Genomic DNA, 56,570 nt, shown 5'->3' with positions numbered 1-56,570 from the left:
GGTGCCCTCACCGGCGCCCTCGTCGCGTGGCTGTCCCGGGCCGCGGTGCTCGGGCTGCGCGACCTGCTGGCCGCCGGGACGTCGGCCCGGGTCCGGCGCGAGCTGCGCGCGGCGCTGGTGCGCAAGCTCCTCGCCCTGGGCCCCGAGGGATCCGCCGGCGAGCGCGCCGGGGAGCTGGTCACCACGGCCACCGAGGGGGTGAACCGGCTGGACGGGCTCGTCGGCCGGCTGGTGCCAGGCACCGTGGCGGCCGCGGTCGTCCCCCCGCTGATCGCCGGGACGGTCCTCGTGCTGGATCCGGCGAGCGGAGTCCTGCTGGTCCTCACCGGACCGCTGATCGTGTTCTTCCTCTGGCTGGTGGGCAGCCTCGCCGCCCGCTCGTCACGCGAGCAGTGGGCGAGCCTCGGTCAACTCGGGGCCGTGCTCGTCGACACCGTCCGCGTCCTGCCGACCCTGGTGGCGTACGGACAGGCGCGGTCGAGCAGCCGGTGGCTCACCGCGGTCAGCGAGGCGCACCGCGCCAGCACCATGCGCGTGCTCCGCGCGGCGTTCCTGTCGGGGTTCGTGCTCGAGTTCGGGGCCGTGCTCTGCACCGCGCTGGTCGCCGTCACGGCAGGGGTGCGGTTGTTCGAGGGAGACCTGTCGCTGCAGCGCGCCCTGCTCGTCCTGCTCCTGACCCCCGAGTTCTTCGCACCGCTGCGGGCCCTCGGTGCCGACCACCACGCTGCGCTGGAGGGCCGGCCCGCCGCGGAGCGGGTGTTCGCCGTCCTCGACCGGCCCGAGCCCCCCCGCGGCGACCGGATGCCGCCGGTCGGGGTGCCGCACGTCCGGCTGACCGGCGTGGGCATCGGTTCGGGGCCGGGCACCGTGCTGTCCGACGTCGACCTCGACCTGCCGCCGGGCTCCCGGACGGCGCTGGTCGGGCCCAGCGGCGCAGGCAAGTCCACCCTCGTCCGCCTGCTCCTGGCGTTCGGTGCTCCCGACCGGGGAGCTGTGCTGGTCGACGGAGTGCCGCTGTCGACCCTCGATCCGGAGGCCTGGCGGAGCCGCGTGGCCTACGTACCCGAGCGCCCGTTCCTGCTACCCGGCACGGTCGCGGACAACGTCCGGCTGGGGCTGCCCGGCGCCACGGACGCGCAGGTGGAGGAGGCTCTCCACCTGGCCCAGGCCCTCGAGTTCGTCCGTCGGCTGCCCGGCGGCCTGCACGCACCGCTGGGCGAGGACGGCGCCCGTCTCTCCGGCGGCGAGCGGCTGCGCCTGGCCCTCGCCCGGGCCCTGGTCAAGGACGCCGCGCTGCTCCTCCTGGACGAGCCCACGTCGCAACTGGACCCGGCCGACGAGGCGGAGGTGCTGGCCGCCCTGGCCACCGTGGCGGCCGGGCGGACCGTCGTCACCGTGACCCACCGCACCGCACCCCTGGCCCTGCACGACCAGGTGGTCCTGGTCGGTGCCGGTGGGGTCGTGACGCCGGCGGTGTCCCGGTGAGAGAGCTGCTCGCCCTCGTCCCGATCCCACGGGCGACGCTCGCGATCGTCCTGGGCAGCCTGACGGTTCTCTGCGGCGCCGCGCTTCTGGCCGCGTCGGGAGCGCTGATCACCGGGGCGGCGCAGCGGCCGTCGACGCTGCTCGCCCTGATGCCGCTCATCACCAGCGTGCGCTTGTTCGGGGTGTCCCGCGCTGCCGTCCGGTACGCCGAGCGGCTGGTGTCCCACGACGTGACCCTGCGGCTGGTCGCACGGGTGCGCGCCGACCTGCTGGCGCGCCTGGTCCCGCTGGCGCCCGCGGCGCTCAGCGGTTCGCGGGGCGGGGACCTCCTCGCCCGGGTGCGTGCCGACGTCGACCAGCTCCAGGGCGTGGTCATCCGACTCCTCGCCCCCGCCGGCGTCGCCGTCCTGGCCGGGGGCGTCGCGGTGGGACTGACCGCGCTGGTCTCGCCGGCCCTCGCCGTCGTCCTGTGCGGGCTGCTGCTCGTGCTCGGCGTGCTGGTCCCGGCGCTGGCCTACCGAGCCGGTCGGCGTGCGGCCATCCGGGCGGCGCAGGCGCAGGCCGCCTTCGGCGCCGACACGCTCGACCTGCTCCGGGGCCTGGCCGACCACCTGAGCGGTGACGGGGGTGGCTCCGCGCTGGCGCGCCTCGACGGTTCCCTGGCCGAGCAGGTGGACGCGGAGCGGACGGCCGCGCGCATCGGAGCGGTCACCACCGCACTCCGGGAGGGCGTGCCGGGTCTCGGCGTGGTGGCGGCCCTTCTCCTGGTCGGTGCCCAGGTCGCGGGAGGGACGACCGCTCCGGTACTCCTCGCCGCCTGCGCCCTGGGTGTGGTGGGGGCCTTCGAGGCCGTCGGGGGGCTGGGTGCCGCCTGGAGCGAGGCCGGGGGGATCCGGGCTGCGGCCGACCGGGTCCGGGCACTGGGTGACCAGACGCCTGCGGTCACCGAGCCGCCGCGGCCGCTCCCCCCTCCGGTCCGTGCCACGCTGCGCTTCGAAGGCGTGGGCCTCACCTACACCGGCGCCTCCGGTCCGGCACTGCGCGGGTTCGACCTCGTGGTCGAGGAGGGCGCCAAGGTCGCACTGACCGGGCGCAGCGGGGCGGGGAAGAGCACGGTGCTCGCCCTCGCCATGCGCGCGAGGGATCCCGATGCCGGGCGGGTCACGATCGGCGGTACGGACCTGCGATGGCTGGCCCTCGACGACGTCCGCGGTCGGACGGCGTGGGCGCCGCAAACCCCTCAGCTGCTGGGTGGCACCCTCGCCGGCAACCTCCGTCTGGGCCGTCCCGGCGCCACGGACGGGACCCTGGCAGCGGCTCTGGAGGACGTCGGGCTGGGCGCCCTGCTCGGGACGGTCGGTCTGCACGGCTGGATCGGCGAGTCGGGCCAACGGCTCTCGGCCGGTGAACGGGCGCGCGTCGCGCTGGCCCGCGCCCTCCTCAGCCCCGCCGACCTGCTGCTCCTGGACGAGCCCACGGCCCACCTCGACGCCGAGCTGACCGGCCGCGTCCTCGACCTGCTGGCGCGCGATCGCCGCAGCGTCCTGCTGGTCAGCCACGACGCTGCCGTTCTGGGCGACCGGTGGCGCATCGTCGCACTCGAGCCTGCGACGTGACCCTCACGGCGGAGAGAGCCGGTCGAGCGGCAGGCAGCTCGACGTACCCCTTCGCCCCTCGGCCGCAGACCGGAGCCCACGGTGGACCCGGGTGGGGCCGGTCAGGGGGGCGGACCCGTCAGACCGCTGCAGGGGCAGCGTTCCCCGGCGTATCGGACGGCACCTCGTCGCCAGGCATCGGAACGTCCCTCGCCCGACGCGATGGATCCGGTGCGAGCGGCTGGGCACCGCTGTGCCACGCTCCAGGGACCGTCCTACCCGGGACCACGTCACCGCGCTCCTCGCCGCACGGCCGGCGGGGACGGCCCTGCCGCCACGCGGACCAGCAGAGAGGGACACCGGATGCAGACCGCTGAACCGACGGAGCTGTTCGACCTGCGCATGAGCGAGGAGGCCCGGCCGCTCTTCGACCGCGTCGTCCGCTTCCTCGAGGACGTCGTCGCGCCGATGCAGGAGGAGTACTTCCGCCTCGGCGAGGGGCGCCCCGACCCGTGGTCCTACGCACCGGGTCAGCTCGAAGCGCTCGAGGGGGCCAAGGACAAGGCCAAGGCGGCCGGGCTGTGGAACTTCTTCCTGCCGAACTCCGAGGTCGGCGGCCTGACCAACCTCGACTACGCCTACATCGCCGTCGAGCTCGGCAAGTACCCGCTCGGCTCCGAGTCGCTCAACTGCTCGGCCCCCGACACCGGGAACATGGAGGTCCTCGAGCGCGTCGGGACCCCCGAGCAGAAGGCCCAGTGGCTCGAGCCCCTCCTCAACGGTGAGATCCGCTCCGCCTACGCCATGACCGAACCCGACGTCGGCAGCTCCGACGCCAAGAACATCCGGCTCCAGGCGGTGCGCGACGGCGACGAGTACGTCCTCAACGGCGAGAAGTACTACATCTCCGGCGCCGGGGACCCCCGCTGCAAGATCATGATCGTCATGTGCCAGACGAACCCCGACGCGCCCGCGCACATGCAGCAGTCCCAGATCCTCGTGCCGATGGACACGCCCGGCGTCGACGTGCTCGGCCCGATGCGGGTGTTCGGCCGCGACGACGCCCCGCACGGCCACATGCACATCCGGTTCACCGACGTCCGGGTGCCCGTCTCGAACATGCTCCTCGGTGAGGGCCGTGGCTTCGAGATCAGCCAGGTGCGATTGGGGCCCGGGCGCATCCACCACTGCATGCGCGCGATCGGCCAGGGCGAGAAGGCCCTCGAGCTGATGATCCGCCGGGGCAAGTTCCGGGAGGCGTTCGGCAAGCCCATCCTGAACCTGGGCAAGAACATGGAAACGGTGTCGCGGGCGCGCATCGAGCTCGACGCCTGCCGGCTCATGGTGCTGAAGGCCGCCAAGGCGATGGACGTGCTCGGCAACTCCCAGGCCCGCGTCTACGTCTCGGCGGTGAAGGCGATGGTGCCGGAGAAGGTCTGCCAGATCATCGACCAGGCGATCCAGATCCACGGCGCCACCGGGGTGTCGCAGTGGACGCCGCTGGCCGACATGTACACCAGCCAGCGCACCCTGCGCCTGGCCGACGGGCCCGACGAGGTGCACCACTTCGTCGTCGCCCGCAACGAGGCCGGTCGCTACGCCGAACCCGCTCCCGGTCGCTCCGAGGCTCGCGGGGAAGGCGTCTTCGCCGGCCCCTGAGCGAGCGGAGGCCCGGGAGGGCAGCCTCCCGGGCCTGGGACCGCGGATCTGCGGCAGGACCCCGAGCACTCGTCCTACGGCGTGCGCGCTGACGTCGACGGCGGAAGCGGCACCGTCGACCACGGGTCGGCACGGCGCCTCCCGGGCACGGTCTGCCGCACGGGTCGCCACGAGAGCGGACCGAGCGATCCAGCGCCCTGACCCTCGCTCACGGGCTGGGCCCGTCAGGTGTCGCTCACGGCATCGTGGACGCTCCACGAGGCTCGCGCGAGGTCCACTCGCACGTCGTCGCCGCGGTCCAGCAAGGGGGTGGATGCTTCGAGGAACTGCGCGAGCGCCTCGTGGGCCACGCCTACAACCGGCCGACCCCTGGCATCCACCACCCGCCACCACGGGGCGTGGTGACCGCCGTTGCGCAGGATCTGGCCAACGGCGCGCGCGCCCGTGCCGGCCGCTTCCGCGACAGAGCCGTAGGTCATCACGCGCCCGCTGGGGATCGAGGACACCGTGGCCAGGACCCGCTCCGCCGCTCCGTTCATGATCGCTTCCTCACTGCCCTCGTCGATCGGGTGTCCCCCGGGGCGCTCGTCGACCATCCCGACCGACGCCGGGCACAGCGCCGCGGAGTCGGCGGCCGCTCCCAGCCTCCGGGAAGCAGGCGCCTCACCGCCCGACAGCACCACCGTTCTCCTCCCCGTCCGCCCGCCCCAGGACGAACCCCGCGGGTGGCGACAGGACCCCGTTCGCCTGCACGGTGACGTGGTGCGGCCCCGGGTGGTACGTCCGGGTGGTGATGGGCCGGAACGAGTGGGTCTTCGTGACGACGGTGCTGCCGCCGGCGGCGATGCGTCGCGACCCGAGCTTGAACGTCTTGGGGCTCACGGACCCGTTGGCGCGCCGGAACCCGATGGAGTAGTCGATCGCCACGGTGGCGTCCGTCTCCCCGTCGTTGGTGACGACGGTCGTGAACGTGAGGTCCCCTCCCCAGGGGACGACCTTCCCGGAGATGCGCGGTCGGGCCACGTGCAAGCTGTCTCCGGTGAACCCCACGAGTGCCAGCGCGGTGGGATCGGCCCGCTTGATCAGCGTCCTCAGGCCGTGCCGGAGCACCCAGGCGGTGTTGGCGTCCGGGTCGCCGGCCCACGCGGCGGCGACCTCCGTGACGGCGGAGGGATCGACGCGGCTGAGGTCGTTGAGGTGGTTGGCGACCGAGCGCCGCACGTACTCGGCCGGGTCGCGGTAGGTGGCGTCCAGGATGCCTCGTGTCGCACGAGGATGGGCGAGCAGCCACGGCACCCGCTTCGCCCAGGGCAGGTAGGCGCGAGAGCCCTCCGTAGCGAGTCGCCGCACGTGCTCGCTGTCATGCCCCGTCCAGGTCCGCATGATGCGAAGGGCGCGCTCGGGTCGCGCGTTCAGGAGCTCGCGAACGGCGAACTCGCCCGTCAGCCCGACGGTGAGCCGGGCGAGGAGCGCCATGGCGGCGTCGAAGTCGCGCGTCGAGCCGGATTCGAGTGCTCTCGACGCGACGAACTCGGTGGTGGGCCAGATCATCCACCCGTCGAGATGCGGCTCCTCCAGGACGTCGAGCACCACGCGCTCGGCGGCGGGGAAGCCCGCCGGGACGTCGCTGAGGAGAGCATTCCGGACGATGTCCACCCGGTCCCGGAGGCGGACGCCCCGTACGGCACCTTCCGCCTCGACCAGAGCGGAGAAGTCGCTGGTGGGCGCGACCGCCTCCAACGCAGCCCGTAGCCGTGCCACGACGACGGGGCTGATCAGCTCGTCCATGGTGCCCACGGCGACTCCTCTCCTCTGCGTCCGGTGAAGCCCTGGACGGGCGGCGACTCATCCGGTACAGACCGTCGGGACGGTCCCGCCGTCGACCACGTACTCCGCACCGACGATCGCCGACGCCTGGTCGGACACCAGGAAGCCCACGAGATCGGCGATCTCCTCCGTTCTCGCGCGGCGAGCTGCTCCCGCTGCTCCGGCGAGCGCGCGCGTGGGTGTGCGGGAAGAGGACCACGTCGTCGCTCCACTGCCGCCGCCACAGCAGCGCCTGCACGGTGCTCTGCGGCCCCGAGCCGAGCACGCCGATCGCCCGGTCCCGCACCTCCCAGACCGTGGCAGCAGGGGCAGTGCAGGGCGCCCCTCCCCCACAGCTCCGCGACGCCGGGGAGGTCGGGCAGCTCGTCGGTCAGCGGGGCGGCACCGACCGCCCCGAGACCGCTCCGTCAGCTGGATACCGGAGCGGGGGGGGCGTGGCGGCGTCTCAGCCGGCAGTCACGCGGGCGGCCTCGGCGATCAGGTCGGCGACCGCGCCGGGCCGGGACACGGCGACGGCGTGGGAGGCGTCGACCTCGACGGCGGTGGACTGCGCCCGCTGGGCCATGAAGACCTGCGCCTCGGCGGGGACCGCGAGGTCCTGCCGGGTGACCAGGGTCCAGGACGGGATCGTCCGCCAGGCCGCTGCCGTCGCCTTCTCCTCCAGCGCCTCGCTGGTGACGGGCCGCTGCGTCGCGACCATCAGCTCGACGACCTCCGGGGGGACGTCTGCGGCGAACACCTGCCGAAACCTGTCCGGCCGGATGTACAGGTCGGTCACCGTCCCGCCGCGCCCGTCGGGGACGGGTACGGGGTCCAGCGCGGACCCCAGCTCGTTGCCGGGGAACTTCCCGGCCAGCTCACCGGTGCTCTCGCCCTCCTCCAGCAGGAAGCTGCCCACGTAGACGAGCGCCCGGACGCCGGGGTGCCCGTCGGCGGCCACGCTCATCACCGAGCCGCCGTAGGAGTGGCCGGCAAGCACGATCGGGCCGCGCACCTGGTCCAGGACGCTGCGCAGCTGGTCGGCGTCGTCGCGCAGACCCCGGAGCGGGTTGGCCGCGGCGACGACCGGGTAGCCCTCGCTCCTGAGCTGCTCGATCACCCCGTTCCAGCTCGCGGACTCGGCGAAGGCGCCGTGCACGAGCACCACGGTGGGCTTCTCCCGGGCCGGCTGGCGCTCGTCGGTGTCGGTGGTCATCGTCGTTCCTCTCGATCGGCAGCGACCGCGACGACCGTTGTGGCCGCGTCAGCGCTGGTGGGACGACCGTAGGAAGCGCAGCGCCCGCCTCGCGTACGTCAGATGACCGTCGTGCTGACGGCGGATCGGGCGCTCAGGGACCGATCGCGGTACGCAGGGCCACCCGGGAGGTGATCCCCAGCTTCGGGAAGATCCGGTGCAGGTGCGTGCCGACCGTCCGGTGCGAGAGGTACAGCCGTGCGCCGATCTCCCGGTTGGTCAGGCCCTCCGCGGCCAACTGCGCGATCAGCATCTCCTGCGGGCTCAACTGCTCGCGCGCCTCCGGCGTGCGCGGTCTGCTCTGCTCCCCGGAGGCGCGCAGCTCCTGGCGCGCCCGCTCGCCCCAGGCAGCGGCTCCGAGGGCGTCGAAGGTGTCCCGCGCGGCCCGCAGCGGGGCACGGGAGTCCGCCGCCCGTCGGCACCGCCGCAGCCAGGCCCCCTGGGCCAGCTGCAGCCGCGCGCGGGAGAAGGGCCAGGCGCCCAGATCGGCCGCCAGGGCGGCCGCGAACAGCTCCTCGGCCTCGTCCTCGGCAGCCAGGAGCGCCCTGCCGTACCGCAGCCCGATGTGCAGCACCGGTGACGGCGTCCGCTCCGCGATCGCCTCGAGGTCCGCGAGGATCGGCTCGACCTCGGCCCGGTGCCCGCTGTGGACGGCCGCCTCCACCAGATCGCCGACGGCGAAGCTCCGCACCACGGGGTGGTGGGCCGGGTCGGTCGGGTCGGAGAGGCGGACGAGCTCCTCCCAGGCCGCCCGGTGCAGCCCCAGGTTGAGCGCGATCACGCCCCGGGCGAACTGCACACCCGCCAGGACGGCGTTCGAGTCCACCTGCAGGCCCAGCCGGGCCGCCTCGGCCAGGCGGTCATCGACGTCCTCGCCGCGGCGCACCGCGGAGACCACCGACTGGACCACCAGCGCGACGACCCCCATCAGCGGCTGGGCGGAGTCGGCGGCGAGCCGGGCGGCCTCGTCGGCAGCCGTGGCGGCCAGGTCGAACCGCCCGGCGTTGAGCGCGCTCCACGCCTGCACGGCCAGCGCCCGGCCCAGGAGCCCGAGCCGGCCATCGGCCCGGAGGCCGGTCGCCGCCGACGCCAGGAACCCGACGGCGAGCGGGAAGTCGCCCACGACGCTCGCCGCCTCGCCGGCGGCCTGGGCCCGCGCCGTGTCGAGCGGACCTTCGGACACGGCGCGCAATCGCCCGTGGAGCACTGCCCCCCGGTCGAACGGCGCCACGTAGGAGAGAACCTCCAGCGCGAGCACGTCCTCCAGGTCCAGCGCCTGCTCGACCACCTCCAGCAGGTGGGCGCGGACGTCGGCGCCCGGCTCTGCCCACCAGCACCGCAGCGCGGCGGCCCGGCAGAACTTCAGCGCCTGGTCGGCCCGGCCGTCGGCCGCGGCTGCGGCGGCGACGTCGGTCAGCATCCGGGTCCCCGCGCGGACGTCGTGGATGCCCTCCTCGAACCCCTCCCGGATCACCGTCATGCGGGTCCGCTCCCGCATCGGGACGTCGAGGGTCGCGGTCTCCTGCAGGAGGCGGTCGACGACGTCGGGCCGTCCCCACTCGAACGCGAGCTCGGCCGCCCGCAGGTAGCGGCGCATCCGCTCGACCGGATCCGCGGTGAGCCGGGCGGCGCGCTCGAGCGCCGCCTGTGCCGCCGCCACGCCACCTCGACGCCGGGCGCGGGCACCTGCCTTCTCCAGCTCGGCGGCCAGCACGTCGTCCGGCGCGTCGGAGGCGGCGGCCCGGTGCCACACCTGCCGGTCGGGCTCGCGCAGCGCCCTCGCCAGCGCGAGGTGGGCGCGCTGCCGGCCGGCCAGGGTGGCGTGCTGGCGGATCGCGTGGCGGACCAGCGGATGGCGGAAGGTCAGCTTCCCGCCGTCAGCGGCGACCAGCCCGGCCTCGACGGCCGGGGTCAGCGCCTCGGCGGTGACCTCGCCGCGGTGAAATGCGCTCGCCGCGGCCAAGGACTCCGCCAGGTCGCCCTCGTCCTCCAGAGCGGCGACGAGCAGCAGGTCCCGGGTCGCGTCGGGCAGCCCCGGGAGCCGGGAGGCGAACGCGTGCTCCAGCCGCGCGGTCAGCGTCAGGGGTGCGTAGTCCTCCCGCGCGCCGTCCAGGGGCAGCTCCACCAGAGCGAGCGGATTCCCGGCGGCCACGGCGAGGAGGCGCCGCCGGTCGGCCGCGTCGAGCTGGGGCGCCCGGCGCGCGAGCACCTCCTCGGCGGACCGACGGTCCAGGCGCTCCAGCTGGTGCTCGCCCAGCGCCGGGCCGGCCAGGACGGGTGGGAAGCCGTCGCGCTGGGCCGCCACCACCACCACCGCCTCGGTCTCCAGCCGCCGGGCGACGAAGCCGAGGACGTCGGCGCTGGGCCGGTCGAGCCAGTGCGCGTCGTCGATCACCAGCACGAGGGGCTGGTCCGCGGCACTGTCGCTGATCAGGGTCAAGGCCGCCAGCCCGATCAGGAAGAACTCGGGTGCAGCGTCGTCGGTCATGCCGAACGCCGCCTTCAGCGCGCGCCGCTGCGGGGCGGGCAACGCGGGGAGGCGACCGAGCAGCGACCGGACCAGTTGGTGGAGGCCGGCGAACGGGAGGGTCGTCTCGGACTCCACGCCCGTCGTGCCCAGCACCCGCAGCCCGCGCTCGGCCGCCGCCTCGCACACGTGGCGCAGGAGGGCGGACTTGCCGATCCCGGCTTCGCCACGGACGAGGACGGCGGCACCGCGTTGCCGCACGTCGCGGAGCAGCCGATCGAGCGCGTCGATCTCCGCATCCCGGCCCACCAGGCCGGCTGTCCTCGTGTCCGCGGCCATCAGCTCCACCACCGTCCCGCGCCGCGCGATCCCTCGACGACGGCAAACTAGTGCGCGCGGGACGTACGGGTGCGGGTCCGGGGCGTGGTCCCTGGTGCGCTCGCGGTCGCACGTCCGGTGGGTCACCGCCTCGACCTGTCCTGCCCGACCGCGTCCCGCCGTCGGGCAGCCCGGGAACGGGCGGCCGGGACGAGGCCGTCGGGACGAGGCGGTCGTCGCCGTCGCGCGGGGGCTCACGGGGCGATGACGAGCTCCGTGATCCGGTCGCCGTCCACCACGAAGCGGTAGCGCAGGTCGGCGACGCCACCGGGGAAGTCGCCCTCCAGGTGGTTGACGGCCACCCAGTGCGCGTCGTCGGTGCGCTCGGCGCCGACGAGCGTGGTGGTGTAGCTGAACTGCGCCCCGGCCTCGGACAGGAAGCGGCGGATCCCGTCGGTCCCGCGGTAGCTCTGTCCTTCGTCGACGACCACCGCGGTGGGCGCGAAGGCACGCAGTGCGGTGTCGACGTCGCGGGCCGCGTGCGCGGCGAGGTAGCCGCGGATCGGGGCCGGGAGCTGGTCGGGTCGGATGCCGGTCGGGGTGCTCATGCCCCGACGGTGCGCCCTCCGGGTGCGGGAGGGTCAAGCGCTGGACCCTCCCCCGGGGGGAGGGTGCAGAGTGCTCCCGTGCTGTCGATCGGCGAGTTCTCCCGGCTGACCCACCTGAGCGTGCGGACGCTGCGCCGCTACCACGACGCCGGCCTGCTCGAGCCCGCGGCGGTGGACGACGCCACCGGCTACCGCTACTACAGCGCCGAGCAGATCCCGGCCGCCCAGGTCATCCACCGGCTGCGCGAGCTCGACGTCCCCCTGCCCGACGTGCAGCGCATCCTCCGCTCCCCCGACCCGGGAACCCGTGCCGCTCTCGTGACCGACCACCTGCAGCGGCTGGAGTCGGAGCTCGAGCGCACGCGCGCCGCCGTCGCCTCGCTGCGCCGCCTGCTGCGCCCGGGGCCGGCCCCGCTGGAGGTCGAGCTGCGCTCGGTCCCGGCGACGACGGTGGCGGCCGTGGAGGACGAGGTGGCGCACGACGAGGTCCTCACCTGGTACGCCGGGGCCATGGCCGAGCTGGACGCAGCGGTCGAGGGACCCACCGGCGCCCCGGGCACCCTGTGCGACAACGCCCTGTTCGAGCAGGGCCGCGGCCACGTGCTCGTCTACCGGCCGACCGCCCGCCCCCCGCACCGGGGCCGGGTGCACCCGGTGACCCTGCCGGCCGTCGAGCTCGCCGTGACCACCCACGTCGGCGCGCACGACGACATCGACGTCACCTACGGCGAGCTGGGGGCCTGGGTGGTGTCCAACGCGCTGGCGGTGGCGGGACCGGTCCGGGAGCGCTACCCGGTTGGGCCCCGCGACACGGCCGACCCGTCGGCGTGGCGGACCGAGATCGGCTGGCCGGTCTTCCACGTGGGACCGCGCTGACCGAACCGCAGGCCTACGACGGGCGAGCCGTCCCCGCGGTCGCTAGCGCGAGACCGACAGCTCCGCCGCGTACCCCATACCCCTCACCTCGGCCAGCAGCCGCCGGCCGGCGGCGACCCGGTCGGGGCCGCTGAGCTGGAGCAGCAACTGCACCGGGCCCCTGCGCGGGACCCACAGCCCCGGCGATCCCGGCTGCCCCACGGCCCCCAGAGCAGCGGCGATGTCGTCCGGGACCTCGACCGCGCGGGCATCGGGATCGACCGGCTCAGCGGGTGTCACGCTCAGCACGACCGACGTGGACACCGGCCCACCGTAGCGATGCCGGGGCCCGCCGGTAGCGGTTTCCCGGCTCCGCACCGGTGGAGCGCCGGGCGCACGAGCGGCGCTCACCCGAGACGGTGCGCAGCGGCTGCCGCCAGCGCACCCAGGCTGTTCGTCGCCAGGTGGAGGAGGACGGGGGCCAGCAGGCTGCCGCTCCGGAGCCGCAGCCAGGCGAAGAGGGCCCCGGCCGCCGCCGTGAGGATGCAGCCCAGGAGTACGGCGAGGAGCAACCCCCCGGACCCGTCCGCCACCGTGTTGGCCGTGGCGGCGCTCAGCGTCGGCCGGACGTGCCAGATGCCGAAGAGCGGCGCGTGCACGGCGACGGCCGCGCGCGGCCCCACCAGCCGCAGCAGCGCGGCCAGCAGGACGCCGCGGAAGGCCACCTCCTCCCACACCACGGTGCCGAGCGGGATCCGGACCAGCGCCTGGTGGGCCACCTCGCCGGGACCGGCACCGGCGAGCCGGGCGTCCGCCAGCAGCGGGCGGGTCGCCGGGACGGCGAGGGCGGCGGCGTAGCCGGCGGCGACCACGGCGGCGCACACCCCGCCCCACCGCAACCCGGCGCCGGCACGACGTCGCCCCAGACCCAGTTCGTGCCAGGTGATGCCGACGGACCGCGCTGCCGCGACGAGCAGGGCCGTCGCCGCCAGGTTCACCGCGACGTAGGACTGCGGGTAGCCCGGCGCCCGGGTGATGACGACGTTGTTCCACGCACCGAGGAGCACGACGACGGCAGCGGCGAACAGGACCTCGCCCCGGCGGCCGGCTGCGCGAGCATGCACCGGTGAGGTCTTCCCCCGTGGCGCGCCGGCTCACCTTCGCAGCCTGGGCTCTGCCGTGCGCCGCTGCCGTGGCGGCGTCCGGCGAGCTGTCGGTGGCTGCGCTCGTGGCGGTCGGCACCGCCGGCACCGTCGTCGTCGTCGCGGCGTCGCTCCGGCGTGCGGGCGAGGCCGCTCCACCGGTCGGGCCGCGAGGGCTGCCATGGCTCGCCCTCGCGACCGCCGCCGTGTCCTGGGAACTGGTGACGCTGGCCGACGCCGCGCTGCCGACGGCGAGCGATCTCGCGGATCCCCTCCTCGCATCACCGTTGCTGCGCGGCGCCGCCACCGTGGCCTGGCTGGCCCTCGGCGCCTGGCTGCTCGACCGCCCACGGCGTCGGTCACGACCATGACGGACGCTGCACTCGGCAGCGCAGCCGTCTTCCTGGGGTTGCTCGGCGTCGCTCTGGTGATCGAGGTGTGCGCCCGCCTCGGGCACGGTCCGGCCACGGCGGCTGAGGCCCTGGAGGCTGCGATGCGGACGACTCCCGGCCGTGCGGTCGTGCTGCTCACGTGGCTCTGGGTCGGGGTGCACTTCCTGGCCCGTTGATGCGGCGGCACGGGCGGCCGGGAAGAGCTGCGGAGGTCCATCGGGCGCGCTGGACGCCTGACCGCGTGGGAGGGTGTCGAGCGTGACGTCGCCCGGCGCCCCCAGGTGGACCGTCCACTCGTTGTACCAACCCGTCGTCGACCTGCTCGACGGCACGCTCGTCGCCGTCGAGGCCCTGTCCCGGGGAGCCCCGGGACCGCAGGAGCCCGCCGCAGCGCTGTTCGCAGCGGCACGGGCGTCCGGCGCGCTGGTCGACCTCGACGAGGCCTGCCTCCGCTCCGCCCTGCAGGGTGCCGGGCAGGGTGCCGGCGCCGTCACGGTGTTCGTCAACGTCGAGCCGGCCACGCTGTCGGCCCTGGGCCCGCGGCGGCTGTCGGCGCTGGCGGACGTGGTGGCGGAGAATGTCCGTGTCGTCGTGGAGGTCACCGAACGCGACCTCCTCGAGCGGGCCGCCGAACTGGTCCGTGGCGTGCAGGTCCTCCGCGACCTCGGCTGGGGCGTGGCCCTGGACGATGCCGGTGCAGAGCCCAAGGGGCTCGCGCTGATGCCGTTCCTGCGGCCCGACGTGATCAAGCTCGATCTCGCCCTGGTCCGCGGGCACACGACGTTGCAGACCGCCGCGGTGGTCAACGCGGTACGCGCCGAGGCGGAGCGGTCCGGCGCGGTCCTCCTGGCGGAGGGCATCGAGACCGAGCGGCACCTCGACCGTGCCCTGGCCATGGGCGCCCGGCTGGGCCAGGGCTGGATGTTCGGACGTCCCGGTCCACTGCCCACCGGGGGCATGTCCCCGCTCCCGCTCCCGCTCCCGCCGCCACGTGCGCGTGGCGCCCGGCCCGGGGAGGTCTCCCGGACGCCGTTCGCGGTGCTCGCCGCGACCTCGGCCGTGCAGCGTGCCACCGTTCCCCTGGTCGCCTCGATGACCCGCCAGCTGGAACGGCAGGCCCTGCTCCTCGACGAGCAGACGGTCGTCCTGGCGAACTTCCAGAACGCGCAGGCCATGACCCCGGCGACCCGGCGACGGTACGAGTCGCTGGCCAGCCTCTCGGCGCTGACCGCGGTCACCGGTGCCGGGATGCCCGACGAACCCGCACCCGGCGTCCACGGCACCGCTCTGGCAGCCGACGACCCGCTCACGGAGCAGTGGGTGGTGGTCGTCGTCAGCCCGCACTTCGCCGCTGCTCTCGCCGCCCGGGACGTGGCCCCCGGGGACGACGGCGCAGAGGACTGGCCGACCGGGCGGGACGCCCGCCCGGGGCGCCGGCTGGAGTACGTCCTGACCTACGACCGCCGGCGGGTCCTCGACGCTGCGGGGCTCCTGCTGCAGAAGGTGCGTCCCACGTCCGGCGCCACGGCCGCGCCGTCGCCCGTCGCGCGGCACACCCCCGCGCAGTGCGCCGCGCGGGTACCGCCGGGGGCGCTACCGGACCTGCTCCTCCGCGCGATCGCGACGGCCAGCAACGGCATCGTGATCGCCGACGCGCTCCTGCCGGACCTCCCCCTGGTCTACGCCAACGCGGCCTTCCTGGAGCTCACCGGCTATTCCGAGGAGGAGGTGCTCGGCCGCAACTGCCGCTTCCTGCAGGGCCCCGCCACCGACCCGAGCCAGGTGCAGCCCATCCGGCGCCGGATCCTCGCCGGGCGGGACGTGCACGCCGTCCTGCTCAACTACCGGCGCGACGGCTCGACCTTCTGGAACGAAGTGCACATCAGCCCGGTCACGGGCCCGGCCGGCGAGATCACCCACTTCATCGGCAACCAGCTCGATGTCACCACCCGAGTCGAACGCGAGCGACGGACGGCCTACCTGGCCCACCACGACGAGCTCACGATGCTGCCCAACCGGAGCCACATCCTGGAGCACCTCAACCTGGAGCTGCGACGTGCGCGGCGGAGCGGCACGAGCGTGGCGGCCCTCATGGTGGATCTGGACGGGTTCAAGAAGATCAACGACAGGTTCGGCCACGCGGCCGGGGACTCTGCGCTGACCTGGGCCGCCCGCCGCCTCCGGTCCGCGGTGCGCGCCGGTGACCTGCTCGGGAGGATCGGGGGCGACGAGTTCCTCGTCGTGCTCGCCGGCCTCCCCCCGGTAGGACGACCCCCGGCAGGAACCGCACATGGCCTCTCGGCCGAGGAGACCGTCCACCGGGTCCGCGAGCACCTCCACGCCGCCCTCGACGACCCGTTCGAGCTGGCCGACACCACGGTCCGCCTCCGCGCCAGTTCCGGGGCCGCACTGTTCCCCCTCGACGCCGGCGAGGCGGCGGAACTGATCGCGCACGCCAACGCCGCCATGTACCGGCACAAGGCCGGCAGCTGACCGCGGGCGTCCCCGGACGGGCGAACGGCTCCGGCTCCGGAGGTGTGCTCACGGCGACATGCGGGCACCCCGGGGGGCGGTCCGCGCCCGCCGCGGCCCGACGGCGGCGAGGCCACGTCGCTCCGCCTCGTCCCCCGTGCGCGGGTGCGCCGACGGCGAGAGGAGGGTGCCGTGACCTCGGCGCCACGCGTCCCATGAGCGGGGGCGACGCAGCTCCCGGGCACCGGCCACCCCCGGCCCGGCCTGCTGGCCGGCAGCCGAAAGGGCCGCCCCGGCGGCATCCCGCCCTCGTCCAGCCGCCGACGGACGTCGCCGAGGACACCCGCGGGCTGGACAGGGTGGTGTTCGGCGTCGCCGCGGTGCTGGCCCTCGTGCTCGTGATCTGGGGCTTCCTGTCCCCGGGCACCCTCGGCAGCACGTCCAGCGCCGGCCTGAGCTGGGTGGTGCACAACGTCGGCTGGTTCTTCGTGCTCCTGGCGACGGCCATCGTGGTCTTCGTGCTGTGGCTGGGGGCGAGCAAGTACGGCCGGATCCCGCTCGGCCGGGACGACGAAGCGCCGGAGTTCCGCACGATCAGCTGGATCGCGATGATGTTCAGCGCGGGCATGGGCATCGGCCTCATGTTCTTCGGGGTCGCCGAGCCGCTGGCGCACTTCGTGGAGCCGCCGCCCGGCACCGTCGAGGGCGGGACCGACGACGCCGTGCGCACCGCGATGGCGACCACGCTGTTCCACTGGACGCTGCACCCGTGGGCGATCTACGCGTTCATGGGCCTGGCCGTCGGCTACGGGGTCTACCGGCGAGGTCGCAGGCAGCTGCTGTCGTCGGCGTTCGTCCCGCTGTTCGGCCGCGACGTGTCGGAGCGGCCGGCGGGGAGGGTGATCGACACGCTGGCCGTCATCGCCACCCTCTTGGGCACCGCGGCGTCGCTCGGCTTCGGTGCGCTGCAGATCGGGAGCGGGGTGCAGCTCATCGGCTGGGTCGGCGAGGCCGGCAACGCGGTCATCCTGGTGATCCTGGCCGTCCTGACCACGGCGTTCGTGGTGTCGGCGTTCACGGGCATCGCGAAGGGGATCCAGTACCTGTCGAACATCAACGTCGTGCTGGCCTTCACCCTGGCGCTGTTCGTGTTCGTGCTCGGCCCGACCGTCTTCATCCTCAACGTGGTGCCGACCGCGCTCGGCGCCTACTTCGACCAGCTGGCCGACATGGCGGCGCGCACCGAGGCCGTGGGCGGTGACGCCATGGCGACCTGGCTGTCCGGGTGGACGGTCTTCTACTGGGCGTGGTGGATCTCCTGGACGCCGTTCGTCGGGATCTTCATCGCGCGCATCAGCCGGGGGCGGACGATCCGCCAGTTCGTCACCGGTGTGCTGCTGGTGCCGAGCGTGGTGAGCGTTCTCTGGTTCGCGGTCTTCGGCGGCGCGGCGATCGACGTGCAGCGCGCCGAGGGGGGCCTGGCCGGGCGGTCTTCCACGGAGGCCCAGCTGTTCGGGCTGCTCGAGGGGCTGCCGCTGTCCAGCATCGCCACGGTCCTCGTCATGCTGCTGATCTCGATCTTCTTCATCACCGGTGCCGACTCGGCGTCGGTGGTCATGGCCTCGCTGTCCGAGCGCGGGAATCGCGAGCCCCGATCGAGGGTCGTCATCTTCTGGGGCGTGCTCACCGGTTCGGTCGCGGCGGTGATGATGCTTGCCGGGGGCGACGAGGCGCTCCAGGGCCTGCAGAACCTGACGATCATCGGCGCGGTGCCCTTCGCCGTCGTCATCGCGGTGCTCATGGTGTCGCTCGCCAAGGACGTGCGCAGCGACCCGGCGATGGTGCGCCGGACGGTCGCCCTCGAGGCGGTGCGGCAGGCCGTCGTCGACGGCCTGACCCGGCACGGTGACGACTTCGTGCTCGCGGTGGAGCACGCGGACGAGGCCGACGGCACCCGCGACCGCGGCCCGGCAGCGGGAACCGCACCGACGCGGACAGCGGAGCACCGGACGGGGTCGGAGGGCCGGACGCTCGGTGACGTCGACTCCCCCGTGCCGTTCCGGCGGGGAGCCGACGACCCGGGGTAGACGAAGGGCGCCGCCATCGACGACGAGTTCGTCGACATGGTCGTCGAGGTGCCGCGCGAGACCGGGCCGGGACGCCCCGCGCGCGGTCCGGCGGCTGGACGGCACCCTGCGCACCACCACCGCCGGGAACGCCAGCCGCGGATGACCGACCCGCTCGGCCCCTGCACCTCTCCGGCGAGCTCTCGCTGCAGTGGACGGTACGGGCGTGCAGGTGCACGCCGACGGCGCAGACCTGCGGGCCGTCGCCGAGTTCGTCGGCGCCTTCGTGGCCGCGTCCGGGAGGCGGCCACCGCGCGGACGGGGGTGACGCCCGCCGCGGCCGTGATGTCATCGCCGCCGGGCGCGGCCGCCGTCGGCCTCCCCGGGCCACGGCGACCGCTCCTCGGCGAGCCGGTCGGCGAACAGCGGCGGGAGGTAGCGCAGCATCAGCGCCGACCACACCACGTGGGTGAGGACCGGCGCCTGGATGCCCCCGGTGATCCGGCGCTGCTGCGCGAACAGCAGGCCCATCGGCACGCTCGCCAGCACCAGCGCCGGGTTGCGGGTGGCGGTGGTGGCCAGCCCGTACACCGCGGTCGTGACCAGGACCGGCCGCCTGGTGCCCGCGGCCGCGTAGAGCGCCCCGCGGAAGAACACCTCCTCCGCGACGCCGTTGGCCAGCGTCGTGGTGGCGACGAGCGGCGCCGATCCCTGGTCGGCGTAGCGGAGCACCGACCCGATCGCCCGCTCCAGGACCGGGATCCGCCGGGCGACCAGCGCCGCGGCGTAGAAGATCCCGAACGCCCCGACCCCGGAGGCGATCGGCGTGAGCACCGGCCGCTGAAGCTGGTCACCGGGCCCGAACGTCCGCCCGAGGTGCAGCGGTCCAGACGCGAGCCCACCGACCACCCAGGTGCCGGCGACGCCGAGGGTCAGCCCGTAGAACCGCGGCGACCCCGGCGGCGTCGAGAGCGAGAACCCGAGCAGCGACGCGCCGGTGACCGCGACCGCGCCGGTGACGCGCCGCCGCCGCCGGAATGCCTCGTCGGACTCCCGGTGGTCGCGCGGCACCCTGCGCAGCAGCGGCAGGACGGCCCGGTGCGCCCGTGCCCGCAGCGCCCGGGACACCCCGTCGCGGTTCACCGCCGCGCTCCCCGGCTGAGCCACCCGCCGCGCCGTTCCCCCACCTGCCGCCGGCGCTCCCGCGCCCGTTCGACGAGCGCGGTCATCACCATCTCGTCGTAGTCCACCGGCTCGAACGGGACCACCGAGCGGATCGCGTCGTCGGTGACGACGACCTCGATGGTCATCGAGTCGATGAGCGACCGGCCGGTGGTGACGTCGACGTCGGTCACCAGGGCCAGCCACCGGGAGGACAGCTGCGGGCTGAGCAGCGGCACGGGGACGACGAACAGGTGCCGGTTCTGGATGTCGGCGACCCGGGTCAGCATCTGCAGGTAGGTGAGCACCTCCGGGCCACCCACCTCGAACACCCGCCCTTCGGCGTCCGGGGCGTCGAGGACGCCGACCAGGTACCGGACGACGTCGGCGACCGCGATCGGCTGCGTCCGCGTGCTCACCCACCGCGGGGTGACCATGGCCGGCAGGTGGGCCACGAGCTGGCGGGTCATCTCCCACGACACCCCACCGTGGCCGACCACGATCCCCGCCCGCAGCACCGTCACCGGCACACCGGTGCCGCCCAGCAGCACCTCGACCTCGCGACGGCTGCGCAGGTGTCGCGACAGCCGGTCGCCGTCCCTGCCGAGGCCGCCGAGGTAGACGATCCGACCCACCCCGGCCGCGGCGGCGGCCCGGGCGAAGGCCCGCGCCGCCTCGGCGTCCTTGCGCTCGAAGTCCGGATCGCCCAGCGAGTGCACGAGGTAGTAGGCGGCCTCGCAGCCGTCGAGCGCCGCCCGCAGCGACGCCTCGTCCCCGACATCGCCGGTGACCGGGGTGCCGGCGCCGGCGTAGCGCTCCGGCCGCCGGGTCATCGCCCGGACGTCGTGGCCCGCCTCGTCCAGCGCGGTGGCCAGCCGGCCGCCCACGAACCCGGACGCGCCGGTGACCAGGATCCTCACCGGCCCAGCCTGCCCCGGGTGCGCGCCGGACGCGATTCCTCGGGGCCGGGCAGCAGCCCCGCAGCTCTCAGGCGCGCGGGTCGCGACCGCGGGGCTGCGTGGGCTCGCCGAGCAGCGGGGCCGGGGCACGCAGCGGTAGCCGCACGGGTGCTGCGGCCGTGACCCCCACGGCCACGCCGTCCACGACGACCGTCACCGGCTCGTCGCCTTGCACCAGCGTGACCGTGCTGCCCTCACGCGTCGTCTCCACGCGGAGGAGCCGGCCGCGCCAGGTGATCGAGTAGGCGGTGCGGGAGATCGAGGAGGGCAGCAGCGGTGCGATCTCCAGGTCCTCGTGGTCCTCCCGGAGGCCGCCGAGGCCGGCGGCGAACGCCAGCCACGCCCCGGCGAGCGAGGCCAGGTGCAGGCCCTCCGCGGTGTCACCCCGCAGGTCGCGCAGGTCGACCAGGGCGCACTCGCGCAGGTAGCGCAGGGCGAGATCGGGATGCTGCGCCTGGGCGCACACCACCGCCTGCACGGCGGCCGACAGGGAGGAGTCCCGCACGGTGCGCGCCTCGTAGTAGTCGAGATCGCGGGCCACCTCCTCCGCGGTGAACTCGTCCCGGCACCACCACAGCGCCTGCACCAGGTCCGCCTGCTTGAGCACCTGCCGCCGGTAGAACCGGGCGTAGTGGTGGTGCTGCTCGATCGGGTAGCTGTTCGACTCGGCCTCGAACGGCCAGTCCGCGTACGAGGTGAAGCCCGCGTTCATGGGGTGCACCCCCAGGCCCTCGTCCCACGGCACGCAGACCGCGTCGGCCGCCGACCGCCAGGCGGCCATCTCGGCGGGGTCCACGCCCAGGGCCGACGCCTCCCGCTCCAGCCGTTGGCAGGCGACGGCGGCGCGACGGAGGTTGGCCCGGGCCATCAGGTTGGTGAAGACGTTGTCGTCGACGACGCCGGTGTACTCGTCCGGCCCCGTGACGCCGAACAGGTGCCAGGCCCCGGTGACGTCCGCGTGGCCCATCGACATCCAGGCCCGAGCGGTCTCCACGAGCACCTCGAGGCCGCCGACCGAGGTCAGCTCGTCACCGGTGGCGTTCTCGTGGAGCCAGAAGGCGCGCGCGACATCGGCGTTGACGTGCACCGCCGCGGTGCTCGCCGGCCAGTATGCGGAGACCTCCGGACCGCTGATCGTGCGCCAGGCGAACACCGCACCCGCCACCCCGAGCGTCCGGGCACGGTCGCGGGCGTGGTCCAGGGTGCCGGCCCGCCACCGGAGCAGCCGGGCCGCCGAGTCCGGCTGCAGCAGCGTCAGCGCCGGCAGCACGAACCCCTCGACGTCCCAGAACGTGTGCCCGCTGTAGCCCATGCCGGTCAGCCCCTTGGCCCCGACCGGCGCCCCCGAGATGCAGGCTGCGGAGCAGAACACCTGGAAGACGTCGTAGCGCAGCGCCTGCTGGAGCTCGGGATCGCCGTCGACCTCGACGTCCGCGGTCGCCCAGAACTCGTCGAGCACCGTGCGCTGACCCGCGAGCAACCCGTCCCACCCCAGGTCGAGCGCGGAGTCCACCGCTGCCGACGCCTCGCCGACGAGGGAATCCCCGCCGGCGTCCTCCGACCAGACGTACCCCACCACCTTGGTCAGCCCGAGGGGCTGGCCGGCGGCGAGGTCGGCGGCGACCGTGGTGACGACCCGCTCGCCGTCGGCCTCCGTGGTCACCCGCCCGCCGTCGGCCCGGTGGTCGACCGCGGCCGCGACGGTGATGCCGGAGCGGCGGGTGCGGGAGGCGAAGGCACCACCGGTCGCCGTGCGGGCGCACAGCAGCGGCTCGAAGGCCCGGTCCAGGCACTCGGCGACGCGCGGGTCGTCGTTGGCCACCCCGGTGGGCGTGATCGCCCCGCTGACCAGCTCGGAGCGCACCACGACGTGCGCAGGCCCGTCCACGGCACGGACCTCGTAGCGCACCGCGAGCACCGATCGCTCCGCCAGCGAGACGAGCCGCCGGGAGGTGACCTCGACGGTCGTGCCGCGCGGCGTCCTCCAGCGCACCCGGCGGTCGAGGGTCCCCGCGCGCAGGTCGAGCGTGCGCTCGTGCACCTCCGGGCGGACCTCGCGCACGTCGAGCGGGACGCCGTCGACCAGCAGCCGCACCGGTGTGCCGTCGGCGACCGTGAGCAGCGCCTGCCCCTCCTCCGGGTGCCCGAAGCCGCCCTCGGGGTAGGACAGCGGGTGCGTCTCGTACACGCCGGACAGATAGGTGCCGCGCATGCCGTACGGCTCGACCTCGTCGAACGTCCCCCGGATCCCGACGAAGCCGTTCGACAGGGTGAAGAGGGACTCTGCGGCGGCGAGCGTCCTGGTGCCCACGCGCGGCTCGCGGACGCACCACGGGTCCGCGTCGAGTGTCGGAGCGGTCACGTCAGTCCCTCACGTCGTCCGGTGCGCGGGGTCGCCCGCATCTCCCCCCTGGTCCTACCGGTCGGCTCACCGGGGCGCGATCCCGGGCCGGCCTCCGAGGCGGCCCGGCCGGGTGCCTGCGGCACAATGGCCCGGTGTACGCGCCGCCCTGCGGGGTAAGCGCGCCCGACGAGGGTGGCGCACGAGGACGGCGGCCGCCCGCCGCACCTCACGAGTGGACCTGATGACCGGCAACGCCACGCACCGCTTCAGCAACACCGCGATCCTCACCGTCCAGACGGCGGACGCATCCCAGATCATCACCTCGGCCGCCCTCGACGAGCAGCTGGGTGACACCTACCAGCGCGTCGGGCTGCGGCCCGGGCTGCTGGAGCGGCTCGCCGGCATCAGGGAACGCCGCTGGTGGGCCGAGGGCACCTCGTTCGTCGAGGGCGCCGCCACCGCGGGCGCCAAGGCGATCAGCGAGAGCGGCGTGGACCCGGCGCACATCGGGCTGATGGTGAACACGTCGGTCAGCCGCAAGCACCTCGAGCCCTCCACGGCCGTGGCCGTGCACGACGCCCTCGGGCTGCCGAGCTCCTGCCAGAACTTCGACGTGACCAACGCCTGCCTGGGGTTCATCAACGGCATGGAGCTGGCCGCGGCGATGATCGACGTCGGGATGGTGCGGTACGCCCTCGTCGTCAACGGCGAGGACGCGCGGCCGGTGCAGGAGCGCACCATCGACCTGCTCAACCGGCCCGACACCGTGGCCAAGGACGTCATGGGGCACTTCGCCACCCTCACCCTCGGCTCCGGGGCGGTGGCCATGGTCCTCGGCCGGGCCGACGAGCACCCCGAGGGCCACCGGCTGGTCGGGTCCGTCAGCCGGGCCGCGACCCGGCACCACGGGTTGTGCACCGGCGACAACGACGGGATGCACACCGACCTCAAGGGCCTGCTCGACGCCGGGCTCGCCCTGTCCGGGGAGCTCTGGGCGGACGCCGGAGCCGAGTTCGACTGGGCGCGGGGCATGGAGCGCTACGTCATCCACCAGGTCTCCAAGGTGCACACCGGGGCGCTGTGCGACCGGTTCGGCATCGACCGGGCTCGGGTGCCGACGACCTTCCCGACCCGGGGCAACCTCGGCCCTGCCTCGGTGCCGTTCACGCTGGCGGGCGAGGCCGGCACCCTTGCCGACGGCGACCGCGTGCTGCTGATGGGGATCGGCTCCGGCCTCAACGCCTGCTGCCTCGAGATCGCCTGGTGACGGCGAGCTCACCCGTCGAGCTGCCGGGGCTGGACCCGTCCTGGTCCCGGTGGGTCACCGTGCCCGGCGGGGACGGCGAGGAGCACCGCTGGCACGTCCTCGACAACGGGGTCCAGGACCCGGTCGGCACCCTGCTCTGCGTCCACGGCAACCCGACCTGGTCCTACCTCTGGCGCCGCCTCCTCGCAGCAGCCCCACCGGGGTGGCGGGTCGTCGCCCCCGACCAGCTCGGCATGGGATGGTCCGACCGACCTGCCGCACCACGGACGCTGGCCCAGAGGGTGGCCGACCTGGGGGCCCTCACCGCCGAGCTGGGCGTCGGCGGCCCGGTCGTGACCGTGGCCCACGACTGGGGCGGGATCATCTCCCTCGGCTGGGCCCTGGAGCACCGGCCGGACGTGCGGGGCGTCGTCCTCACGAACACCGCCGTCGCCATGCCCGAGGGCGACCTCGGGCCCGCGCTGATCCGGCTGGCGCACGCGCCCGGCCTGCGCACCGTCGTCACCCAGGCCAGCTCGGTGTTCGTCCGCGGGGCGACGGCGCTGTCCCTGCCTCCGCTCCCCCGGGAGGTCCGCCGGGCCTACGCGCAGCCCTACCGCTCGGCCGAGCGTCGCCGGGCCGTGGGCGAGTTCGTCGCCGACATCCCCTTCCGGCCGGGCCACGCCTCCCGCCCGGCCCAGGAGGCGATCGCGGAGGGCATCCGCACGCTCGACGTCCCGGCCCTGCTGCTGTGGGGTCCCCGGGACCCGGTCTTCGGCGAGAAGTACCTGGCCGACCTGCGCGAGCGGCTGCCCCGGGCGGACGTGCACCGCTTCGAGGGCGCCTCCCACCTCCTCCCCGAGGACGCCCCGCAGTACGCCGAGGCGGTGGCCACGTGGGTGACCGACACGTTCGCGGGGCCGAGCGCTCCGGACCCGGCACCGGGGCGGGCACCGGCCGAGCCGGGACGCCCCTGGGCCGCCCTGGCCGACCGCGCGGACGACGGGTCCCCGGCCGTCGTGGCGGCGGGCGGGGCCTCGGTCAGCTGGGCGCAGCTGGCCCGCCGGGTCTCCGACCTCGCCGCCGGCCTGGCCGCGGCCGGCGTCCGCCCGGGAGACCGGGTGGCGCTCCTGCTGGAGCCGTCCGCCGACCTGACGGCAGCGGTCTACGCCACCTGGCGCGCCGGAGCCGTCATCGTCGTCGCCGACAAGGGCCTCGGCCTCCGGGGCATGCGGCGCGCGCTGCGCGGCGCGGCGCCCGACCACGTCCTCGGCAGCGCCTCCGGGCTGGCCGCCGCGCGGGCGATGGGCCTGCCCGGGGCGCGGATCCTGGCCGGCGAGGCATCGGCGCGGCTCCGCCGGGCCCTCGGCGCCGAGCACGACCTGGCCTCGCTGGAGGCGCTCGGCCGGACGTCGCCCGCGCCGGCGGAGGCGCCGCTGGACGCCGACTGCGCGGTCGTCTTCACGTCCGGGGCCACCGGCCCGGCCAAGGGCGTCGTCTACACCCAGCGCCAGGTCGGCGCGCAGCTGGAGCTGGTCCGGACGGCCTACCGCCTCGCACCGGGCGACTCGCTGGTGGCCGCCTTCGCCCCCTTCTCCGTCCTCGGACCGGGTCTCGGCATCGCCTCGTCCGTCCCCGACATCGACGTCACGGCGCCCGCGACGCTCACCGCCGCGAAGCTGGCGGACGCCGCGGCCGCGGTGGACGCCACCGTGGTGTTCGCCGCTCCGGCCGCGCTGCGCCGGGTCGCCGCCACCTCCGCGGAGCTGACCGCGGAGCAGCGCTCGGCGCTCGGCCGGGTCCGGCTGCTCATGTCGGCCGGGGCGCCCGTACCGGCTCCCCTGCTGCGCACCCTCCGAAAGACCTTCCCGGCGGCCGACCCGCACACGCCGTACGGCATGACCGAGGCGCTGCCGGTCACCGACGTCTCCCTGGCCCAGATCGAGGCCGCCGGGCCCGGGAACGGGATCTGCGTCGGCCGCCCGGTGCCCGGGGTCGAGGTCCGCCTCAGCCCGCTGTCGGCGTCGGGCGTCTCCGACGGCCCGCTCACGACCTCTCCCGGCGTCACCGGCGAGGTCGCCGTCCGCGGGCCGCACGTGAAGGACCGCTACGCCGACCTGTGGGTCACCGAGCGTGCGGCCGGCCGCGACCCGGGTTGGCACCGGACCGGGGACGTCGGGCACCTGGACGGCGAGGGGCGGCTCTGGATCGAGGGCCGCCTGGCGCACGTGGTCACCACCGCGGAGGGTCCGGTGACCCCGGTCGGCCCGGAGCTCCGCATCGAGGCCGTGGACGCCGTCGCCGCCGCGGCGCTCGTCGGCGTCGGCCCGGTGGGCGCCCAGGTCGCCGTGGCCGTCGTCGTGCCAGCCGGCGGCCGCCGGCGCCGGCCGCTCCGGGTCGCGCCGGCTGCTCGGCGGCTCGCCGTGGCGCCGGAGGACCTCACGGGGACGGTGCGGGACGCGGCCGGGGTCGACCTCGCCGCCGTGCTCGTGGCCGGCGCGCTGCCGGTCGACATCCGGCACCAGTCGAAGGTGGACCGGGCGGCGCTGGCCCGCCGGGCGACCCGGGTCCTCTCCGGCACGCCGGTCCGGTGGGGGGCCCGGCGCGGGAGCACGGCGTGAAGGTGCTGGTCACCGGCGCGAGCGGGATGCTGGGGCGGGCGACCACCCAGCGGCTGCTCGCCCGCGGGGACGAGGTGACGGTCCTGCAGCGCCGTCCCGCCGGCCTGCCCTGCGCCGAGGTGCTCGGAGACGTCGCCGAGCCCTCCGTCGTGGCGCGCGCCGCCGCGGGGCAGGACGCCGTCGTCCACCTCGCGGCGAAGGTCGACGTGACCGGCCGGTGGGGCGAGTACGCCCGGGCCAACATCCAGGGGACGAGGAACGTCGTCGCCGCCTCCGCCGCCCAGGGCGTCGGGCGCCTCGTGCACGTGTCCTCCCCCTCCGTCTCGCACGCCGGGTCCCCGCTGTTCGGCGCCGGGGCCGGCCCCGCCGACCCGGCGCGGGCGCGCGGCTCCTACTCCCGCTCCAAGGCGGTGGCCGAGCAGGTGGCGCTGGACGCGGACTCGGCCGCCCTCGCCGTGCTCGCCGTCCGCCCGCACCTGGTGTGGGGGCCGGGCGACGAGCAGCTCGTGGCGCGGATCGTCGCGCGGGCCAGGGCAGGTCGTCTCCCCCTGATCGGCTCGGGGGCAGCGCTGATCGACACGACCTACGTCGACAACGCCGCCGCCGCCCTGGTCGCCGCCGTCGATGCCTGCGGGCCGGTGCACGGCGAGGCCCTGGTGGTCTCCAACGGCGAGCCCCGCCCGGTGGCCGAGGTCCTCCGGCGGCTGTGCGCGGCGGCCGGCGTGCCCGGCCCCCGGGGCCGGGTGCCGGCGCCCGCGGCCTGGCTGGCGGGGGCCATGCTGGAGGGGGTCTGGTCGGCGAGCGGCCGGCGCTCGACCCCGCCGCTGACCCGGTTCCTCACCGAGCAGCTGACGACGGCGCACTGGTTCGACCAGCGGCGGACCCGGGCCGCGCTCGGCTGGCGGCCGGAGGTCGGCCTGGACGAGGGGTTCGCCCGCCTGGCCGCCTGGTACGGCAGCGCGGACCTGGCTGCGGACCTCGGTACCGGCGCCGTCGGCGGCGTCCAGCCGGCAGCCGCGTCCGGGTAGCGGGCACCCACCGGCCCGGGCGCGGACACCGCCGCGCCCGGGCGACGGGTAGCGGGGGTGGATGCCGCCCGCGACTGCTCCCGATGACGCCGGCGACCTCGAGGCGGTGCTCGCCGAGGTCGCCGACCGGACCCGTCACCTCGCCGAGGAGGGCGTGGTCCAGGGGCAGCCCGAGGAGCTCCCTCGGCCCAGTCCACCCGTGATCGCGAGCGTGGTGGAGGTGTTTCGGGACCCACGGCGCCCCCTGGTTGGTCGGCGGGGCCGGCCGCGGCGGGACAGCGGCGCCTGTCACGACGCGGGCATCAGGCCCTGCCGCAGCTCGTCCAGGGCCTGCGCGAGATCCACCCGCGGCGTCCAGCCCCACCGGTGCGCGCGGTCGGCGCGCAGCTGCCCGGTCCACACCGGCTCGTCGGTCCACTCGGGGTCGACGCCGAGGGCGTCGGTCACCGTGCCCAGGTAGTCCCGCCACGTCGCCGGCTCGCCCGCCACGATGACAGGGGTCGTGCCGCCGGCCACGGGGCCCTGCTCCGGGTCCTCGGCGGTGCCGACGGCGCCGGTGGCGACGTCGGCGATCAGCGCCGCGAGGTCGTCGACGTGCACCCACGCCCAGGTCTGGGCGGGGTTGGCCCGGTTCTGGCCGTCGCGGACGGCCCGGGGCCGCAGCGTGTTCCAGACCGACGTCTCGCCGGCCCCCAGGATCGCCGGCGGGCGCACCAGCACCGTCGTCAGCCCGCCCACCTGCGCGAGCGCGGCGTCGGTGGCGTTCTTGGTGTCGGGGTAGTCGCCGCTGCCCTCGGGGAGCAGCGGGCTGTCCTCGGCGACGTCCCCGATCCCGGCCGAGCGGTCGTAGACGCCGGCCGTCGACAGGTGCACGAGCCGGGCGACGCCGGCGTCCCGGGCGGCCCGCGCGATCACCGGGGTGCCCTCCACCCCGACCTGGTGCTGCACCTGCCGGGGCGAGCCCATGGGGTGCACCGTCGTCACGACCGCGTCGGCGCCCTGCGTCACCGCGCGGGCGAGGTCCTCGTCGGCGAAGTCGCCGACGTGCTCGGTGACGCCGTCCAGCACGGGTGCGCTCCCGGCGCGACGGACGACGGCGCGCACCTGCGCCGACCGCTCGGCGAGTGCGCGGCACACCGCGGTGCCCACCAGCCCGTTCGCACCGGTCACCACGACGACGGGAGAGGGAGATGCCATGGCCTCCACCCTGCCAGCGGCCGCACGGCGGCGCCTGATCTGCGGATCCCTGGATCAGCGCCGCAGGACCGCTGCGGCTCCCACGTACGCCGCGGCCGCGCCGTCCGGGTCGTGCAGCTCGCCGGGCCCCTGCACGGCTGCCCGGCGTCGTGCCGCCCGGGCCGTCGAGGACGAGACCGTCGTGGAGCAGCGCCGCTCCTGGAATACCTCGCGAACCGTCTGGAGGGCCACGCCGGGCCAGCCCGGTCGACCGCGTGAGCGGTCGACCGGGACCCGGTTGACGAAGAGGGCAGCTGCACGGCCGGGCGCCATGCCCGGAACCTGCCGGCGCCGGCAGCTCCCCGCGAGCAGGTACGGCGCCATGCGGCGGGCTCGGCGGTGCAGCCGTCGGCCTCAGCGGCCGCAGCCGCCCGTCCCGGCCGACGACGCGGGGAGTCAGAGGGCCCCGTACAGGGCCGTCTCCACGTCCACGTAGACCTGGTGGACCTCCGGTGCGACGAACGGCAGGGTCTGGGTGTAGACCGCCGCCGTGACACCGGTCGTGCGGTCGATCCAGAAGTGGGTGTTGCAGAGCCCGGCCCACGCGCCGCTGCCCGCGCGCCGGCGCCCGGGGAGGTCCTCGGTGTTGAGCATCAGCCCGTACCCCCACTTGTGGCCGGGACCCACGCAGAAGTCCGCGGTGGAACCCGGATCGCTGGTCCGGATCGCGGCGGGGAAGTCCAGGTCCCCGATCTGGTTGGCGAACGCCGCGTCGACCGTCTCGGGCCGCAGGATGCGGGTGCCGTCGAGCTCGCCGCCGCCGAGCAGAGCCCGCTGGAAGCGCAGGTAGTCACGGGGCGTCGAGTACAGCCCGTGCCCGCCGGCGTAGTACTCCGGTTCGGGGTGCAGGTCGAGCTCGCTGGGCTGCCACGAGCCGTCCGGACCGCGCATGTGCACCGGCATGCAGTTCGCCCGGTGCTCGGCGCTGGGGGCGAACGAGGTGTCGTCCATGCCCAGCGGCCCGGTGATCCCCTCCTTCACCGCGACGTCGAGGCCCAGCCCGCTCGCCGCCTCGACGACCTTGCCCACCCAGTCGATGTTGATGCCGTACTCGAAGCGGGTGCCGGGGTCGGCCAGCAACGGCGCTCCGAAGACCACGTTCGACCCCGAAAGCACGTTGGGCGTGCCGGTCACCGTCTCCCAGCGCAGCAGGTCGGCGTTAAAGAACCAGTAGCCCAGGCCGGCTGTGTGGGTGAGCAGCTGGTGGACCGTGGCCTTCGTCGCCGGCGGCCGCAGCCGGGGTACGTCGCCGTCGAAACCGTCGAGGACCTGCAGCGCGGCGAACTCCGGGCAGTACTCCTCCACCGGCGCGTCGAGGCGGAGCGTGCCCTGCTCGACCTGCTGCAAGGCCGCCACCGTCGCGACCATCTTGGTCATCGACATGATGCGGTAGTGCGTACCGACGCTCACCGCCTCGTCCCCGCCGGCCACCCGGTACCCGGCCGCGCTCTCCAGGATCGGACCGTCCCGGTCGGCGGCGACCACCACCACGTTGGGGACCGCGCCCCGCTCCACTGCTTCCTGCAGGACGACGTCGACGGCGTTCGGGTCCACGGGTGCTCCCCGGATCGGAGGGCGACCGGCTGCACCGGCCGATGCCGTGAACTGCGTCACGGCCGTGCACGGCACCCTGCCGCTGCCGGCCCACCACGGCAAGAGGGTCGCCTGCGCGCGCCGTCGTCGGCGGGAGGGGCGCCCGTCGTCGTCCCGGTGACGTCGGCCGGGCCGGAGGTGCGCTCGGACAGCGGCCGTCCACCCACGCCTGCCACCCGGAGGCCCTGCACCGTCGGCCACGGCGGTGCAGGGCATCGGCCGGAGCCCGCGGTCAGGCGACCTTGCCCACCATCCCGTGAGGGTCGAGCACGTACTTCCGGGGCGCACCCTGGTCGAACTCGGTGTAGCCGCGCGGGGCGTCCTCCAGCGGGATCACCGTGGCGTTGACCGCCTTCGCGATCTGCACCTTGTCGTGCAGGATCGCCATCATCAGCTGGCGGTTGTACCGCATGACCGGGCACTGGCCGGTGGTGAACACGTGCGACTTCGCCCAGCCCAGGCCCAGCCGGATGGACAGCGACCCGGTCTTCGCGGCCTCGTCCACCGCGCCCGGGTCACCGGTGACGTAGAGGCCCGGGATACCGAGGGCGCCCCCGGCCCGGGTGAGGTCCATCAGCGAGTTGAGCACCGTCGCCGGCGCCTCCTGCTGCGACCCCGGCCCGTGCCCGCGGGCCTCGAAACCGACGGCGTCGACGCCGCAGTCGACCTCGGGCTCGCCCAGGATCTGCTCGATCTGGTCCTTCGGGTCGCCCTTCGACACGTCGATCGTCTCGCAGCCGAAACTGCGGGCCTGGGCCAGCCTCTCCTCGATCAGGTCGCCCACGATGACGACCGCAGCGCCGAGCAGCTGCGCCGACACGGCCGCGGCCAGCCCGACCGGCCCGGCGCCGGCGATGTACACCGTCGAGCCGGTGGTGACCCCGGCGGTGTAGCAGCCGTGGTAGCCCGTCGGGAAGATGTCGGACAGCATGGTCAGGTCGGTGATCTTCTCCAGCGCCTGGTCGCGGTCGGGGAAGCGCAGGCAGTTGAAGTCTGCGTACGGGACCATGACGTACTCGGCCTGGCCACCCGTCCACCCGCCCATGTCGACGTACCCGTACGCCGAACCCGGCCGGTCGGGGTTCACGGTCAGGCAGAGACCGGTCTTGCCCTCCTTGCAGTTGCGGCAGCGGCCGCAGGCGATGTTGAACGGCACGCTGACGATGTCGCCGACGTCGAGGAACTCCACGTCGGCCCCTTTCTCCACGACCTCACCGGTGATCTCGTGCCCCAGCACGAGCCCCTCCGGAGCGGTGGTGCGCCCGCGGACCATGTGCTGGTCGCTCCCGCAGATGTTGGTCGTGACCGTCTTGAGGATGACGCCGTGCGGTGTTTTGCGCCCGACGTTGGACGGGTGGACGCCCGGCCCGCTCTGGAGTTCCAGCTTGGGGTAGTCGAGGTCCGCGACCTCGACCTTGCCCGGTCCCATGTACCGGACGGCCTTGTTGCCTGCCACGGCGCTCCTCCTCTGGTCCGGGACCGCCCGGGTCGGGCGCGTCCGCTCCGTGATCACCCACGCCGATCGCGCGGTCCTGTGCACCGGTGCGGGGGCAGGGCACCGTGCGGTCCACCTCACAGCGCACGCCGCTCGCCCACCACCAGGTGCCGCCCGACCCGACGCGTCGCACACCGCGAGGTCACGCCCGACGACGGTTGGTGCGCGGGCCGTCGTCGTCCAGCAGGTCGTCGTCGACGAAGCCCCTCTCCGCGCGGATCGGCTCGACCAGCGCGGTCAACCCGCGCCGCGGCTCGCCCTCCTCGCCGGGGTCGCGCGCCCTCGTGCGCGATGACCGCGAGCAGGTGGGGGCGGGTGCCGGTCGGGGTGGTCACCGGATCTCCTCGGTGGGTCGGGAGCAGGGGCGGACGGACGGAGCCGGTGCGTCAGGGCACGAGGATGGCCCGGCCCCGTACCTTCCCGGCGTCGAGATCGCGGATCGCGTCCACGGCCCGGTCCAGCGGGTACTGCTGGGTGTGCAGGGTGACCTTCCCCGCCTGCGCGAGCACCATCAGCTCGGCCAGGTCGGTGTAGGTGCCGACGATGTTGCCGACGACGTTCTTCTCGCCGGCGACGAACTCCAGCGTCGGGATCCGCAGCTCCCCGCCGTACCCGATCACGTAGAGGGAGCCCGCCGGGCCGGTCATGCGCCAGCCGTCCATCTCCGCGCCCTGCTCCGCGACGAAGTCGAAGACGACGTCCGCGCCGCCGCCGGTGAGCTGCTGCACCGCCTGCACCTGGTCGCCGTCGGCGAGCACGGTCTCGTCGGCGCCGATCTGCCGGGCGAGCTCGAGGGCGTCGGGGTTGCGGTCGACGACGACGATCCGGGTACCCGACAGGGCCGCCAGGCACTGGACACCGATGTGACCGAGCCCGCCGGCGCCCTGCACGACGGCCGTGGTGCCCGGGTGCAGCAGCGGCAGGGCCTTGCGCACCGCGTGGTAGGCGGTGATGCCGGCGTCGGCCAGGGCGGCGACGTCGGCGGGGTTGGTGGACGGGTCCAGCTTCACGCAGGCGCGGGCGGTGGTGCGCAGGTACTCGGCCATGCCGCCGTCGTCGTCCGACAGCCCGGGGAAGAAGGCGTTCTCGCACTGCATGTCCCGGCCGGCGCGGCACGCCGCGCACAGGCCGCAGCTGGGCTGCGGGTGCAGGATCACGGTGTCGCCGACAGCGACGTTGGTGACCCCCTCGCCGACCGCGTGCACCCAGCCGGCGTTCTCGTGCCCGATGACGTAGGGCAGGTCGGGGTTCTGCAGGTCGGCCCACTGGCCCTCGAGGATGTGCAGGTCGGTGCGGCAGACCCCGGCTCCACCGATCTTCACGATCACGTCGAGCGGACCCCGCAGCTGTGGCTCGGGGATCTCGTCGATCGTCGGGTCGGCGTGGTACGAGTGCACGCGGACGGCCTTCACGGGCGGGTTCCCTTCGAGACGGTGAGCGGGATGAGCGGTCGGTCCTCGGGCCGGGGCACCTGGTCGGCCTCCGACCCGGGGTATCGGGTGGTGAGCAGCCCCCGGCAGAAGTGCGCGTTGCCGTCGATCGAGACGCGCACCGAGCGGGCCCTGCGCAGGAACAGCGCGGCCGCCTCCGGGCCGGGGCGGGCGCCGTCGGCGTCGACGAGCACGGCTGCGGCGTCGTCCACCGGCAGCCCGAGCGCGACCCGGCGGCGCAGCAGCGCGTCGGTGGTCGGCTCCCGCGCCGGCAGGTCGCCGAGGACGAGCGCCGCCACGTCCACCCCGGGGTCGGCGCGGAGCAGGGCGGTGACCGCCCGCTCCATCGCCGCGGTGTGCGCCTTGCTGGCGAAGGTCGCCCGCAGTTCGTCCAGCGAGTCCTCGGCCTCGTGCCCGAAGGTGCCCCGGTACCCCAGTCCGGCGGCCAGGCCGCGGTTGATCAGGTCGGAGTCGTGGTGGTCGTCGAGCTCCACCACCACGCGCCCGACACCCGGGACGGCAGCCACCGCGTCGTGGGCGTCGGAGACCATCAGCCAGGCGAAGTTCGGCGCGCAGAACGAGGTGGGCAACCGCAGGTGCACCTCGGCGACGGGCGGGTCGGTCGAGCGGTCCACCGAGACGGACCGGACGAAACCGAGGTCGGTGATGGGCTCGTCGAGCTCGGGGTCGACGACGGTGGCCAGGGCGGCACGGACGTCGGCGGCCAGCTCCGGGAGGACGGCGGTCACCGGGCAGCCGCCCCCGCGAGGTCCGCGGCCGCGGGCCGGCGCGGCCCGGTGGCGGTCTCATCGGCGTCGGGCAGGCGCAGCTCCGGCGGGACCGGCAGGTCGTACAGCTTCGCGGCGTTGAGCCCGAGCACCTTCTTCTTGAGCTCGGTGGTGAGCGGCGCGTACTCCGGGCTCATGTCCTCCGGGATCTGGAAGTCGACGAACTTCTCGACCAGCCACTTCGGGGTCCACAACGCGTAGTCGCTGGAGAAGAGGATGCGGTCCTCCCCGAGCCAGTAGGTGAGCTCACCGATGATCTGGGCGAAGTAGCGCGGCCGGGTGTGGATGAACGGGATCGCCACGGCGAGCCCTGCGTGGACGTTCGGCTCCTGGGTGGCGATCCAGCAGAAGTCCTCCAGCCGGGGCAGCCCGCAGTGCTCCACGACGAAGTTGAGGTCCGGGAAGTCGGTGGCCGCGTGGTCGACGTCGGCGACGTCGAAGGCGTCGCGGTCCAGCGGGCGGATCGTCGGGCCCTTGTGGATGTGGATGTTCCGGATGCCGAGCTCCTGCGAGAGCTCCAGGTAGCGGTAGGCCATGGGGTCGGTGAGCTTCCAGCCGCGGGACTCGCCGTGCCAGTCCGCGGTGTAGAGCTTCACGCCCTTGAGGTGCATCCGCTCGGCTGCGGCCCGCAGCGCGGTCAGGCCGTTCTCGCCGTCGCGCGGATCCCAGTAGTGGTTGTAGGTGAGCTTGTCGGGGTGGGCCTGCGCGAGCGTGAACGCCTCCTCGGTCTGACCGAAGCCCCGGTGGTAGAACTCGGCGAGCCGGGCCGGCTGGAAGATCGCGTGGTCGACGATGCCGTCGACGAACACGTCGCGCATCAGCCGCTCGCCGCCCTGGTAGAGGTACTCCTCGTACCCCCACTGCTCGGACTCCGGGCTCAGGTTGCGGTGGTAGTCGTAGAAGCAGTCGATGAACTGCTTGCCGTGGACGTTGCGCTGGTTCTCCGGACGTGCGTCCCACAGCGCGATGTGGGCGTCCACGATGAAGTAGTCCTCGCCGTCCTTGCGGTACATCTGCCGGCCTCCCAGCGGTTCGGGATGTGGCGGCGCTCATGCCGCTGGTGACCGACGCTAGGAAGGTCGCGCACCGCCCGGTAGATGTGGCCTGTCTCACTTTGAGACGTCGGGAAGGCGTACATTCCCGGGCCATCCGGCAACGAGACGGTGCGGGCGCCGGCGCCCGCACCTCCGGGAGGTGCTCCGGCGTGGAGGCAGATCGGCCCGGTTCGCCGCCCGCGACGCCGGTCGCCGGGCGGCGGCCCGACGGGCGGCTGGCGGCGCCGCGCCTGCGGGCCTCCTGGCGGCGCAGCCAGCAGTACGGGGTGCCGCCGGACGAGGTGCTGCCGCGCTTCACCGGCTCGGTCGACACCGGTTCACTGCTGTACGAGTGCGGGTCGCGGGTGCTCACCGGCCTGCACGCGACGATCGCCAACGAGCCGGTCAGCCTGATGGTCGCCGACCGCGAGGGGCTGGTGCTGCTGCGGCTGTGCAGCGACGCGGGGATGCGGCGCTCCCTGGACGCGGTCCACCTCGCGCCCGGCTTCTACTACTCCGAGCGGCAGGCGGGCACCAACGGACTGGGCCTCTCCCTCGCCGACCGCGCGCCCTCGCTCGTCCGGGCCGCGGACCACTACTGCGCCGAGCTCCGCGGGTACACCTGCGCGGCCGTCCCCGTGCTGGACCCCGTCTCCGGTGAGCTGGCAGGCTCGATCAACCTCACCACCTGGTCGGACTCCTCCTCCGAGCTGCTGCTGGCCCTGGCCCAGGCCGCGGCCGGTGCGACGAGCGGGCTGATGCTGCAGCGGGCCGCCGGGCGGCCGGCCGGGTCGGCGCCGCGCGGTGAGGTGTTCCGGGTGGACAGCGGGGCCACCGGCGCGGACGACCCGTGCGTCTCGGCCGGGTGGCGGTCGGCCGTCGCGGCGACCCGGGCGGCCGACGCCTCGGGCCGGGTGGTCGCCGTCGTGGGTGAGCCGGGGGTCGGCAAGTCGACGCTCGCCGTGCTGGCCCGGCAGCGCCCGGGGCGCGGGCGGCGGATCCTGCACGCCCGGGCCCCCGGCGACGACGGCGCCGCGCCCTGGCTGGACCTGTGGACCCCCGAGCTGCGCGACCCCGAGGTGCACGTGGTCGTGTCGGGCACCGAACGGCTGCCGGCGTGGGCGGCGGAGGAGCTCGCCACCGTGCTCGCCGCTGCCGTGCGGACCGACGGGCGCCAGCAGCCGTTCGTCCTGACCAGCCGTGAGTACGCGGCGCTGCCCCCGCCGCTGGCGCTGCTCGTCGACGCCGTGGTCGAGGTGCCGCCGCTGCGCCTGCGCACCGACGACGTGATGGCGGTGGCGCACGCCGTCGCCCGGGCCGAACGGCACCGCCCGGTCGAGTTCACCGCCCGCGCGGTGCGCGCGCTGACCGGCTGCTCGTGGCCGGGGAACACCCGCCAGTTGCGCCGGGTGGTGCGCGAGGCCGTGGTGCGCGCCGACGTCGTCGACGTCCACCACCTCGCCCCGGAGGTCCTCGACGGCGGCTCCCGCGTGCTGAGCCGGCTGGAGCGGCTCGAGCGCGACGAGATCGTCCGGTGCCTCACCGAGCCGGGCACCACGGTCACCCGGGCCGCGCAGAACCTCGGCATCGGCCGGGCGACCCTGTACCGGAAGATCGCGCACTACGGGCTGACCCTGCCCGATGCCCCCGGCTGAACGCCGGGTGCCTCAACCGTGCGCGGCCGCGCGATGGCGGACCAGCACGCCCAGCCCGGAGTCGGCGGCGGGGTCGCGCCAGACCGGGTGCGCGTGGTCCGCCCCGCGCTGGGTGTCGTTCCGCTCGACGAGCAGCCGCGGGCCCTGGACCCGGTAGTAGTGCGGGGCCCTGGCTCCGTCGGGCCCGCCCAGGCGATGTGCACGGCGTCGAGGGTGGCGTCGTCGTCGTACCGGTGTGACGGCGACACCTCCTCGGGCACCGGTCCAGGTAGGTGCCCAGCAGCGCCCGCGGGAGGGCCCGCTGCTCCACGTCCGGTCCGACCCGGCCCCGCGCCCGTCGGGCGCCACCGTGCCGATCAGCGCGTCCAGCGGCGCACCGACTTCCGCCGGGCCGCCTTCCAGGCGTCGGCGAACCGGCGCCGGTGCCGCTCACCGCGGGCCTCCTCGAGGGCGTGCAGGCGGCCGTAGAGGAGGCGGCCTCGGTGGAGGAGGCGGCGGCCGCCAGCTCGCGGAGCCGCTGCCGCGTGAGCACGGAGTCCTGGTGCTCCCCAGGGCCTCCTGCACGCCGTCCATCGCCCGGGCGGACGCGGCGGCGTCCTCGCCGAAGACCCGCTCGACCGACTCGCCGGCGTAGCGGGCCGCCTTCGCATCCTCGCGGGCCTCGTGCAGGAGTTCCTCGCGCCCGGCCGAGCGGGTGTCTGCCTGCTCCGCCAGTTCGCGACCACGGTGAAGCTCCGGCCCACCCGGCGCGGCAGCTCCTTCCCCGCGGGGCGGGCGGCGCGGCCGGTGGTCGGCGAAACCCCCACCAGCTGGTCGAGCGCCTGCAGCAGCTGGTGGTGACGCTCCCCGTCCAGGTCGGCCAGCACCCGGTCGTGCGCCTCGTTGCAGGCCTGGTGCAGCTCGGCCCGCGCCTGCTCACCGGCGGCGCCTGCCGCGTCGTCCGTGCCCACCGCGGCGGCCACGCGCACCCGCAGCACCTCCGCGTCTCGGCCCGCACCGGGCTCCGCCGCGAGCCACTTCAGCTCACCGCGCAGCGGGCCGACCACCTCGGTGTCGAACAGCGGCTCGGAGGTGGTGAGGGCGCTGCGCAGCCGGCGGGTGGCCACCCCCATCTCGTGCACCGCGTCGGGCGGGTCCAGGCGGACCGGCAGGTCCTGGGCGCGGATCTGCTCCACCTGCTCGCCCAGGTGAGCGATGACCGCACCGGCCTCCGATCTCCTCTTCGGCTTCCCCGGGCGCCGCTCCCCGGGATCCCGGGCGTCCCCGCCCAGGACGCGCTGCAGCCCGGACGACGCCGGGCGCGCCGTCAGCCCGCACTCACCCAGCCGGGCCCCGCCCCCGCGCGGGGGGCGAACAGCTGCCACCCGGCGTCGTCCCCACCCCGGCGGCGGCGCGCCGTCACGCCGGCAGCCGTCAGGCGCAGGTCGGGAGTGTGGAGAAGCACGTCGCCACGAGCTCCTGCCGGACCGGCCCGCCCTCGGTCATCGCGGTGGCCGGGTCAGCGGCGCCGTCGGGCCGCGCGAGCTCGAGCAGCGGCGGCAGCGGCACCGCGTCGTCCGGCTGGAAGGCGGTCCCGGCTCGTGGCTGAACGAAGGGCATACCGGAGATGTACCGCGGACCGACCGCAGACGTCGGCTCGCCGGAGGGCGGGGGTCCACGTGGCCATCGGCCGTGACGCCGGACACACTGGCCGTCGTCGGGACCGACCGGACGGGAGCACCCCCATGCGCCGCTGCCTGATCGTCGCCAACGCCGCCGCCCTCGGCCGCGCCGTCCAGGAGCGCCTCGCCGCCGGACCGCACACCTTCCACCTCGTCGCGCCGGCCACCCCGGCCCGCGACGACGCCGACGGCCCGGGCGCCTACGCGACCGTGGGGCCCTCCCCGGAGGACCGGGCCTTCGCGCTGGCGAGGCAGCGCCTCGACCGGGCGCTGGACGAGCTGCGCGCGCTCGGCGCGGAGGTCGACGGCGAGGTCGGCGACCCCGACGCGCTCGAGGCGGTCCGCACCGCGCTGGGGCACTTCGCGGCCGACGAGATCATCGTCTCGACGCTGCCGCACGGGATCTCCCAGTGGTTGCACCGTGACCTGCCGGCACGCCTGCGCAAGGCCTGCGGGATCCCGGTCACCCACCTGGCCGCGCAGGCCGGCAGCGGGGCCCGCGCCTGAGCGCACCCGGGCGGGAACCGCCGGACGGCCCGGGGACGTTGCTCAGGCAGCCGGCACACCGCCCTGCCCGAGGAGCACCATGACAACCCTGCTGCCGACCGACCCCGCCCTCGCCCTGGACGTGGGCGACCTGGGCGAGGACGGCGAGCTGTCGTGGCTGACCTCCCTGGACCCGACGGTGCTCGCCGTCCTCGGTGGCGTCCTGCTGGTGCTGCTGCTGGTCGCGGCGCTCGCCGGGTGGCTGGTGCTGCGGCGGGTGCGGCGCAGCCCGCTCGTGGCGCGGGGCCGGGAGCTCGCCTCGCGCGGGCGGGAGCTCGGCCTGCAGGGGGCGACCGCCGCGGCGGCGCGACGCCTCCCGCCGGGCTCCCGCCGCTCCGCCGCGGAGCTGCAGCTCGAGGTGGCCCGCGCCCGCGATCGCCTGCGCCACCACGTGGCCACCGCCCGGGCCGCTGGTGCCCACCTGGGCGAGATCCCGGACCTGCTGCCCTCGCTCGAGGCCGAGGGGGTCCGCCTGGAGCAGTACCTGCGCCGGCGGGCGCTGGCCACCGACCCGGCGGACCGGGTCGACCCCGAGCCCGAGGCCCGCGCCTACCTCGCGACCGTCGCCGACGTCTGCGACGCCGTGCTCGAGGCGGAGCGGGCGGTGGCGGGGGCCCGGCCGGTCACCGACGTCGCCGACGCCGTGGCCGCGCTGCGGGCGCACACGTCCGCCTACCAGGAGCTCACCGCGCCGCCGGCCGCGCCCCGGCTGCCGTCCCCGGCACCGGAGAACCGCGACCGACGGTGAGCACGACGACGTAGGCCGCCAGGCCCAGCACCAGGCAGCCGGCGATCGCGGGGACGTAGGAGCCCGAGGCGTCGACGGCCGCGCCGGCGAGCGGCGCCCCGACGGCGGACCCGAGGCCGGCGCTGGTGTAGAGGACCCCGAGCAGCCCGCCGAGCCGGGTGGTGCCGAAGCGCTCGGCGACGACGGCGGGCCCGATGGCGACGAACCCGCCGTAGCCGACGCCCAGCACCACGGCGAAGGCGAGCAGCACCCCGTACCCGCTCCCCAGCCACCACAGCGCGAAGCTCAGCCCCATGGTCAGGAAGCACCCCTGGAAGGCGCGCAGCGTGCCGACCCGCGCCGCGACGACGCCCAGCAGCAGCCGGCCGGCGGTGCTCGCCAGCCCGATCACCCCGACCAGCGCGGCCGCCGCCACCCGGTCGACGCCCTGCTGCACGGCGTACCCGGGCAGGTGCACGAACGGCACGAAGAGCGCCACGGCCATGAGCCCCGAGGCCAGGTACAGCCGCCGGTAGTCGGGGTTCCGCACCGCCTCCCGCAGCGTCAGCGCCGCCGGCCCGGAGGCCACCGGCGACGGCTGCACGACCAGCGCGCAGGCGGCCAGCACCACCGCGCCGCCCAGCCCCAGCACGAGGTGCGTGGTCCGCCACCCCAGCTCGCCGATCAGCGCGGCCGCGAGGGGCGCCACGGCGAGCGTGCCCAGGCCGATGCCCGTCACCGACACCCCGACCGCCAGGGTGCGCCGTCGCTCGAACCACCCGCTCACCACGGCGACCATCGGCACGTAGGCGCAGGCGACCCCGATGCCGACCCCCAGGCCGTAGGTGACCAGGCCGATCCACAGCTCCCCGGCCAGGGACGTCGCGGTCAGCCCGGCGCCGAGGGCGACGGCGCCGGAGAGCAGCACCCGGCGCGGGCCGTAGCGGTCCACCGCGACACCGCTGAGCGCGCCGAGGCCGAAGTAGGTGAGCGAGGTGAGGGCGAAGAACGCCGACGTCGCACCGCGGCCGGAGCCGAACTCCTCGGCCATCGGGGCCAGGAAGGCGCCGAACGAGTACGCGATCCCGAACGAGACGAACATCCCGGCGAACGCCGCGGCGACCACGACCCAGCCGCGGGAGGAGTCGACCGCTGCCGGGGCGCGCATGGCTCCGGACGATACGAGACCGCCGGGCGCGGCGGTCGCACGCCGGGGTCCCTGGCCCGACCGTCAGGGCCTGAAGCGCAGGACCACCACCTCCGAGTCCTGCGACGGAGGCTCCTCGTCGAACTGGCTGTCGACCAGGAGCAGCTTCCCGCGGGCGACGTCCGCGGTCGTCAGCACGCGCTCCGGGTCGGTGGGGACCTCGGCCACCACCCGCGCCGCGGTGGCGTCGCGGTCCAGCCGCAGGTAGGTGAGCACGCGCGGGAAGTTGCGGACGGCGACGAGCGTGCGCCCCTGCACGACCAGCCCGTCGGCGGAGGTGAGGTCGGCGTCCCCGGTGTCGACGAGGGTGGGCGCCGTCGTGGCCAGGTCGAAGCGCCACAGCTGCCCGGCCGCGCTGTGCGCGACGACCAGCGACCGGCGGTCGGGGGCGACCTCGATGCCGTTGAGCCCGAACGTCCCCGGCTCCTGCGGGACGATGCCGGACGCGTCCGACCACAGCGCCGCCGTCCAGCCCCCGTGCTCGCGGGCGATCCGGAAGATCCGCGGGGTGGTCGAGTCGGTGACGTAGGCGGCGCCGTCCGGGCCGACGACGACGTCGTTGAGGAACAGCGGGCCGTCCACGGGCATCCGCAGCGCCGCCAGCAGGCGGCGGTCCTCGTCGTAGACCCAGAAATCGGGGGCGTCGGCGGGGGCGCCGTCCTGCGTGCGGTTGCCCCCGCCGGCGACGAAGACCCGCTCCCGCCGGTCGGTGGCGATCCCGACGGCGGTGCGCCGGCCGTCGGCCAGGGCGTCGTCCTCCTCCAGCCACACCTCGGTGGCAGGGTGGTCGAGCCGGCCGCGGTGGATCTCCCCGCCGGTGGTCTCCGTGACGTAGAAGGTCCGCCGCTGGTCGACGACGTCGATGCCCTCGAACTGGGAACCGCCGGCGTCGCCGGACAGCAGGTAGGTGCCGGGCGGGCCGTTCCGGGAGGTGCCGCCGTCGTCCGCGGCGACGGGAGTGGCGAGCGCGAGCACGAGCGGCGGGAGGAGGAAGACCGCCGCGGCGGTGCGGCGGAGCGTCGGGCGCATGCGGCCTCCAGGCGGAGTGGCGGTGGACCCCCGTGCGCTCCTCACGATGACGCCGGAGGCCCGGGAGCGCCAGCGCGTCGTGCACGGGTGACGAGCCGCCCCCCACATTGCGGGGAGCCGCGCCTCCCGGTCTGCGGCTGTGCGCCGGCGTCCGTCCAGGCCAGGGTGGTGCCATGCCACGGGGGGACGAACACGCACCGCACCCCCGGAGAGCACCATGGAGACACCCGGCATCACCCGTCGCGACGCGCTGAAGATGGGGGTCCTGAGCGCCGCCGCGCTCACCTTCCCCCTGGCCGGCCCGCTGCTGGCCAAGGAGGCCTCCGAACTCGACAAGGACCGGATCCCACGGCCGTACACCCTCGCGTTCCGCCGGCCTCCCGTGCTGCGCCCGGTGGGCCACATGGACGGGCGCGACGTGTACGTGATGACCCAGCAGCAGGTGAAGCGGGAGATCCTGCCCGGCATCCGGACGACGGTGTTCGCCTACAACGGCACGGTCCCCGGGCCGACGATCCGGGTCCCGCGCAACCGGCCGGTCATCGTCCGCCAGATCAACGCGCTGCCCGCCGAGCACCCGACCCTGGGCTACGTGCCGTGGACCTCGACCCACCTGCACGGGGCGCCCTCGCTGCCGCAGTACGACGGATACGCCGGCGACATCACCCTGCCGGGCCAGTACAAGGACTACTTCTACGACAACAGCGAGACGGCGCGGACACTCTGGTACCACGACCACGGGGTCCACCACACCGCGGAGAACGTCTACATGGGCCTGGCCGGCCAGTACCACGTGCTCGACGGCCGGGAGAACGCCCTCGGGCTGCCCCGCGGTCGGTACGACGTCCCGATCATGATCAGCGACGCGGCGTTCGCCGCGAACGGTGAGCTGCTGTTCGACGACGACGGTGAGAACGGGGTGATGGGCGACGTCGTGCTCGTCAACGGCCGTCCCTGGCCGGTCCTGCAGGTGGAGCCGCGCAAGTACCGGCTGCGGCTGCACGCGGCGACGATCGGGCGGGGTTTCACCCTCCGGCTGACCCGCGGCGCGGTCATGGTGGTGGTGGCGACCGACGGCGGGCTCGTCCCGCAGGCCCAGCCGGTGGAGCGCCTCCGGCTCGGCATGGCCGAGCGCTACGACGTCGTCGTCGACTTCGCCCCGTTCGCCGGGCAGCGCGTCGAGATGCGTAACGACGGCGTCGACAACTCCATCGACTACGACGACACCGACAAGGTCATGGCCTTCCAGGTGGGCACCGTGGTCAGCGACCCGACGAGCAACGAGCTCCCCGCCGTGCTCAACCCCGGTTCCCCCGTCATGGCGCTGCGCGAGGAGGAGGCGGTGCGCACCCGGCACCTGGAGTTCCACCGGCAGAACGGCATGTGGGTGATCGACGACCACACGTGGGAGGACGTCGTCCGCTCGGGCTACCGGAAAGCCATCGCCGACCCCGCCCCCGGCGACGTCGAGATCTGGCGGCTGACGACCTCCGGCGGCTGGTTCCACCCCGTGCACCTGCACCTCACCGACTTCAAGGTCCTCGACCGGGACGGCCGGCCCCCGGCGCCGCAGGAGCTCGGCGCCAAGGACACCGTCTACCTCGGTGAGGGCGAGGAGGTCCGGATCATCGCCGAGTTCGGGGCGATCCTGGCCACCAACCCCGACCAGAGCGTGGTCCGGCGCGCCGGCCGGTACATGGTCCACTGCCACAACGTGTCGCACGAGGACCACGACATGATGACGCAGTTCTGGGTGGGCGGTGAGGGCGCTGGTCCCGACCCGATCACCGCCGCCCCGCCCCAGCCGCTGCCGGCGCCGCCCGTCCCGCCGGTCACCTGAGCGGTACGCGGCTCAGGGCTGCGCCTCCTCCCCCTCTGCCGTCAGCCACGCGCGCGCGGACCGGTAGTCCTCGGCCACCCCGAGGACCCGGTAGCCGCCGCCGGTCCGCTCCAGCAGCAGCCAGGCGTCGTCGAACGCCTCGAGCACCGTGTCGTCGCAGCGGTCCGGCAGCCCGTGGGGGAAGCGGGCGGAGCGGATCTCGCGCTCGTGCGGAGGCGGCGGTGTCACGGACGGCTAGGACTGCCAGCGTCGCCGCACGTCCTCGGCGAAGGCGGTGTACTCCCGCACCGGGAGGACCTCCTCGAGCGTCAGGTGGTGGCTCATGGGCAGGGCGCCCATCACGACCTGGTCGAGCTGGTCGTGCGACTCCACCTCCACGATGCCGATCACCCGGCGCTGGCCGGCGACCTTGTACAGGCTCTTGATCAGCCCCGCCTGCATCGCGCCGACCGCCGCCTGGGTCTCCCGCTCCCACTCGTCCCAGAACTCCTCGCGGTCCAGGCGGGTGTGGTCGACGCGGAAGCTGAGGTGGAACAGCATCAGGCGCTCCTGGTGTCCGGGCGGCGCCGGGCCGACGCCGCTGCTGCCGGGATGGCCGACAGGGTGCCCGTGCCCCGACTGCCCGACAAGGCATGCGGGCGCGCGCCGGACGTCGTGCACCGATGTGCCCGACGTCCGGCGCCGACCACGTGCTGCCGTACCGTCCCCGGGGTCAGCTCAGGTGGTGCACCTCCGGCAGCCCGTACACCGGCGTCGGGATCCCCTCGTACCGGGCCTTGAGCTGCAGCGCCAGGTAGAGGGAGTAGTGCCGCGACTGGTGCAGGTTGCCGCCGTGGAACCAGAGGGCCTCCTGCCGGGTGGGCTTCCACATGTTGCGCTGCTCCCCCTCCCACGGCCCCGGGTCCTTGGTGGTGTCCGAGCCCAGGCCCCACACCTTGCCCACCCGGTCGGCGACCTCCTGGCTGATCAGGTCGGCGGCCCAGCCGTTCATCGACCCGTACCCGGTGGCGTAGACCACCAGGTCGGCGGGCAGCTCGGTGCCGTCGTCCAGGACGACGGAGTCCTCGGTGAGGCGCACCACCTGGCCGTGCGCCAGCTCGACCCGGCCGTCGGCCACGAGCTCCGCGGCACCGACGTCGATGTAGTAGCCCGAGCCGCGGCGCAGGTACTTCATGAACAGCCCCGAGCCGTCCTCGCCCCAGTCCAGCCAGAAGCCGGCCTTCTCGAGGCGGTCGTAGAAGTCGGCGTCCCGCTGCTTCATCTGCTCGTACAGCGGGATCTGGAACTCGTGCAGGATCCGGTACGGCAGCGAGGCGAAGACCAGGTCCGCCTTCTCCGTCGTCACGCCGGCGGCCAGCGCCTCCTCGGAGTACAGCGCCCCGAGCCCGATCTCCATCAGGCTGTCGCTCTTGACGATGTGCGTCGAGGAGCGCTGGACCATGGTCACGTCGGCGTCGTGCTCCCACAGCGCCCCGCAGATGTCGAAGGCGGAGTTGTTGCTGCCGATGACGACGACCTTCTTGCCGGCGTAGGCGTCGGGCCCGGGGTGGGCCGAGGAGTGCTGCTGGTCACCGCGGAAGACGTCCTGCCCGGGGATGACCGGGATGTTCGGCTTCCCGGACATCCCGGTGGCCAGGACGACGTGCTTCGGCCGCAGCGTGAGCGGCGTGCCCTCGCGCTCGACCTCGACGGTCCACCCGCCCCTCTCCTCGTCGAAGGTCGCCGACGTCGCCGTGGTGCTGCCCCAGTAGGGCACCTCCATGACCTTGACGTAGCTCTCGAGCCAGTCGCCGATCTTGTCCTTGGGCGAGAACACCGGCCAGTTGTCGGGGAACTTCAGGTAGGGCAGGTGGTCGTACCAGACCGGGTCGTGCAGGCACAGGGACTTGTAGCGGCCGCGCCACTGGTCCCCCGGCCGCGGGTGCTTGTCGACGACGAGGGACGGCACCCCGAGCTGGCGCAGCCGCGCGCCGAGCGCGATGCCGCCCTGCCCCCCGCCGATGACCAGGACGTAGGGCTGGACGCGGACGCCGAGGTCGGCCTCCTCCTGCTCGCGGCGCTCGAGCCAGGTGCGGCGCTGCTTGTTCGCGCCGTGCTCGGCGCCCATCGGCCGGGCCGGGCCGCGCGGCTCCTCGTGGCCCTTGAGCTCCGCGAGGGTGGTGAGGAGGGTCCAGGCCTTCATCTCCCCGTCCTCCTCGACCAGCCGCGCCAGCCCGCGCCCCCGGCCGACGGCGGTCTCGAAGGTGAACCAGGCGGTCGTGACCCCGTCGGCCTCCTCGGGTGGCTCGTCGACGGCGAACGCCGAGGGGTCGGTGTGCCCCAGGGTCGCGGTGAGCAGGTCGGCGACGCCCCCGGGGTCCTCGACCGTGGTGATGTTCCAGCTGAAGGAGACGAGGTCCCGCCAGAAGCTGGTGGCGGCGAACATCCCGGCCGCGCGCGCCACGTCCCGCGCGCGCAGCGCCTCCTCGAAGCCGGTGAACCAGCGGTGCGCCCGCTGCTCCGGGGTCTGCGTGGGGGTGTCCAGGGTCTGGGTCATGCGCTGCGCCTCCTCCGTCCGCCGGTCGGCGTGGTGTGATGTGCAGCACACCGCCGGGCACCCGCCGGGGGAAGCGTTGCAGCGCGTTGCAGCCCCCGGCCGCCGCGGCGTCGCGTAGGAGGTGGACGTGGCCGGCTGGTCGGCGATCTCCCCGGGGACCGACTTGTCGCAGCACGCCCGGGTGCTGGTCCGGGTCCACGACGCGGTCATCGGCGGCGGGCGCCCGCCCGTCCGCCCGCGGGAGGTGGTCGCCCGCTCCTGGTCGCGGGTCCTCGGGCTGGGCCTGGACGCGTCCCGCACCAACCCCCGCGCACCGCTGCCCTTCGACGAGGTCGAGCGGCGCCGCCGCGTGAGCCCGCTGTCGCTCGTGGTGGACGAGCTGCGCCAGGTCCTGGTCAGCGCCGCCGACGCCTCCTCCTTCCTCGTGGTGGTCACCGACGCCGACGGCGTGATCCTGTGGCGGGAGGGGTCGGCGCGGGTGCGGCTGCGCGCGGACGCGCTGGGCTTCACCGAGGGCGCCTGCTGGACGGAGGGGGCCGTCGGCACCAACGCGATCGGGACGGCGCTGGCCGAGGCGGCGCCGGTGCAGCTCTTCTCGGCCGAGCACTTCGAGCTGGCCCAGCACCCGTGGTACTGCACCGCCGCGCCGATCCACCACCCGGTCAGCGGGGAGCTGGTCGGCGTCGTCGACGTCAGCGGGCCGGCGCTGACCCTGCACCCCGTCATCGGCGCCCTCGTCGAGACCGCGGTCAAGCTGGCGGAGGCGCAGCTGTGGCGCCACCACGAGCGCCGGCTGGAGCGGTTGCGCCGCTCGGTCCTAACCGCGCTGGCGGCCGTCCGCGGCCCCCTCCTGCTGGTCGACGACGACGGCTGGGTGGCGCACCGGTCGGGCATCGCGGTGCGCGACCGGATCGAGGTGCCGCGGGCCGACCGGCTGATCGCCGTCCCCGGGCTGGGCCTGTGCACCCCCGAACGGCTCGGCGAGGGCTGGCTGGTCCGCCCACGGGACCCCGGAGACGCGATCGAGGCCGAGCTCGACCTGACCGGCCCGCCGGTGCTCCGGCTGCGGGCCGGCACCGAGTCCTGGCGGACGCCGCTGACCCGGCGCCACGCCGACGTGCTCCTCCTGCTGCAGCGGGCCGGCCGCGCGGGGCTGACCGCCGCGGGGCTGAGCACCGCGCTGTACGGCGACGAGGAGCACTGCGTCACGGTGCGGGCGGAGGTGTCCCGGCTGCGCCGGGTGATCGGTGGCCTGGTGGCCACCACCCCCTACCGGCTCGCGGACGGCGTCAGCCTGTCGGTCGTCCGGTCCTGACCCGGTCGCTCCCGGCCGTCAGAGCAGGCGCGTGAACAGCCCACCCGTCCGCGGCGCCGGTGCGGGCTCCCGATCGGTGACCTCCCGCGGCGTTGCACGGGCGGCCGGCGGGCGGGCACCGTGCCCGGCTCCGGTGCTCCACCGGTGCTCGTGGGTGAGCCGTTCGTGGGCCAGGTAGTGCTGCACGGTCTCCTGCGCCGGCCGGCGACCGCGCGCGGCGACGTCGTGCCTGGCCTCCCGCTCGCAGGCCCGTTTCTCCGCCTCGGTCATCTGGAGCGGGTCCCACCCACCGCGCCGCCGGCCGGTGTCCCCGGGGGGCCGCGTCGTTCCGCTGACGACGGTCATGACGACTCCTCTCGTCGATGGGTACCGCCAGGGTGCGCCTCCCCGGGACGGCGGTACAGGGCCCCAGGTCACGAGGTGCGCTGCGGCGCCTCACCGCGGTTCCGGTCGCGCGCGGACCGGGCCCGGGGCAGGGTCGGAGCCGACGTTCCGACGCTGCCGGGAGGGCGAGTGCCGCACATCCACCTGCTCGCCACCGGCGGCACGATCGCGAGCCGGCGGGGGCCCGGCGGGCTCGCCTCGGTGACCCCGGCCGCCGACCTCCTCGCCGCGGCGGGGACCCCGGACGGGCTGGCGGTGACGACCAGCGACCTCAGCACCGTCGGCAGCTTCGCTCTGACGACGGCGGACCTCCGCGGGCTGGTCGCCGAGGTGCGGCGGTGCCTGGCGGCGGACGTCGACGGGGTCGTCGTGACGCACGGGACCGACACCATGGAGGAGTCGGTCTTCCTCGCCGACCTCGTCCACGACGACCCGCGCCCGGTGGTCCTCACCGGCGCGCAGCGGCCCTTCGACTCCTCCGCGCCCGATGGCCCGCGGAACCTCGCCGACGCGCTCCGCGTGGCCGCTGCCCCGGCCGCCCGGGGTACCGGCGCGCTCCTCTGCTTCGACGGCCTCGCCTTCGCCGCGCGGGGCGTGCGGAAGGTCGAGACGCTGCGCAGCGGCGCCTTCGCGGCACCGGGACGGGGGCCGGTGCTGCGGGTCGACGGCGAGGTGGTGACGCCGCTGGCCCGGCCGGTCCGCGGGCCGGCCCTGCCGCTCGACCTGGACGCCGAGCTGCCGCGGGTGGACGTCGTCCCGCTCTACCTGGGGGCCGACGACACCCTGCTCCGCGCCGCGGTGGCCGCCGGCGCCGCCGGCGTCGTGCTCGAGGCGTTCGGCGCGGGCAACGCGACCCCCGCCGTCGCCGCTGCCGTGGCGGAACTCGTCACCGGGGGGATGCCGGTGCTGGTGTGCTCCCGCGTGCCGTCGGGTCCCGTCGCCCCGCTGTACACCGGGGGCGGCGGCGCGGACCTGGCCCGGGACGGCGCCGTCCTCGCCGGCGACGCGAGCCCCTGGCAGGCCCGGCTGCTGCTCGCCGCCGCGCTCGCCGTCGCCCCCCACGACCCGCTGGCGGTCGTGCGCGACCACCTCGCGACCGGGACCCCGGCGTCGGACCGACTGGATGGAGTGCAGGGATGAGCAAGGAGATCTTCGTGGCCTTCGGCGTCGACGTGGACGCCGTCGGGGGCTGGCTGGGCTCGTACGGCGGGGAGAACTCCCCCGACGACATCTCCCGCGGCGTCTTCGCCGGCGAGGTGGGCGTGCCCCGCCTGCTGGAGCTGTTCCGCCGCCGCGAGCTGCCGACCACCTGGTTCTGGCCCGGCCACTCGATCGAGACGTTTCCCGAGCAGTTCGACGCGTGCGTCGCCGCGGGCCACGAGATCGGCGTCCACGGCTACAGCCACGAGAACCCGATCGCGATGAGCCGGGAGCAGGAGCAGGCGGTGCTCGACCGCTGCATCGCGCTGATCGAGGAGCGGGCCGGGCGCCGGCCGACCGGCTACGTTGCCCCGTGGTGGGAGTTCAGCGGCGTCACCAACGAGCTGCTGCTCGAGCGCGGCATCACCTACGACCACTCGCTGATGCACCGTGACTTCGAGCCCTACTACGTCCGGGTCGGCGACTCCTGGACGAAGATCGACTACGCCGCACCCGCGGAGAGCTGGATGGAGCCGCTGGTGCGCGGGGAGGAGACCGACCTCGTCGAGATCCCGGCGAACTGGTACCTCGACGACCTCCCGCCGATGATGTTCATCAAGTCCAGCCCGAACAGCCACGGCTTCGTCAATCCCCGGGACATCGAGCAGATGTGGCGCGACCAGTTCGACTGGGTGCACCGGGAGATGGACTACGCCGCCTTCACCATGACCATCCACCCGGACGTCTCCGGGCGCCCGCAGGTCCTCCTGATGCTCGAGCGGTTGATCGCGCACATCAACGGCCACGACGGGGTCCGCTGGGCGACCTTCGACGACATCGCGCAGGACTTCCTCCGCCGCTCGCCCCGCAGTTAACGCCGGCCACGAGCCGGCTCCCGCCTGCTCCCGGCGGCCGCCCCCGCCCACCCGGGGCGCGGGGCGGCACTGGTGCCGAGGAGCACCGTCGCCGCCGCGACCAGCAGGGCCGCCGGCAGCCCCGGCCCGGTGGCCACCCCACCGAGCGCCACGGCACCGAGCGCCTGGCCGGCGGTGAGGCCCACGAAGAGGAACGCCGCGGCAGCTGCTGCACCGTCCGGGCGGGCACGGGCGCCCCAGGCGATGAGCACACCGCTGAGCGCGACGAAGGCACCGCCGAAGGCGGCGAGGGCTGCACCGGCGAGCCACGGGACGCCGGGCACCACGGCGAGCAGCGCGGAGGCTGCCGCGGCCGCGAGGAGGCTGCCTCGCCAGGCAGCGCGCACCCCGTACCGCTCGACCAGCGTGCCGCTGACCCCGCCGAGCAGCCCCGCCGCCCCGAGGACGCACCACAGCGCCCCGCTCACCCCGGCGGAGAGCTCACCCGCCCCGGTCATCAGGTCGCGCGCGAACGTCCAGACACCGGCGCACCCCGCGCCCGCGAGGACGGCGGCCACCGTGGGCCGGCCCAGCCCCCGCCACGGCCGGCAGGCGGCGCGGGAGGGTCCGTCCGGACCCGGCCAGCGGGCCGACCGGTCGGCGACCCAGGTCACCAGCAGCGCCAGGACGGCGAAGGCGAGCCAGGCCGGGCGCCAGGCCGCGGGGGCGGCGAGGACCAGCAGGCCGCCGGCCACCACACCGGCTCCGGTGCCACTGTTCACGACCCCCTGCGCCCGGCCCTCGGTCGCCGGGGGGACGGAGGCGGCGACGGCGGCGACGAGCGCCGGCGTCGCGGCGCCCGCCCCGCTGCCGGCGACCAGCACACCGACGGCGAGCACCCCCGTGCCCGGTGCGGCGGCGACCACCACCGATCCCACGGCGGCGGTGCCCCCGGCGGCCCACAACGCGACCCGCCCCCGGCCGCGCGCGACGAGGAGCGGGGCCAGCAGCGCGGCGCAGCAGTACGCGAGGTAGCCGCCGGCCGCGAGCGCGCCCGCGGTGCCGACGGAGAAGCCGAACTCGGCGCGGAACTGCGGCAGGTAGAGGCCGAACCCGTACCGGGCGAGCCCGTAGGTGACGGCGATGACGGCCAGGCCCGCACCGATGAGCACTGCCGGCCGCACCGGGTCGGCCGCGCCGGGGGTACGTAACGATCGTTTCGCCATAACGGTCGTTACGGTAGTACCGTGCCCCGGACTCCCGCGACCGCCACGGCGAGGCAACGGTTGCTCTCGGCCGCCGCCGAGCTGTTCTACGAGTCGGGCATCGCCGCGACGGGCGTCGACGCCGTGCTGCAGCGGGCCGGCGTCTCCCCGGCCACCATGTACGCGCACTTCGCCGGCAAGGACGCCCTCGTCGCCGCCTACCTGGAGGAGCGGCACAACCGGTGGCGCGCCGTCTGGGACGAGGTCCTCGCCGAGCGCGGCAGCCCCCGCGACCGGCTGCTGTCCGTTTTCGACGCGCTCACCCGGTTCCGGGACAGGACGGGTGACCGCCGGGGGTGCGGTTTCCTGGCCGCCGCGACGGAGCTACCGGCCGACCACCCCGGCCAGGTCTGGCTGGCCGCCGACACGGCCCTGCTCGCCCACCGGCTGCAGGACCTCGCGACCGCCGCGGGCGTCGACCGGCCGGCGGAGCTCGCCGCGGAGCTGCTGGTGCTCTACGACGGCGCACTGGCCGGGCTCGCCCGGCGGGCGACCACCCCCGGCCCGGTCGTCGACGACCCCCTCGGCCGCGCCCGCGCCACCGCGCAGCTGGTCCTGGACACCCGGCTCCCCGACCGGTGACCCGCCGATGGCCGATCGCCCGCGGGACGCGGAGAGGGGCGGCCCCGGAGTCCGGGACCGCCCCTCTCGTGCGTGCGAGGTGCGTCAGCGGGTCGAGCAGGTGAGGTGGGCGAAGCCCTCCTCCGCGGCCTCGAACGGGTTGTAGCTCGGGTCGCCGAAGCGGGGGTCGTGCTCGACGACGTAGTACCGGGTGCTGCCACCGGCGGCCCGGAAGATGGACGCGAAGTCGATGTCACCGCGGCCGACGATCTCGATCCGCCGGTCCAGCCCCTCGTTCAGGTCCTTGACGTGGAACAGCCGGATCCGGTTGCCGTACTCCTGGATCACGTCGATCGGGTCGGTGCCGGCGTAGACGACCCAGTACAGGTCGAGCTGCGACAGCACGTGCCGCCGCTCGGTGTGCTGCATGAGGATGTCGAAGGCGGAGCGATCACCGAAGGTGGTCTCGAACTCCCAGTTGTGGTTGTGGACCATCAGCCACTGGCCGGCCTTGCGGGCCTGCTCGCCGACCTGGTCGAGGTACTCGGCGTAGGCGGTCCACTCTGCCTCGGTCGTGTACTCCCGCGGCGTCGCCCCGGACCCGAAGTACTTCACGCCCAGCACGCGGTTCTCCGCGAGGATCTGGTCGATGTCCGCGGGCGCCCCCGGGGTGCCGACGTCGACGTGCCGCGCCGGGGCCTGGAGCCGGTACTTCCGGAGGAGCTCCGCGTACTGCTCGGCCGTCATCCCGCTCAGGGTGAACGGTTCGACGTTCCGGTACCCCATCTCGCTGAGGCTGCGGAGCACCTCCTCGTGCCGCGCCTGGGCGGCCGCATCGGTGCCGAAGCCGATGTACTCGGCGAACGTCCACAGCTGGATCGACACCATGCGGGCCGGCACGGGCCGGCCGACGCACGAGGACTCCCCGTGCTCCTCGGCGGCCGGCGGCGCCGCGCTCGCCGTGCCGACCAGGCCGAGGAACAACAGGGAGGACAGGGCGGCGAACAGCGCGGCCCGCAGGGCGTGGCGCAGGTTTCTCTTCACGAGCGGGAATCCTCTCGGGGTGGGGTGGCGATCACGGGCCGTCGACCGCAGGCCACCCCCACCCGTGCCGTTGGCTGCCGGGCCCCGGGGGCGCCCGGCCGTCGCGGGTGGATCCGCGCCTGCGCCGAGGTCTGTGTGCTGCGCCACAGAAGCTAGCAACACTTCTGCGCAACCGACAACGCAAGTGCGATCAGGCCTGGTCGGATGTCCAGGCCGGCCTCCACACGCCGGTGGGCGCACCGCCGACCAGCGAGGCGCGGCACGATGGGGCCCATGAGCACCCCGCCGACGCGCTCGCGTGCGTTCTCCGCCCTGGCGGGCGGGGCCACCACCGCGCTGTGGTACGCGACACCCGACCTCATCCCGTCCCGCACCGCCCGGGGCTGGGCGAAGGCCGCGATCCTGGCCGCCTCCCTCACCGCCTCCACCCCCGACCTGCGCGCGGCACGGGCCGCGGTGCGGGACGTCCGCGACGAGGTGCGCCCCGGGGAGCTCCTCCGCCCACTGCCCGCCACGCGCAAGGCCGCGCTCGCCGGGATCGCGGCCACGGCGCTGGCCGGCTCGGTCGCCGGCGTGCTCGCCGGCGAGCGGTGGGCCTTCCGCCGCGGGGAGGCGCGGGCCGCCGCCGGCAAGCGGTGGCCGCACGCGGGCCCGGCACTGCTCTACGGCGCGCTGGCGAGCACGCTCTGGCTCACCCCTCCCCCGCCGCCGACCACGGACGCCGGCAGCGAGGACCGCCCACCCGCCTGACCGACCCCTGACCCGGCGCGCCACCGGCCCGCCCGGCGGTGCGGCGTCAGCCGAGCCGGCGCTCGCGCTCCTCGGGCCACCGGGCCACGGCGTCGGCCAGCACCTCGTGCAGGAACGCGAGGAACTCGCGGGTCTCGGCGAGCCGTCGCCCACCCGGCCGCTCGGTACCGAGCAGCTCGATGCCCGAGGCGACGATGTCCTGGAACCGATGCAGGGCCTGCAGCTCGGCGGTGACGAACCGGGTCCAGAGGTGGGCGTCGTCCAAGACGTACAGGTCGCTGCGCGTCCCGGGCTCCCGCTCGCGCACCAGGAAACCGATCTGCACCAGCTGGCGGACCGCCCCGCTGATGGCCGCGGGGCTGACCTGCAGACCGTCGGCCAGCTCGGCGGCCGTGTACCGGTCGGCGTCGTCGGCCAGCGCGTAGGCGAAGACCCGCGCCGGCATGGGCTGCATGCCCGACTCGCGCAGCACCAGCGCGAAGCGCTCCACGAAGCGCAGGAGCGTCGCCCGCTCGGCGTCGGTGTTCCCGGCGACCGTCACGCCGTCCACGGTACCCGACGCGTCGGCCGATCAATGACCTTCACAACTTCCTGAAACTTCTGTAGCTTCGCTGGCATGACTGCGATCTCCGTCTCGGGGCTGGTCAAGACCTTCGGGACCACCCGAGCGCTCGACGGCCTCGACCTGGAGGTGGTGACCGGTGAGGTGCACGGCTTCCTGGGACCCAACGGCTCCGGGAAGTCCACCACCATCCGCGTGCTGCTCGGCCTGCTGCGGCCCGACTCCGGCAGCGTCCGGCTGCTGGACGGCGACCCCTGGCGGGATGCCGTGGCGCTGCACCGCCGGCTGGCCTACGTGCCCGGGGACGTCACGCTCTGGCCGAACATCTCCGGCGGCGAGTCGATCGACCTCCTCGGCCGCCTGCGCGGAGGTCTGGACCCGCGCCGCCGCGCCGAGCTGCTGGACCGGTTCGACCTCGATCCGCGCAAGAAGGCGCGCACCTACTCCAAGGGGAACCGGCAGAAGGTCGCCCTGGTCGCCGCGCTGGCCTCGGACGCCGAGCTGCTCGTGCTCGACGAGCCGACCTCGGGCCTCGACCCGCTGATGGAGGCGGTGTTCCAGGAGTGCATCCGCGAGGTCCGCGCCGAGGGCCGCACCGTCCTGCTCTCCAGCCACATCCTGGCCGAGGCCGAAGCGCTGTGCGACCGGGTGAGCATCATCCGCCACGGCCGGACGGTGCAGAGCGGCAGCCTCGCCGAGCTGCGGCACCTCACCCGTACCGCCGTCACGGCCGAGACGGTCCGCCCGGCCACCGGCTTGGAGTCCCTCGCGGGCGTCCACGACGTGCGGCGCGACGACGGCCGGCTGCGCTTCGACGTCGACACCGAGGCCCTGGACGGCGCTCTGCGCCACCTCATCGGCTTCGGCGTCGTCAGCCTGACCAGCACACCGCCGACGCTGGAGGAGCTCTTCCTGCGCCACTACGGCGACGAGCTCGCCGAGGACGGCGCCGTCGTGCGGGAGCCGGTGCGGTCGTGAGCACGCAGCTGTCCGAGGCCCCCGCCCGGCCCGCCGCCCCCGCGCGGCGCAGCCGGGCCTCGACCACCGCCGGCACCGCCGCGCTGTTCCGCTTCGCGTTGCGCCGGGACCGCCTCCGCCTGCCGGTCTGGGTCGCGGCCGGCACGGCCATGGTCGCGCTGCAGTCGGTGTCGAGCCAGTCGTTCTACGACACCCCCGGGGCGCTGGCCGCCTACCGCGCCTCCGTCGGGAGCAACGCCGCCACCATCGCGCTGGCCGGGCCCCCGGTGGGGCTGGACACCGTGGCCGGGGCGGTCGCGTTCGAGATCTCCGCGACGGTGATGCTGATCGCGGCGCTGATGGCGATGTTCACGGTCACCCGGCACACCCGCGCCGACGAGGAGGCCGGGAGGACCGAGCTGGTCCGCTCCGCGCGGGTCGGCCGGCACGCGCCCCTGCTGGCCGCCGTCCTGCTGTCGGCGCTCGCCTGCGCCGCCCTGGCCGTGGCCGTGGGAGCCGCCGCCACGGCGACCGGCCTGCCGACGCCCGGCTCCTTCGTCCTCGGCGCCTCCTTCGGCGCCTGCGGGCTGTTCTTCACCGGCCTCACCGCCGTGGCCGTGCAGGTCACCGGGCACACCCGCTCGGTGTACGGAGTCGTGGGCGGCGCCTTCGCCGTGTTCTTCGTGCTCCGCGCGATCGGCGACATCGAGGGCAACGGGCTGGTGTGGACCTCGCCCGTCGGCTGGGCGCAGGCCGCCCACCCCTTCTCGGGGAACGACCTCCTGCCCTTGCTGCTGTGCCTCGTGGCGGCCGTCGGGCTGACCGTGACGGCGATCGCCCTGCTGGACCGGCGTGACCTGGGTGCCGGCCTGACCCAGCCGAGGCCGGGTCGTGCCGGGGCTGCGCGTTCCCTCCGCTCCCCGCTGGGGCTCGCCGTCCGGCTGCAGCGCGGCGCCTTCCTCGCCTGGGCGCTGGGGCTCGCGCTGCTCGGCGTGGTCTACGGCGCGCTGGCGGACTCCGTGGAGACGCTCATCGCCGGCAACGAGCAGGCGCTGGCGGTGTTCGGCGACCCGGACGTCGGCGAGCTCGTCGACGCCTACCTCGCCACCACGTTCAGCATCACCGCGCTGCTCGCGGCGGCCTACGCCGTCTCGTCGGTGCTGCGCGCCCGCACCGAGGAGTCCGACCAGCGCGCCGAGCCGGTGCTGGCCACGGCGACCAGCCGGTCGGCCTGGCTGGGCGGCCACGTCGCCGTCGCGCTCGCGGGCTCCGCCCTGGCCATGACGGCGTCCGGCGTCAGCACCGGCGTGGTCCGCGTCCTGCAGACCGGTGAGGCGGCCGCCCTGGGCCGGATGGTGGGCGCCGCCGTGGCCTACGTCCCTGCCGTCTGGGTGGTCGCCGGCCTCGCCGTGGCGCTGTTCGGCCTGCTCCCCCGCCTGGTGACCGCGCTGTCCTGGGCCGCCGTGGGGCTGTTCCTGGTGA

Annotated in this window: 51 protein-coding genes and 1 pseudogene (2 of these 52 running past the window's edge); 22 read left to right on the top strand and 30 right to left on the bottom strand. The window is 75.0% G+C overall.

Annotation, left to right across the window (positions count from 1 at the left end; genetic code table 11):
* The 3 genes from cydD to ACI79W_RS03875 all read left to right on the top strand — a co-directional run.
* A protein-coding gene (cydD, locus tag ACI79W_RS03885; protein WP_456560756.1) for a thiol reductant ABC exporter subunit CydD crosses the window boundary here: on the top strand, nt 1-1,485 show its 3' portion. Its footprint begins 147 nt before the window's first position; 1,485 of the gene's 1,632 nt are visible here — the last part of the coding sequence; its start codon lies off the left edge, out of view; it ends in the stop codon at nt 1,483-1,485.
* Nucleotides 1,482-3,101 (top strand): thiol reductant ABC exporter subunit CydC, encoded by a 1,620-nt coding sequence (cydC, locus tag ACI79W_RS03880; protein WP_456560755.1) that lies wholly within the window; start codon nt 1,482-1,484, stop codon nt 3,099-3,101. The genes cydD and cydC overlap by 4 nt, the downstream gene beginning before the upstream one ends.
* Nucleotides 3,102-3,443: 342 nt before the next feature.
* Nucleotides 3,444-4,739, top strand: a complete 1,296-nt coding sequence (locus tag ACI79W_RS03875; protein ID WP_456560754.1) for an acyl-CoA dehydrogenase family protein — start codon at nt 3,444-3,446, stop codon at nt 4,737-4,739.
* 224 nt (nt 4,740-4,963) lie between these two features.
* Here ACI79W_RS03875 and ACI79W_RS03870 read toward each other — a convergent pair whose 3' ends face one another.
* The 6 genes from ACI79W_RS03870 to ACI79W_RS03845 all read right to left on the bottom strand — a co-directional run bounded on the left by ACI79W_RS03870 (nt 4,964) and on the right by ACI79W_RS03845 (nt 11,193).
* Nucleotides 4,964-5,422, bottom strand: coding sequence for an MGMT family protein (locus ACI79W_RS03870; RefSeq protein WP_456560753.1), 459 nt, complete (start codon nt 5,420-5,422; stop codon nt 4,964-4,966).
* Nucleotides 5,403-6,527, bottom strand: a complete 1,125-nt coding sequence (locus ACI79W_RS03865; RefSeq protein WP_456560948.1) for a DNA alkylation repair protein — start codon at nt 6,525-6,527, stop codon at nt 5,403-5,405. The genes ACI79W_RS03870 and ACI79W_RS03865 overlap by 20 nt, the downstream gene beginning before the upstream one ends.
* 57 nt (nt 6,528-6,584) lie before the next feature.
* Nucleotides 6,585-6,677: a hypothetical protein gene (locus ACI79W_RS03860; protein ID WP_456560752.1), complete on the bottom strand. Its 93-nt coding sequence runs from the start codon at nt 6,675-6,677 to the stop codon at nt 6,585-6,587.
* 334 nt (nt 6,678-7,011) lie between these two features.
* The gene (locus ACI79W_RS03855) at nt 7,012-7,761 is read right to left on the bottom strand and encodes an alpha/beta fold hydrolase (protein WP_456560751.1); all 750 of its coding nucleotides are present in this window, start codon (nt 7,759-7,761) and stop codon (nt 7,012-7,014) included.
* Nucleotides 7,762-7,894: 133 nt separating this feature from the next.
* Nucleotides 7,895-10,606 carry an ATP-binding protein gene (locus ACI79W_RS03850; protein WP_456560750.1) on the bottom strand — a complete coding sequence of 904 codons (2,712 nt, stop codon included), beginning with the start codon at nt 10,604-10,606 and terminating at the stop codon, nt 7,895-7,897.
* A gap of 233 nt (nt 10,607-10,839) precedes the next feature.
* Entirely contained in the window at nt 10,840-11,193 is a 354-nt protein-coding gene (locus tag ACI79W_RS03845; RefSeq protein WP_456560749.1) for a nuclear transport factor 2 family protein, read from the bottom strand.
* A gap of 78 nt (nt 11,194-11,271) precedes the next feature.
* Between ACI79W_RS03845 and ACI79W_RS03840 the strand changes: the two genes are divergently transcribed.
* Nucleotides 11,272-12,069: a MerR family transcriptional regulator gene (locus tag ACI79W_RS03840; RefSeq protein ID WP_456560748.1), complete on the top strand. Its 798-nt coding sequence runs from the start codon at nt 11,272-11,274 to the stop codon at nt 12,067-12,069.
* Nucleotides 12,070-12,111: 42 nt separating this feature from the next.
* Here ACI79W_RS03840 and ACI79W_RS03835 read toward each other — a convergent pair whose 3' ends face one another.
* Nucleotides 12,112-12,372, bottom strand: coding sequence for a hypothetical protein (locus ACI79W_RS03835; protein WP_456560747.1), 261 nt, complete (start codon nt 12,370-12,372; stop codon nt 12,112-12,114).
* 83 nt (nt 12,373-12,455) lie between these two features.
* The gene (locus ACI79W_RS03830) at nt 12,456-13,172 is read right to left on the bottom strand and encodes a CPBP family intramembrane glutamic endopeptidase (protein WP_456560746.1); all 717 of its coding nucleotides are present in this window, start codon (nt 13,170-13,172) and stop codon (nt 12,456-12,458) included.
* A 2-nt stretch (nt 13,173-13,174) separates the two neighbouring features.
* Between ACI79W_RS03830 and ACI79W_RS03825 the strand changes: the two genes are divergently transcribed.
* From ACI79W_RS03825 to ACI79W_RS03810, 4 genes are all read left to right on the top strand, one after another.
* Nucleotides 13,175-13,561: a hypothetical protein gene (locus tag ACI79W_RS03825; RefSeq protein ID WP_456560745.1), complete on the top strand. Its 387-nt coding sequence runs from the start codon at nt 13,175-13,177 to the stop codon at nt 13,559-13,561.
* On the top strand, nt 13,558-13,758 hold the full coding sequence (locus tag ACI79W_RS03820) for a DUF6186 family protein (protein WP_456560744.1): 201 nt from the start codon (nt 13,558-13,560) through the stop codon (nt 13,756-13,758). Before ACI79W_RS03825 ends, ACI79W_RS03820 begins: the two co-directional genes overlap by 4 nt.
* A 121-nt stretch (nt 13,759-13,879) precedes the next feature.
* Nucleotides 13,880-16,075, top strand: a complete 2,196-nt coding sequence (locus ACI79W_RS03815; protein WP_456560743.1) for a diguanylate cyclase domain-containing protein — start codon at nt 13,880-13,882, stop codon at nt 16,073-16,075.
* A 338-nt stretch (nt 16,076-16,413) separates the two neighbouring features.
* The gene (locus ACI79W_RS03810; RefSeq protein ID WP_456560742.1) at nt 16,414-18,141 is read left to right on the top strand and encodes a BCCT family transporter; all 1,728 of its coding nucleotides are present in this window, start codon (nt 16,414-16,416) and stop codon (nt 18,139-18,141) included.
* 327 nt (nt 18,142-18,468) lie between these two features.
* Here ACI79W_RS03810 and ACI79W_RS03805 read toward each other — a convergent pair whose 3' ends face one another.
* From ACI79W_RS03805 to ACI79W_RS03795, 3 genes are all read right to left on the bottom strand, one after another.
* On the bottom strand, nt 18,469-19,263 hold the full coding sequence (locus tag ACI79W_RS03805; RefSeq protein ID WP_456560741.1) for a CPBP family intramembrane glutamic endopeptidase: 795 nt from the start codon (nt 19,261-19,263) through the stop codon (nt 18,469-18,471).
* Entirely contained in the window at nt 19,260-20,201 is a 942-nt protein-coding gene (locus ACI79W_RS03800) for an NAD(P)H-binding protein (RefSeq protein WP_456560740.1), read from the bottom strand. The genes ACI79W_RS03805 and ACI79W_RS03800 overlap by 4 nt, the downstream gene beginning before the upstream one ends.
* Before the next feature lie 67 nt (nt 20,202-20,268).
* Nucleotides 20,269-22,602 carry a glycoside hydrolase family 65 protein gene (locus ACI79W_RS03795; RefSeq protein WP_456560739.1) on the bottom strand — a complete coding sequence of 778 codons (2,334 nt, stop codon included), beginning with the start codon at nt 22,600-22,602 and terminating at the stop codon, nt 20,269-20,271.
* A gap of 223 nt (nt 22,603-22,825) precedes the next feature.
* Between ACI79W_RS03795 and ACI79W_RS03790 the strand changes: the two genes are divergently transcribed.
* Genes ACI79W_RS03790 through ACI79W_RS03780 form a run of 3 tightly spaced genes read left to right on the top strand, consistent with a single transcriptional unit; the run spans nt 22,826 to nt 27,479 of the window.
* On the top strand, nt 22,826-23,851 hold the full coding sequence (locus ACI79W_RS03790) for a 3-oxoacyl-ACP synthase III (protein WP_456560738.1): 1,026 nt from the start codon (nt 22,826-22,828) through the stop codon (nt 23,849-23,851).
* Complete coding sequence (locus ACI79W_RS03785; protein ID WP_456560737.1) at nt 23,848-26,451, top strand: alpha/beta fold hydrolase; 2,604 nt, start codon at nt 23,848-23,850, stop codon at nt 26,449-26,451. The genes ACI79W_RS03790 and ACI79W_RS03785 overlap by 4 nt, the downstream gene beginning before the upstream one ends.
* Nucleotides 26,448-27,479 (top strand): NAD-dependent epimerase/dehydratase family protein, encoded by a 1,032-nt coding sequence (locus ACI79W_RS03780; RefSeq protein WP_456560736.1) that lies wholly within the window; start codon nt 26,448-26,450, stop codon nt 27,477-27,479. Before ACI79W_RS03785 ends, ACI79W_RS03780 begins: the two co-directional genes overlap by 4 nt.
* A gap of 288 nt (nt 27,480-27,767) precedes the next feature.
* Here the strand turns inward: ACI79W_RS03780 and ACI79W_RS03775 are convergent, their stop codons facing one another.
* From ACI79W_RS03775 to ACI79W_RS03750, 6 genes are all read right to left on the bottom strand, one after another.
* A complete protein-coding gene (locus ACI79W_RS03775) occupies nt 27,768-28,676 on the bottom strand; it encodes an NAD-dependent epimerase/dehydratase family protein (RefSeq protein WP_456560735.1) in 909 nt (302 codons plus the stop codon).
* A gap of 435 nt (nt 28,677-29,111) precedes the next feature.
* Nucleotides 29,112-30,269, bottom strand: a complete 1,158-nt coding sequence (locus ACI79W_RS03770) for a serine hydrolase domain-containing protein (RefSeq protein ID WP_456560734.1) — start codon at nt 30,267-30,269, stop codon at nt 29,112-29,114.
* Between the two features lie 271 nt (nt 30,270-30,540).
* Nucleotides 30,541-31,764 (bottom strand): formaldehyde dehydrogenase, glutathione-independent, encoded by a 1,224-nt coding sequence (gene fdhA / locus ACI79W_RS03765; RefSeq protein ID WP_456560733.1) that lies wholly within the window; start codon nt 31,762-31,764, stop codon nt 30,541-30,543.
* Nucleotides 31,765-32,189: 425 nt separating this feature from the next.
* Nucleotides 32,190-33,215 (bottom strand): NAD(P)-dependent alcohol dehydrogenase, encoded by a 1,026-nt coding sequence (locus ACI79W_RS03760; protein ID WP_456560732.1) that lies wholly within the window; start codon nt 33,213-33,215, stop codon nt 32,190-32,192.
* The gene (locus ACI79W_RS03755; RefSeq protein ID WP_456560731.1) at nt 33,212-33,982 is read right to left on the bottom strand and encodes an iron-sulfur cluster assembly protein; all 771 of its coding nucleotides are present in this window, start codon (nt 33,980-33,982) and stop codon (nt 33,212-33,214) included. Before ACI79W_RS03755 ends, ACI79W_RS03760 begins: the two co-directional genes overlap by 4 nt.
* Nucleotides 33,979-35,034 (bottom strand): amidohydrolase family protein, encoded by a 1,056-nt coding sequence (locus ACI79W_RS03750; protein WP_456560730.1) that lies wholly within the window; start codon nt 35,032-35,034, stop codon nt 33,979-33,981. Before ACI79W_RS03750 ends, ACI79W_RS03755 begins: the two co-directional genes overlap by 4 nt.
* Nucleotides 35,035-35,225: 191 nt before the next feature.
* Between ACI79W_RS03750 and ACI79W_RS03745 the strand changes: the two genes are divergently transcribed.
* Complete coding sequence (locus ACI79W_RS03745) at nt 35,226-36,710, top strand: AAA-type ATPase lid domain-containing protein (RefSeq protein WP_456560729.1); 1,485 nt, start codon at nt 35,226-35,228, stop codon at nt 36,708-36,710.
* A 12-nt stretch (nt 36,711-36,722) separates the two neighbouring features.
* Here the strand turns inward: ACI79W_RS03745 and ACI79W_RS03740 are convergent, their stop codons facing one another.
* The 4 genes and pseudogenes from ACI79W_RS03740 to ACI79W_RS03725 all read right to left on the bottom strand — a co-directional run bounded on the left by ACI79W_RS03740 (nt 36,723) and on the right by ACI79W_RS03725 (nt 38,309).
* Nucleotides 36,723-37,058: a DUF3500 domain-containing protein gene (locus tag ACI79W_RS03740; RefSeq protein WP_456560728.1), complete on the bottom strand. Its 336-nt coding sequence runs from the start codon at nt 37,056-37,058 to the stop codon at nt 36,723-36,725.
* 81 nt (nt 37,059-37,139) lie between these two features.
* Nucleotides 37,140-37,379 carry a CHAD domain-containing protein gene (locus tag ACI79W_RS03735; RefSeq protein ID WP_456560947.1) on the bottom strand — a complete coding sequence of 80 codons (240 nt, stop codon included), beginning with the start codon at nt 37,377-37,379 and terminating at the stop codon, nt 37,140-37,142.
* Nucleotides 37,380-37,456: 77 nt separating this feature from the next.
* A pseudogene (locus tag ACI79W_RS03730) lies at nt 37,457-38,074 on the bottom strand (CHAD domain-containing protein); the annotation flags it as partial.
* 49 nt (nt 38,075-38,123) lie between these two features.
* Nucleotides 38,124-38,309, bottom strand: a complete 186-nt coding sequence (locus ACI79W_RS03725; RefSeq protein ID WP_456560727.1) for a hypothetical protein — start codon at nt 38,307-38,309, stop codon at nt 38,124-38,126.
* Between the two features lie 125 nt (nt 38,310-38,434).
* Here ACI79W_RS03725 and ACI79W_RS03720 point away from each other — a divergent pair, with 125 nt between their 5' ends.
* Together ACI79W_RS03720 and ACI79W_RS03715 are read left to right on the top strand one after the other, a co-directional pair.
* Nucleotides 38,435-38,878 (top strand): hypothetical protein, encoded by a 444-nt coding sequence (locus tag ACI79W_RS03720; protein ID WP_456560726.1) that lies wholly within the window; start codon nt 38,435-38,437, stop codon nt 38,876-38,878.
* A gap of 79 nt (nt 38,879-38,957) precedes the next feature.
* Entirely contained in the window at nt 38,958-39,665 is a 708-nt protein-coding gene (locus ACI79W_RS03715) for a hypothetical protein (protein ID WP_456560725.1), read from the top strand.
* Here the strand turns inward: ACI79W_RS03715 and ACI79W_RS03710 are convergent.
* Entirely contained in the window at nt 39,601-40,812 is a 1,212-nt protein-coding gene (locus ACI79W_RS03710) for an MFS transporter (protein WP_456560724.1), read from the bottom strand. The two genes, ACI79W_RS03715 and ACI79W_RS03710, sit on opposite strands and share 65 nt — an antisense overlap.
* Nucleotides 40,813-40,875: 63 nt before the next feature.
* Nucleotides 40,876-41,880 carry an SMP-30/gluconolactonase/LRE family protein gene (locus ACI79W_RS03705; RefSeq protein ID WP_456560723.1) on the bottom strand — a complete coding sequence of 335 codons (1,005 nt, stop codon included), beginning with the start codon at nt 41,878-41,880 and terminating at the stop codon, nt 40,876-40,878.
* 217 nt (nt 41,881-42,097) lie between these two features.
* Between ACI79W_RS03705 and ACI79W_RS03700 the strand changes: the two genes are divergently transcribed.
* Nucleotides 42,098-43,720: a multicopper oxidase family protein gene (locus ACI79W_RS03700; protein WP_456560722.1), complete on the top strand. Its 1,623-nt coding sequence runs from the start codon at nt 42,098-42,100 to the stop codon at nt 43,718-43,720.
* Nucleotides 43,721-43,732: 12 nt separating this feature from the next.
* On the opposite strand, the gene ACI79W_RS03695 is transcribed toward ACI79W_RS03700, so the two are convergent.
* The 3 genes from ACI79W_RS03695 to ACI79W_RS03685 all read right to left on the bottom strand — a co-directional run bounded on the left by ACI79W_RS03695 (nt 43,733) and on the right by ACI79W_RS03685 (nt 46,256).
* The gene (locus tag ACI79W_RS03695) at nt 43,733-43,948 is read right to left on the bottom strand and encodes a hypothetical protein (protein ID WP_456560721.1); all 216 of its coding nucleotides are present in this window, start codon (nt 43,946-43,948) and stop codon (nt 43,733-43,735) included.
* A 6-nt stretch (nt 43,949-43,954) separates the two neighbouring features.
* Nucleotides 43,955-44,260 (bottom strand): muconolactone Delta-isomerase family protein, encoded by a 306-nt coding sequence (locus tag ACI79W_RS03690; protein ID WP_456560720.1) that lies wholly within the window; start codon nt 44,258-44,260, stop codon nt 43,955-43,957.
* A gap of 172 nt (nt 44,261-44,432) precedes the next feature.
* Nucleotides 44,433-46,256: a flavin-containing monooxygenase gene (locus tag ACI79W_RS03685; protein WP_456560719.1), complete on the bottom strand. Its 1,824-nt coding sequence runs from the start codon at nt 46,254-46,256 to the stop codon at nt 44,433-44,435.
* Nucleotides 46,257-46,383: 127 nt separating this feature from the next.
* Here ACI79W_RS03685 and ACI79W_RS03680 point away from each other — a divergent pair, with 127 nt between their 5' ends.
* Nucleotides 46,384-47,571: a GAF domain-containing protein gene (locus ACI79W_RS03680; protein ID WP_456560718.1), complete on the top strand. Its 1,188-nt coding sequence runs from the start codon at nt 46,384-46,386 to the stop codon at nt 47,569-47,571.
* An 18-nt stretch (nt 47,572-47,589) separates the two neighbouring features.
* Here ACI79W_RS03680 and ACI79W_RS03675 read toward each other — a convergent pair whose 3' ends face one another.
* Nucleotides 47,590-47,916, bottom strand: a complete 327-nt coding sequence (locus tag ACI79W_RS03675; RefSeq protein WP_456560717.1) for a hypothetical protein — start codon at nt 47,914-47,916, stop codon at nt 47,590-47,592.
* A gap of 168 nt (nt 47,917-48,084) precedes the next feature.
* On the opposite strand from ACI79W_RS03675, the gene ACI79W_RS03670 reads away from it, so the two are divergent.
* Both ACI79W_RS03670 and ACI79W_RS03665 read left to right on the top strand, forming a co-directional pair.
* Complete coding sequence (locus ACI79W_RS03670; protein ID WP_456560716.1) at nt 48,085-49,095, top strand: asparaginase; 1,011 nt, start codon at nt 48,085-48,087, stop codon at nt 49,093-49,095.
* Entirely contained in the window at nt 49,092-49,970 is an 879-nt protein-coding gene (locus ACI79W_RS03665; RefSeq protein ID WP_456560715.1) for a polysaccharide deacetylase family protein, read from the top strand. Before ACI79W_RS03670 ends, ACI79W_RS03665 begins: the two co-directional genes overlap by 4 nt.
* Here ACI79W_RS03665 and ACI79W_RS03660 read toward each other — a convergent pair.
* Nucleotides 49,967-51,175 (bottom strand): MFS transporter, encoded by a 1,209-nt coding sequence (locus tag ACI79W_RS03660; RefSeq protein WP_456560714.1) that lies wholly within the window; start codon nt 51,173-51,175, stop codon nt 49,967-49,969. The two genes, ACI79W_RS03665 and ACI79W_RS03660, sit on opposite strands and share 4 nt — an antisense overlap.
* 21 nt (nt 51,176-51,196) lie before the next feature.
* Here ACI79W_RS03660 and ACI79W_RS03655 point away from each other — a divergent pair, with 21 nt between their 5' ends.
* Nucleotides 51,197-51,796: a TetR/AcrR family transcriptional regulator gene (locus tag ACI79W_RS03655; protein WP_456560713.1), complete on the top strand. Its 600-nt coding sequence runs from the start codon at nt 51,197-51,199 to the stop codon at nt 51,794-51,796.
* 84 nt (nt 51,797-51,880) lie between these two features.
* Here the strand turns inward: ACI79W_RS03655 and ACI79W_RS03650 are convergent, their stop codons facing one another.
* Complete coding sequence (locus ACI79W_RS03650; RefSeq protein WP_456560712.1) at nt 51,881-52,819, bottom strand: sugar phosphate isomerase/epimerase family protein; 939 nt, start codon at nt 52,817-52,819, stop codon at nt 51,881-51,883.
* Nucleotides 52,820-53,092: 273 nt separating this feature from the next.
* Here ACI79W_RS03650 and ACI79W_RS03645 point away from each other — a divergent pair, with 273 nt between their 5' ends.
* Nucleotides 53,093-53,569, top strand: a complete 477-nt coding sequence (locus ACI79W_RS03645; RefSeq protein ID WP_456560711.1) for a hypothetical protein — start codon at nt 53,093-53,095, stop codon at nt 53,567-53,569.
* A gap of 46 nt (nt 53,570-53,615) precedes the next feature.
* On the opposite strand, the gene ACI79W_RS03640 is transcribed toward ACI79W_RS03645, so the two are convergent.
* Nucleotides 53,616-54,110, bottom strand: coding sequence for a GbsR/MarR family transcriptional regulator (locus ACI79W_RS03640; protein WP_456560710.1), 495 nt, complete (start codon nt 54,108-54,110; stop codon nt 53,616-53,618).
* Nucleotides 54,111-54,185: 75 nt separating this feature from the next.
* On the opposite strand from ACI79W_RS03640, the gene ACI79W_RS03635 reads away from it, so the two are divergent.
* Entirely contained in the window at nt 54,186-55,109 is a 924-nt protein-coding gene (locus ACI79W_RS03635) for an ATP-binding cassette domain-containing protein (RefSeq protein WP_456560709.1), read from the top strand.
* A protein-coding gene (locus ACI79W_RS03630; RefSeq protein ID WP_456560708.1) for an ABC transporter permease crosses the window boundary here: on the top strand, nt 55,106-56,570 show its 5' portion. The gene runs 188 nt beyond the window's last position; 1,465 of the gene's 1,653 nt are visible here — the first part of the coding sequence; its start codon is at nt 55,106-55,108; its stop codon lies off the right edge, out of view. Before ACI79W_RS03635 ends, ACI79W_RS03630 begins: the two co-directional genes overlap by 4 nt.

The organism is Blastococcus sp. SYSU DS0533 (assembly GCF_054050775.1).
The sequence above is the reverse complement of the archived record's forward strand: the minus strand, read 5'-3'. Positions and strand labels throughout refer to the sequence as shown.

Coding starts and splice junctions, on each gene's coding strand:
- ACI79W_RS03645 (WP_456560711.1), top strand. CDS start 53,093: ATGAGCACCCCGCCGACGCGCTCGCGTGCGTTCTCCGCCCTGGCGGGC.
- ACI79W_RS03660 (WP_456560714.1), bottom strand. CDS start 51,175: ATGGCGAAACGATCGTTACGTACCCCCGGCGCGGCCGACCCGGTGCGG.
- ACI79W_RS03775 (WP_456560735.1), bottom strand. CDS start 28,676: ATGGCATCTCCCTCTCCCGTCGTCGTGGTGACCGGTGCGAACGGGCTG.
- ACI79W_RS03865 (WP_456560948.1), bottom strand. CDS start 6,527: ATGGACGAGCTGATCAGCCCCGTCGTCGTGGCACGGCTACGGGCTGCG.
- ACI79W_RS03720 (WP_456560726.1), top strand. CDS start 38,435: ATGCGCCGCTGCCTGATCGTCGCCAACGCCGCCGCCCTCGGCCGCGCC.
- ACI79W_RS03750 (WP_456560730.1), bottom strand. CDS start 35,034: ATGTACCGCAAGGACGGCGAGGACTACTTCATCGTGGACGCCCACATC.
- ACI79W_RS03665 (WP_456560715.1), top strand. CDS start 49,092: ATGAGCAAGGAGATCTTCGTGGCCTTCGGCGTCGACGTGGACGCCGTC.
- ACI79W_RS03700 (WP_456560722.1), top strand. CDS start 42,098: ATGGAGACACCCGGCATCACCCGTCGCGACGCGCTGAAGATGGGGGTC.
- ACI79W_RS03715 (WP_456560725.1), top strand. CDS start 38,958: ATGACAACCCTGCTGCCGACCGACCCCGCCCTCGCCCTGGACGTGGGC.
- ACI79W_RS03845 (WP_456560749.1), bottom strand. CDS start 11,193: ATGAGCACCCCGACCGGCATCCGACCCGACCAGCTCCCGGCCCCGATC.
- ACI79W_RS03690 (WP_456560720.1), bottom strand. CDS start 44,260: ATGCTGTTCCACCTCAGCTTCCGCGTCGACCACACCCGCCTGGACCGC.
- ACI79W_RS03850 (WP_456560750.1), bottom strand. CDS start 10,606: ATGGCCGCGGACACGAGGACAGCCGGCCTGGTGGGCCGGGATGCGGAG.
- ACI79W_RS03875 (WP_456560754.1), top strand. CDS start 3,444: ATGCAGACCGCTGAACCGACGGAGCTGTTCGACCTGCGCATGAGCGAG.
- ACI79W_RS03710 (WP_456560724.1), bottom strand. CDS start 40,812: ATGCGCGCCCCGGCAGCGGTCGACTCCTCCCGCGGCTGGGTCGTGGTC.
- ACI79W_RS03635 (WP_456560709.1), top strand. CDS start 54,186: ATGACTGCGATCTCCGTCTCGGGGCTGGTCAAGACCTTCGGGACCACC.
- ACI79W_RS03685 (WP_456560719.1), bottom strand. CDS start 46,256: ATGACCCAGACCCTGGACACCCCCACGCAGACCCCGGAGCAGCGGGCG.
- ACI79W_RS03790 (WP_456560738.1), top strand. CDS start 22,826: ATGACCGGCAACGCCACGCACCGCTTCAGCAACACCGCGATCCTCACC.
- ACI79W_RS03675 (WP_456560717.1), bottom strand. CDS start 47,916: ATGACCGTCGTCAGCGGAACGACGCGGCCCCCCGGGGACACCGGCCGG.
- ACI79W_RS03705 (WP_456560723.1), bottom strand. CDS start 41,880: ATGCGCCCGACGCTCCGCCGCACCGCCGCGGCGGTCTTCCTCCTCCCG.
- ACI79W_RS03855 (WP_456560751.1), bottom strand. CDS start 7,761: ATGACCACCGACACCGACGAGCGCCAGCCGGCCCGGGAGAAGCCCACC.
- ACI79W_RS03725 (WP_456560727.1), bottom strand. CDS start 38,309: ATGCCCTTCGTTCAGCCACGAGCCGGGACCGCCTTCCAGCCGGACGAC.
- ACI79W_RS03820 (WP_456560744.1), top strand. CDS start 13,558: ATGACGGACGCTGCACTCGGCAGCGCAGCCGTCTTCCTGGGGTTGCTC.